The sequence below is a fragment of the Streptomyces sp. ISL-12 genome, assembly GCF_018614415.1.
Taxonomy (GTDB): Bacteria; Actinomycetota; Actinomycetes; order Streptomycetales; family Streptomycetaceae; genus Streptomyces.
The window spans coordinates 1-55,923 of sequence record NZ_JAGGOO010000121.1; the positions used below are offsets into that span (position 1 = coordinate 1).

The 55,923-nt window shown below is 72.1% G+C and carries 51 protein-coding genes and 4 pseudogenes (1 of these 55 only partly in view); 26 read left to right on the top strand and 29 right to left on the bottom strand.

Going from position 1 to position 55,923, the window contains the following annotated elements:
* From J7I94_RS29470 to J7I94_RS29510, 10 genes are all read right to left on the bottom strand, one after another.
* A partial coding sequence (locus J7I94_RS29470) for a phosphoadenosine phosphosulfate reductase family protein (protein WP_215171898.1) occupies positions 1-219 on the bottom strand: 219 nt, incomplete at its 3' end.
* On the bottom strand, positions 216-752 hold the full coding sequence (cysC, locus tag J7I94_RS29475; protein WP_215171899.1) for an adenylyl-sulfate kinase: 537 nt from the start codon (positions 750-752) through the stop codon (positions 216-218). The genes cysC and J7I94_RS29470, both read right to left, overlap by 4 nt.
* 23 nt (positions 753-775) lie before the next feature.
* Positions 776-1,486 (bottom strand): phosphoadenylyl-sulfate reductase, encoded by a 711-nt coding sequence (locus J7I94_RS29480; RefSeq protein WP_215171901.1) that lies wholly within the window; start codon positions 1,484-1,486, stop codon positions 776-778.
* Positions 1,483-1,662: a hypothetical protein gene (locus J7I94_RS29485; RefSeq protein ID WP_215171903.1), complete on the bottom strand. Its 180-nt coding sequence runs from the start codon at positions 1,660-1,662 to the stop codon at positions 1,483-1,485. Before J7I94_RS29485 ends, J7I94_RS29480 begins: the two co-directional genes overlap by 4 nt.
* Positions 1,659-3,356 carry a nitrite/sulfite reductase gene (locus J7I94_RS29490; RefSeq protein ID WP_215172009.1) on the bottom strand — a complete coding sequence of 566 codons (1,698 nt, stop codon included), beginning with the start codon at positions 3,354-3,356 and terminating at the stop codon, positions 1,659-1,661. Before J7I94_RS29490 ends, J7I94_RS29485 begins: the two co-directional genes overlap by 4 nt.
* 179 nt (positions 3,357-3,535) lie before the next feature.
* Entirely contained in the window at positions 3,536-3,619 is an 84-nt protein-coding gene (locus tag J7I94_RS39590; RefSeq protein ID WP_310887545.1) for a putative leader peptide, read from the bottom strand.
* Between the two features lie 127 nt (positions 3,620-3,746).
* Positions 3,747-4,319 (bottom strand): GNAT family N-acetyltransferase, encoded by a 573-nt coding sequence (locus tag J7I94_RS29495; RefSeq protein WP_215171905.1) that lies wholly within the window; start codon positions 4,317-4,319, stop codon positions 3,747-3,749.
* A 47-nt stretch (positions 4,320-4,366) separates the two neighbouring features.
* Entirely contained in the window at positions 4,367-5,674 is a 1,308-nt protein-coding gene (locus J7I94_RS29500) for a hypothetical protein (RefSeq protein ID WP_215171907.1), read from the bottom strand.
* A 298-nt stretch (positions 5,675-5,972) separates the two neighbouring features.
* Positions 5,973-7,250 carry a GAF domain-containing protein gene (locus J7I94_RS29505; RefSeq protein WP_215171909.1) on the bottom strand — a complete coding sequence of 426 codons (1,278 nt, stop codon included), beginning with the start codon at positions 7,248-7,250 and terminating at the stop codon, positions 5,973-5,975.
* Between the two features lie 313 nt (positions 7,251-7,563).
* Complete coding sequence (locus J7I94_RS29510; RefSeq protein WP_215171911.1) at positions 7,564-9,198, bottom strand: acyl-CoA dehydrogenase family protein; 1,635 nt, start codon at positions 9,196-9,198, stop codon at positions 7,564-7,566.
* A gap of 215 nt (positions 9,199-9,413) precedes the next feature.
* Here J7I94_RS29510 and J7I94_RS29515 point away from each other — a divergent pair, with 215 nt between their 5' ends.
* Positions 9,414-10,553 (top strand): YihY/virulence factor BrkB family protein, encoded by a 1,140-nt coding sequence (locus tag J7I94_RS29515; RefSeq protein ID WP_215171913.1) that lies wholly within the window; start codon positions 9,414-9,416, stop codon positions 10,551-10,553.
* A gap of 30 nt (positions 10,554-10,583) precedes the next feature.
* On the opposite strand, the gene J7I94_RS38700 is transcribed toward J7I94_RS29515, so the two are convergent.
* Complete coding sequence (locus J7I94_RS38700; protein WP_306522578.1) at positions 10,584-10,790, bottom strand: hypothetical protein; 207 nt, start codon at positions 10,788-10,790, stop codon at positions 10,584-10,586.
* Between the two features lie 64 nt (positions 10,791-10,854).
* On the opposite strand from J7I94_RS38700, the pseudogene J7I94_RS38705 reads away from it, so the two are divergent.
* Together J7I94_RS38705 and J7I94_RS29525 are read left to right on the top strand one after the other, a co-directional pair.
* Positions 10,855-11,310 (top strand): annotated as a pseudogene (locus J7I94_RS38705) (helix-turn-helix transcriptional regulator); the annotation flags it as partial.
* Positions 11,311-11,320: 10 nt separating this feature from the next.
* Positions 11,321-12,007: a helix-turn-helix domain-containing protein gene (locus J7I94_RS29525; protein WP_215171917.1), complete on the top strand. Its 687-nt coding sequence runs from the start codon at positions 11,321-11,323 to the stop codon at positions 12,005-12,007.
* On the opposite strand, the pseudogene J7I94_RS29530 reads toward J7I94_RS29525, so the two are convergent.
* Both J7I94_RS29530 and J7I94_RS29535 read right to left on the bottom strand, forming a co-directional pair.
* Positions 11,984-12,391, bottom strand: a pseudogene (locus tag J7I94_RS29530) (VOC family protein). The gene J7I94_RS29525 and the pseudogene J7I94_RS29530 sit on opposite strands and share 24 nt — an antisense overlap.
* Positions 12,392-12,764: 373 nt before the next feature.
* Complete coding sequence (locus J7I94_RS29535; protein WP_215171918.1) at positions 12,765-13,421, bottom strand: hypothetical protein; 657 nt, start codon at positions 13,419-13,421, stop codon at positions 12,765-12,767.
* A 116-nt stretch (positions 13,422-13,537) separates the two neighbouring features.
* On the opposite strand from J7I94_RS29535, the gene J7I94_RS29540 reads away from it, so the two are divergent.
* Genes J7I94_RS29540 through J7I94_RS29550 form a run of 3 tightly spaced genes read left to right on the top strand, consistent with a single transcriptional unit; the run spans position 13,538 to position 15,839 of the window.
* Complete coding sequence (locus J7I94_RS29540; RefSeq protein ID WP_215171919.1) at positions 13,538-13,864, top strand: hypothetical protein; 327 nt, start codon at positions 13,538-13,540, stop codon at positions 13,862-13,864.
* The gene (locus J7I94_RS29545; RefSeq protein WP_215171920.1) at positions 13,864-15,147 is read left to right on the top strand and encodes a WXG100 family type VII secretion target; all 1,284 of its coding nucleotides are present in this window, start codon (positions 13,864-13,866) and stop codon (positions 15,145-15,147) included. Before J7I94_RS29540 ends, J7I94_RS29545 begins: the two co-directional genes overlap by 1 nt.
* Entirely contained in the window at positions 15,144-15,839 is a 696-nt protein-coding gene (locus J7I94_RS29550; RefSeq protein ID WP_215171921.1) for a hypothetical protein, read from the top strand. The genes J7I94_RS29545 and J7I94_RS29550 overlap by 4 nt, the downstream gene beginning before the upstream one ends.
* A 44-nt stretch (positions 15,840-15,883) precedes the next feature.
* On the opposite strand, the gene J7I94_RS29555 is transcribed toward J7I94_RS29550, so the two are convergent.
* Entirely contained in the window at positions 15,884-16,945 is a 1,062-nt protein-coding gene (locus tag J7I94_RS29555) for a LacI family DNA-binding transcriptional regulator (protein WP_215171922.1), read from the bottom strand.
* Positions 16,946-17,317: 372 nt separating this feature from the next.
* Here J7I94_RS29555 and J7I94_RS29560 point away from each other — a divergent pair, with 372 nt between their 5' ends.
* Entirely contained in the window at positions 17,318-18,835 is a 1,518-nt protein-coding gene (locus tag J7I94_RS29560) for a carboxylesterase/lipase family protein (protein WP_215171923.1), read from the top strand.
* On the opposite strand, the gene J7I94_RS29565 is transcribed toward J7I94_RS29560, so the two are convergent.
* Complete coding sequence (locus tag J7I94_RS29565; RefSeq protein ID WP_215171925.1) at positions 18,792-19,043, bottom strand: DUF397 domain-containing protein; 252 nt, start codon at positions 19,041-19,043, stop codon at positions 18,792-18,794. The two genes, J7I94_RS29560 and J7I94_RS29565, sit on opposite strands and share 44 nt — an antisense overlap.
* Positions 19,040-19,858, bottom strand: coding sequence for a helix-turn-helix transcriptional regulator (locus tag J7I94_RS29570; RefSeq protein WP_215171927.1), 819 nt, complete (start codon positions 19,856-19,858; stop codon positions 19,040-19,042). Before J7I94_RS29570 ends, J7I94_RS29565 begins: the two co-directional genes overlap by 4 nt.
* 111 nt (positions 19,859-19,969) lie before the next feature.
* Here J7I94_RS29570 and J7I94_RS29575 point away from each other — a divergent pair, with 111 nt between their 5' ends.
* Entirely contained in the window at positions 19,970-20,368 is a 399-nt protein-coding gene (locus J7I94_RS29575; protein WP_374198437.1) for an ATP-binding protein, read from the top strand.
* Between the two features lie 30 nt (positions 20,369-20,398).
* On the opposite strand, the gene J7I94_RS29580 is transcribed toward J7I94_RS29575, so the two are convergent.
* The 3 genes from J7I94_RS29580 to mmuM form a co-directional block, all read right to left on the bottom strand.
* Positions 20,399-21,508 (bottom strand): hypothetical protein, encoded by a 1,110-nt coding sequence (locus tag J7I94_RS29580; RefSeq protein ID WP_215171929.1) that lies wholly within the window; start codon positions 21,506-21,508, stop codon positions 20,399-20,401.
* The gene (locus tag J7I94_RS29585) at positions 21,505-23,172 is read right to left on the bottom strand and encodes a M48 family metallopeptidase (protein ID WP_215171930.1); all 1,668 of its coding nucleotides are present in this window, start codon (positions 23,170-23,172) and stop codon (positions 21,505-21,507) included. Before J7I94_RS29585 ends, J7I94_RS29580 begins: the two co-directional genes overlap by 4 nt.
* 569 nt (positions 23,173-23,741) lie before the next feature.
* On the bottom strand, positions 23,742-24,656 hold the full coding sequence (mmuM, locus tag J7I94_RS29590; protein WP_215171932.1) for a homocysteine S-methyltransferase: 915 nt from the start codon (positions 24,654-24,656) through the stop codon (positions 23,742-23,744).
* 93 nt (positions 24,657-24,749) lie between these two features.
* On the opposite strand from mmuM, the gene J7I94_RS29595 reads away from it, so the two are divergent.
* From J7I94_RS29595 to J7I94_RS29610, 4 genes are all read left to right on the top strand, one after another.
* Complete coding sequence (locus tag J7I94_RS29595) at positions 24,750-25,595, top strand: class II glutamine amidotransferase (RefSeq protein WP_215171934.1); 846 nt, start codon at positions 24,750-24,752, stop codon at positions 25,593-25,595.
* 103 nt (positions 25,596-25,698) lie between these two features.
* On the top strand, positions 25,699-26,766 hold the full coding sequence (locus tag J7I94_RS29600) for a family 43 glycosylhydrolase (protein WP_215171936.1): 1,068 nt from the start codon (positions 25,699-25,701) through the stop codon (positions 26,764-26,766).
* 29 nt (positions 26,767-26,795) lie between these two features.
* Positions 26,796-27,848, top strand: a complete 1,053-nt coding sequence (locus J7I94_RS29605) for a rhamnogalacturonan acetylesterase (RefSeq protein ID WP_215171938.1) — start codon at positions 26,796-26,798, stop codon at positions 27,846-27,848.
* Positions 27,849-27,963: 115 nt separating this feature from the next.
* On the top strand, positions 27,964-28,434 hold the full coding sequence (locus J7I94_RS29610) for a hypothetical protein (protein ID WP_215171940.1): 471 nt from the start codon (positions 27,964-27,966) through the stop codon (positions 28,432-28,434).
* Here the strand turns inward: J7I94_RS29610 and J7I94_RS29615 are convergent.
* Positions 28,404-29,033, bottom strand: coding sequence for a TetR/AcrR family transcriptional regulator (locus J7I94_RS29615; protein WP_215171942.1), 630 nt, complete (start codon positions 29,031-29,033; stop codon positions 28,404-28,406). The two genes, J7I94_RS29610 and J7I94_RS29615, sit on opposite strands and share 31 nt — an antisense overlap.
* Before the next feature lie 142 nt (positions 29,034-29,175).
* On the opposite strand from J7I94_RS29615, the gene J7I94_RS29620 reads away from it, so the two are divergent.
* From J7I94_RS29620 to J7I94_RS29635, 4 genes are all read left to right on the top strand, one after another.
* Positions 29,176-31,074 carry a serine/threonine-protein kinase gene (locus tag J7I94_RS29620; protein ID WP_215171951.1) on the top strand — a complete coding sequence of 633 codons (1,899 nt, stop codon included), beginning with the start codon at positions 29,176-29,178 and terminating at the stop codon, positions 31,072-31,074.
* Positions 31,075-31,317: 243 nt separating this feature from the next.
* Positions 31,318-33,033 (top strand): PHP domain-containing protein, encoded by a 1,716-nt coding sequence (locus tag J7I94_RS29625; RefSeq protein ID WP_215171953.1) that lies wholly within the window; start codon positions 31,318-31,320, stop codon positions 33,031-33,033.
* Positions 33,030-33,551 carry a toll/interleukin-1 receptor domain-containing protein gene (locus J7I94_RS29630; RefSeq protein WP_215171955.1) on the top strand — a complete coding sequence of 174 codons (522 nt, stop codon included), beginning with the start codon at positions 33,030-33,032 and terminating at the stop codon, positions 33,549-33,551. The genes J7I94_RS29625 and J7I94_RS29630 overlap by 4 nt, the downstream gene beginning before the upstream one ends.
* 93 nt (positions 33,552-33,644) lie before the next feature.
* Positions 33,645-34,907: an MFS transporter gene (locus J7I94_RS29635; protein WP_215171957.1), complete on the top strand. Its 1,263-nt coding sequence runs from the start codon at positions 33,645-33,647 to the stop codon at positions 34,905-34,907.
* Here the strand turns inward: J7I94_RS29635 and J7I94_RS29640 are convergent.
* Positions 34,876-36,129 carry an FAD-binding protein gene (locus J7I94_RS29640; protein ID WP_215171959.1) on the bottom strand — a complete coding sequence of 418 codons (1,254 nt, stop codon included), beginning with the start codon at positions 36,127-36,129 and terminating at the stop codon, positions 34,876-34,878. The two genes, J7I94_RS29635 and J7I94_RS29640, sit on opposite strands and share 32 nt — an antisense overlap.
* Positions 36,130-36,275: 146 nt before the next feature.
* Here J7I94_RS29640 and J7I94_RS29645 point away from each other — a divergent pair, with 146 nt between their 5' ends.
* Positions 36,276-37,604 (top strand): radical SAM protein, encoded by a 1,329-nt coding sequence (locus tag J7I94_RS29645; protein ID WP_215171961.1) that lies wholly within the window; start codon positions 36,276-36,278, stop codon positions 37,602-37,604.
* A 199-nt stretch (positions 37,605-37,803) separates the two neighbouring features.
* The gene (locus tag J7I94_RS29650) at positions 37,804-39,357 is read left to right on the top strand and encodes a cellulose-binding domain-containing protein (protein WP_251075928.1); all 1,554 of its coding nucleotides are present in this window, start codon (positions 37,804-37,806) and stop codon (positions 39,355-39,357) included.
* A gap of 186 nt (positions 39,358-39,543) precedes the next feature.
* On the opposite strand, the gene J7I94_RS29655 is transcribed toward J7I94_RS29650, so the two are convergent.
* Together J7I94_RS29655 and J7I94_RS29660 are read right to left on the bottom strand one after the other, a co-directional pair.
* Positions 39,544-40,422 carry a cyclase family protein gene (locus J7I94_RS29655; protein ID WP_215171963.1) on the bottom strand — a complete coding sequence of 293 codons (879 nt, stop codon included), beginning with the start codon at positions 40,420-40,422 and terminating at the stop codon, positions 39,544-39,546.
* A 232-nt stretch (positions 40,423-40,654) separates the two neighbouring features.
* Positions 40,655-41,587 (bottom strand): aldo/keto reductase, encoded by a 933-nt coding sequence (locus J7I94_RS29660; RefSeq protein ID WP_215171965.1) that lies wholly within the window; start codon positions 41,585-41,587, stop codon positions 40,655-40,657.
* A gap of 85 nt (positions 41,588-41,672) precedes the next feature.
* Between J7I94_RS29660 and J7I94_RS29665 the strand changes: the two genes are divergently transcribed.
* Positions 41,673-42,302, top strand: coding sequence for a TetR/AcrR family transcriptional regulator (locus tag J7I94_RS29665; RefSeq protein ID WP_251075929.1), 630 nt, complete (start codon positions 41,673-41,675; stop codon positions 42,300-42,302).
* 637 nt (positions 42,303-42,939) lie between these two features.
* Here J7I94_RS29665 and J7I94_RS29670 read toward each other — a convergent pair.
* Positions 42,940-43,791, bottom strand: coding sequence for an enoyl-CoA hydratase/isomerase family protein (locus tag J7I94_RS29670; RefSeq protein ID WP_215171969.1), 852 nt, complete (start codon positions 43,789-43,791; stop codon positions 42,940-42,942).
* A gap of 42 nt (positions 43,792-43,833) precedes the next feature.
* Here J7I94_RS29670 and J7I94_RS29675 point away from each other — a divergent pair, with 42 nt between their 5' ends.
* Positions 43,834-44,238, top strand: coding sequence for a helix-turn-helix domain-containing protein (locus J7I94_RS29675; protein WP_081014204.1), 405 nt, complete (start codon positions 43,834-43,836; stop codon positions 44,236-44,238).
* A 482-nt stretch (positions 44,239-44,720) separates the two neighbouring features.
* A pseudogene (locus J7I94_RS38710) lies at positions 44,721-44,999 on the top strand (IS1380 family transposase); the annotation flags it as partial.
* 770 nt (positions 45,000-45,769) lie between these two features.
* Here the strand turns inward: J7I94_RS38710 and J7I94_RS29680 are convergent.
* Together J7I94_RS29680 and J7I94_RS29685 are read right to left on the bottom strand one after the other, a co-directional pair.
* On the bottom strand, positions 45,770-46,468 hold the full coding sequence (locus tag J7I94_RS29680; RefSeq protein WP_251075930.1) for a class I SAM-dependent methyltransferase: 699 nt from the start codon (positions 46,466-46,468) through the stop codon (positions 45,770-45,772).
* 103 nt (positions 46,469-46,571) lie between these two features.
* Positions 46,572-47,036 carry a hypothetical protein gene (locus J7I94_RS29685; RefSeq protein ID WP_215171973.1) on the bottom strand — a complete coding sequence of 155 codons (465 nt, stop codon included), beginning with the start codon at positions 47,034-47,036 and terminating at the stop codon, positions 46,572-46,574.
* A gap of 188 nt (positions 47,037-47,224) precedes the next feature.
* Here J7I94_RS29685 and J7I94_RS29690 point away from each other — a divergent pair, with 188 nt between their 5' ends.
* The 3 genes and pseudogenes from J7I94_RS29690 (at position 47,225) to J7I94_RS29695 (ending at position 49,729) form a co-directional block, all read left to right on the top strand.
* Positions 47,225-48,514, top strand: coding sequence for a helix-turn-helix transcriptional regulator (locus tag J7I94_RS29690; protein WP_215171975.1), 1,290 nt, complete (start codon positions 47,225-47,227; stop codon positions 48,512-48,514).
* Between the two features lie 580 nt (positions 48,515-49,094).
* Positions 49,095-49,257: pseudogene (locus tag J7I94_RS38715) on the top strand (IS5/IS1182 family transposase); the annotation flags it as partial.
* 244 nt (positions 49,258-49,501) lie between these two features.
* Positions 49,502-49,729 carry a hypothetical protein gene (locus J7I94_RS29695; protein ID WP_215171976.1) on the top strand — a complete coding sequence of 76 codons (228 nt, stop codon included), beginning with the start codon at positions 49,502-49,504 and terminating at the stop codon, positions 49,727-49,729.
* Between the two features lie 256 nt (positions 49,730-49,985).
* On the opposite strand, the gene J7I94_RS29700 is transcribed toward J7I94_RS29695, so the two are convergent.
* Positions 49,986-51,428, bottom strand: coding sequence for an MFS transporter (locus J7I94_RS29700; RefSeq protein WP_215171978.1), 1,443 nt, complete (start codon positions 51,426-51,428; stop codon positions 49,986-49,988).
* A 152-nt stretch (positions 51,429-51,580) separates the two neighbouring features.
* Positions 51,581-52,342 carry an SDR family NAD(P)-dependent oxidoreductase gene (locus J7I94_RS29705; protein WP_215171979.1) on the bottom strand — a complete coding sequence of 254 codons (762 nt, stop codon included), beginning with the start codon at positions 52,340-52,342 and terminating at the stop codon, positions 51,581-51,583.
* Positions 52,343-52,633: 291 nt separating this feature from the next.
* Between J7I94_RS29705 and J7I94_RS29710 the strand changes: the two genes are divergently transcribed.
* Together J7I94_RS29710 and J7I94_RS29715 are read left to right on the top strand one after the other, a co-directional pair.
* The gene (locus tag J7I94_RS29710) at positions 52,634-53,206 is read left to right on the top strand and encodes a TetR/AcrR family transcriptional regulator (RefSeq protein WP_215171981.1); all 573 of its coding nucleotides are present in this window, start codon (positions 52,634-52,636) and stop codon (positions 53,204-53,206) included.
* A gap of 115 nt (positions 53,207-53,321) precedes the next feature.
* A complete protein-coding gene (locus tag J7I94_RS29715) occupies positions 53,322-55,379 on the top strand; it encodes an ATP-binding protein (RefSeq protein ID WP_215171983.1) in 2,058 nt (685 codons plus the stop codon).
* Positions 55,380-55,393: 14 nt separating this feature from the next.
* Here the strand turns inward: J7I94_RS29715 and J7I94_RS29720 are convergent, their stop codons facing one another.
* A protein-coding gene (locus J7I94_RS29720) for a zinc-binding dehydrogenase (protein ID WP_215171985.1) crosses the window boundary here: on the bottom strand, positions 55,394-55,923 show its 3' portion. 475 nt of this gene lie beyond the right edge of the window; 530 of the gene's 1,005 nt are visible here — the last part of the coding sequence; the start codon falls outside the window, past its right edge; it ends in the stop codon at positions 55,394-55,396.

Sequence of the window (55,923 nt, forward strand, 5' to 3'; positions counted from 1 at the left end):
GAGGAGGGAGAAGGGGACCGGGGCGGGGGTGAAGGCTTTCAGGGCGAGGTGGAGCATGACGATGGAGTCCTTGCCGCCGGAGAAGAGGATCACCGGCCGTTCGAACTCGCCCGCGACCTCGCGGAAGATGTGCACCGCCTCGGACTCCAGCGCGTCCAGGTGCGAGAGGGCGTACGGGCTGTCCGTGCCCTCCTCGGCGGTCGCGACGGTCGTCGTCATGCCAGTCCCCTTTCGCTGAGCAGGGCGTGCACCGCCGCGGCGGACTCCTGGACGGTCTGGTCCTGCGACTCGATGCGCAGATCGGGAGCGACGGGCTCCTCGTACGGGTCGTCGACCCCGGTCAGCCCGGTCAGCTCACCCGCGGCCTGCTTGGCGTACAGCCCCTTCACGTCCCGCTCGCTGCACACCTCGACCGGGGTCGCGACGTGCACCTCCAGGTACGCGGTGCCGTTCTCCTGGTGGCGCTTGCGCACCGCGTCGCGGCTGTCCGCGTACGGGGCGATGACCGGGACGAGGGCCAGGACGCCGTTGCGGGCGAGCAGCTCGGCGACGAAGCCGATGCGCTGCACGTTGGTGTGCCGGTCCTCGCGGCTGAAGCCGAGGCCCGCCGAGATGAACTCGCGGATCTCGTCGCCGTCGAGCACCTCGACGCCGTGGCCCTCGGCGCGCAGCCGGCCGGCCAGTTCGTGGGCGATGGTGGTCTTGCCGGCGCTCGGCAGACCCGTGAGCCAGACGGTGGCTCCGGTCGTCACTGGGGACTCCTCCATGATCGTGGTCATCCGTGCAGCCCGCACTCGGTCTTCGCGCGGCCCGCCCAGCGGCCGGCGCGCGCGTCCTCGCCCTCCAGCACCCGGCGGGTGCAGGGGGCGCAGCCGACGGAGGCGTAGCCGTCCATCAGCAGGGGGTTGGTGAGGACGCCGTGCTCGGCGACATAGGCGTCCACGTCGTCCTGGGTCCAGCGGGCGATGGGGGAGACCTTGACCTTCCGCCGCTTCTCGTCCCAGCCGACGACCGGGGTGTTGGCCCGGGTCGGGGACTCGTCGCGGCGCAGCCCCGTCGCCCAGGCCACGTAGTTCGTCAGGCCCTCTTCCAGCGGCTTGACCTTGCGCAGGGCGCAGCACAGGTCGGGGTCGCGGTCGTGCAGCTTCGGGCCGTACTCGGCGTCCTGCTCGGCGACGGTCTGCCGGGGCGTGAGGGTGATGACGTTGACGTCCATCACCGCTTCCACCGCGTCCCGGGTCCCGATCGTCTCGGGGAAGTGGTAGCCGGTGTCGAGGAACACCACGTCGACGCCGGGCATCGCGCGGGAGGCGAGGTGGGCGACCACCGCGTCCTCCATGGAGGAGGTCACACAGAACCGCTTGCCGAACGTGTCCACGGCCCACTGGAGGATCTCCAGCGCGGAGGCGTCCTCCAGGTCGCGGCCCGCCCGTTCGGCGAGCGCCTTGAGATCCTCGGTCGTACGCTCTTCCTGTATCGCCGTCATATCGCTTCCCCTCCCGAGGGGTCGGGCCGAAGCCCGCGGGCCAGCAGCCCGCGGAACTTCAGCTGGAATGCGCGGTTGCACGCCGCGCATTCCCAGGCGCCGTGGCCCTCCTCGCCGGGACGAAGGTCCTCGTCGCCGCAGTAAGGGCAGTAGAAGGGAGCGGCGCGCTCGCTCATTTCAGGGCCTCCTCGGAGGCACGCGCCGCCCAGGTGGCGAACCGCTCGCCGGCTTCCCGCTCGGCCTGGTAGCGCTTCAGCACGCGCTCGATGTAGTCCGGCAGCTCGTCCGAGGTGACCTTCAGGCCGCGTACCTTGCGGCCGAAGCCGGGCTCCAGACCGAGGGCGCCGCCCAGGTGGACCTGGTAGCCCTCGACCTGCTCGCCCGCGTCGTTGACGACGAGCTGCCCCTTGAGACCGATGTCCGCCACCTGGATACGGGCGCAGGCGTTGGGGCAGCCGTTGAGGTTGATGGTGAGCGGCTCGTCGAACTCCGGCAGCCGGCGCTCCAGTTCGTCGATGAGCTGGGAGCCGCGGGCCTTGGTCTCGACGATGGCCAGCTTGCAGAACTCGATGCCGGTGCAGGCCATGGTGCCGCGCCGGAAGGTGGACGGCCGGGCGGTCAGGTCGAGCGCCTCCAGGGACTCGACCAGCGACTCGACCTGCCCCTCCTCGACATCGAGGACGATCATCTTCTGCTCGACGGTGGTGCGCACCCGGCCCGAGCCGTGCGCCTCCGCCACGTCGGCGATCTTGGTCAGGGTGGTGCCGTCGACCCGGCCGACGCGCGGCGCGAAGCCGACGTAGTAGCGGCCGTCCTTCTGCCGGTGCACCCCGATGTGGTCGCGCCAGCGGGCCACCGGCTCGTCCGGCGCGGGACCGTCGGTCAGCTTCCGCTTCAGGTACTCGTCCTCCAGCACCTGCCGGAACTTCTCCGGGCCCCAGTCGGCGACCAGGAACTTCAGCCGGGCGCGGTTGCGCAGCCGCCGGTAGCCGTAGTCGCGGAAGATAGAGATGACGCCCTCGTAGACGTCGGGGACGTCCTCGATCGGCACCCAGGCGTTCAGGCGCACGCCCAGCTTGGGGTTGGTGGACAGACCGCCGCCGACCCACAGGTCGAAGCCCGGGCCGTGCTCGGGGTGGCGGACGCCGACGAACGCCACGTCGTTGATCTCGTGCACCACGTCCAGGACCGGCGAGCCGGAGATCGCGGTCTTGAACTTCCGGGGGAGGTTCGAGTACGCCGGGTTGCCCAGGACCCGGCGCTTCATCTCCTCCAGGGCCGGCGTCCCGTCGATGATCTCGTCCTCGGCGATGCCCGCGACGGGGGAACCGATCATCACGCGGGGCGTGTCGCCGCACGCGGTGACCGTGGACAGGCCGACGCCCTCCAGCCGCTCCCATATCGCCGGCACGTCCTCGATCCGGATCCAGTGGTACTGGACGTTCTGCCGGTCGGTGATGTCGGCCGTGCCGCGGGCGAACTCCTGCGAGATCTCCCCGATCACGCGGAGCTGCTGGGTGGTCAGCGCACCGCCGTCGATGCGGACGCGCAGCATGAAGTACTCGTCGTCCAGCTCCTCCGGCTCCAGGACGGCCGTCTTGCCGCCGTCGATGCCGGGGCGGCGCTGGGTGTACAGCCCCCACCAGCGCATCCGGCCGCGCAGATCGTTGGGGTCGATCGAGTCGAAGCCCCGCTTGGAGTAGACCGTCTCAATCCGTGTCCGGACATTGAGACCGTCGTCGTCCTTCTTGAACTGTTCGTTGCCGTTGAGCGGGGTGAAGTGACCCGCGGCCCACTGACCCTCACCGCGGTGACGGCTCACCTTGCGGCGGGGAGTCGTGGCGGCAGGCTCGGGCGGGGTGGCGGCCATCGTGGACACGTCCTTCAGACAGCAGTGGATGGGATCGGCGCGGAGCGCCGTCATTGAGGGGTGGTGGTCGGGCGGCGGGAGGGAGGCACTGACCTGCGCGGCGGGCGCATGGGCATACGGGCGCGACGTCGCGCGGGGAATTCAGGCGAAGGGAGAGACCGGTGCTGCTGGGGTAGCTCTCAGCGCGCCGGACAGATGGCGCTGGACATGCGGCCGAGGTCGACGTGGCGTCGACTCACCAAGGCAATTCCAGTTCCAGGCATGACGGAAGCGTGGCACGGCGTTCTGGACACAGTCCAGCTTCATCCGAAATGTGGACACCATTGTCTCGTACAGTGAGACAATGGTGTTGTTGGTCACATGGGCCGGTTCCGGCCGTTTCGACGCAGGTCAGGAGGGGAAAGCGCCGGGCCACGGCCCCGGGGAGGGCGCCTCGGTCTCCTCCTCGACCTTGGTGTCGAACAGCCGGAAGCCCCGCCGCTGGTAGTTGCCCATCGCGTGCTCGCCGTCCTTGCTGCACGTGTGCAGCCACACCCGCTTGGTCGGCGGCAGCCCCGGCCGGCGCTCGGCGAGGTCCCAGGCGCGGGCGGTGGCGTACGACAGCAGGTACCCGCCGATACGGCGGCCCCGGAAGGCCGGGATCAGGCCGAAGTACTCGATCTCCACCGTGCCGTCGTCCCCGGCGACCAGTTCCGCGTACCCGGCGGGCGTCCCGCTCTCGTAGGCGACCCAGGTCTCCACGCCCGGCCGGGCCAGGTGCTCCCGCCAGCGCGCGTACGTCCACTCCAGCCGGTCGGTCCAGCGGACGTCACCGCCCACCGCCGTGTAGAGGAAGCGGCTGAACTCGGGGGAGGGCACCTCGGCGCGGACGACACGGACGTCCCCCTCCGGGGCGTCGGACGGCAGCAGGTCGGACGGCGCCGTCTGCTCCAGGGACCAGGTGGTCACGGGGATGGTGGTCATGCCGGTCAGAAAATCATCCGGCGGGGGCCGCTGTCGACGGCGGCCGGCTACCCCAGCGCGCCGTCGACCGCGTCCAGGGGCAGCGCGAACAGGGTCCGGCCCGACTGCGACCACACCTCGCCGGTGCGGGGCGAGTACGACAGCGAGCCCGGCTCACCGCTCCAGCACAGGTGCGAGCGGTCGGCGCCGCACTCGGTGGCCCGGGCACCGTCCAGGTCCGTCCGCCACAGCGTGCCGCGCCCGTCCGGGCTGCCGGCGGTGCCGCCCAGGTACCACTCGGTGCGGTCCGTGCCGGCCGCGCGGTGGGACAGCACGCCGCGGATGCCGCGCGCCCCGGTCTCGTACACCTCGCGCGCCCCGGCCCGGCCGGTGGGGTCGGTGGCGGGCAGGCCGGTGCGGTCGGGTGCGGTGCTGAGGGAGTAGCGCCACAGCCGGGAGGGGCGGTCGTCGTCCACGGGCACGGACTCGCCCGCGACGAGACTGTCGGGTGTGGTGCCCCGGTCCAGGGACAGGACGTCGGGGCGGCCCGCGCCGGGGCTGTCGTCCGCCTCGTAGGAGGCGACGGCGGGCAGTACGTAGCGGTGGCCGCCGGCCGACCAGCCGCCGGTCACCCGGCCCACGGTGTCGGTGTCGGCGGTGGTCCGCTGGATGCGGTCCAGGTCGTAGGCGTAGAGCGCGTTGCGGTCCCCGGCGCCGGCGGTGACCAGCAGCTTGTCCTGGTACCAGACCATGCCGGAGACGGGCGAGGCCAGCGGCCGGTAGTCCCGGCCGCCGTCGACCGGGAGGACCAGCAGGACCGAGGTGTAGCGCGGCCGGCCGGTGCCGTCGGCGTCGACGAAGGAGACCCGGGTCATGCGCCGCCCGGTGGCCGTGTCGTCGCGGGACCAGGCCGACAGGATCACCTGGTCGGCGCCCCAGCGGCCGTCGTCGTCCGCGTCGGCCGAGGTGGTCACGGCGCCCGGGGACCAGCCGCTGGTGTCGGCGCCGTCCCAGCAGTAGGCGCGGGTGGCCGCGGGGGCTATCGGCAGGGACTCGCGCTCGGCGTCCGTACAGTCGTCCGTGGGGCGCAGGGTGCGGTCGGCGGAGGCCAGGACGGTGCGGACGTCCACCGGGGAGCCCATCGACGCGGACAGCCGGCCCAGCCAGCGGCGGGGCACCTGGCGCTCGGTCAGTCCGAGCCGGGTGGCGTCGGCGGACGCCGTGAGCCGCTTCAGACCGCCGGGGCCGTCGGCGACCTCGGCCTGTGAAGCGCTGATCATCGTGGCGGCGGCCGTCAGCGCCAGGGCGGCGCCGGTCAGGGTCGCGCGCAGTGCTCTGCTCCGCCTGCGCCGGCGGTGTCTGCCGCGATGCGTCATGAAACCTCCACAGGCAGCGGACCAACTACGCCCGATGAGTCGATCGTTGACTCTACGGCAGACGGGCTCTTCCGTGGACGCGGGTCCCGTAAAAGAGTGGAAGAAACCCCACTCGTACCCCTGGCGCCCACCATTCGGTCACACTCGCCCGCGGGCGGGCGCTGCTCGCGGTCTGCGGCCGGCGAAGTCGAACGGGAGTGCGCGCGAACCCGGGTGGGTCACACCGCCACCGCCGGCACGGACAGGCCACCGCCACGCCGGTGGCGCCGGGTCCACGGCCGAGCCGGCGCCCTCCCCGTCAGCGGACCGTCGCCGAGCGGCGACGGTGTTCCGTCACCGCCGGGGCCGTCGAGTGGGGCAGCAGGTCGCGGGGGTCGTCGGGGAGGAGGACCTCCACCTCCGTGTCGTCGGAGAAACGATACGGCCGATGGGCCAGCAGGCCCCCGAGGTAGCGCCGGACGCGGGACAGTTCGGCCCGCACGGTCACCGTGCGCGCCGGGTCGCCGAACATGTCCTCGGCCAGGCCCGCGGCGCTGCGTCCGGAGCGGTGGACGGCGAGCAGATAGAGCAGTTCGGCGTGCCGGGGGCTCAGTTCGTGGGTCCAGGAGCCCGCGTCGCTCCGTACCCGCACCGACCAGCGCCGCGGCTGACCGAGGTCCAGCACGATCCGGGTGACCCCCCGCGGCTCCGGCTCCTCGACGGCCCGCACCAGCCAGCCGTCGGCCAGCGGCTCCACCGCGCACGACCCGAGCGACGGCAGGGACAGCACCCCCGCCGACACGGACTTGGGCAGGGCGATCCGCTCCGTGTACGGCACCCCGGTCACCGCGGCGGTCCACCCGTCCCGGTCCACCACCAGGGCCCGCCCGTCGATCCGGGCGAGCACCGGTGCCGCCACCGCGCGCAGCCGCTCCAGCGACCGCACGTGCAGCTCGCGCAGCCGGGCCTCGGCGAGCTTGGCCACCGCGCCGACCCAGGCGAGGGTCGCCGGATGCATCGTCGTCAGCGGCCCGCTGACGTCGACCACCCCGAGCAGCCGCCCGTCGCGCGGGTCGGTGATGGGCGCCCCGGCGCACGTCCAGGTGGCGTGCGAGCGGACGAAGTGCTCGGCGGCGAAGACCTGTACGGGCCGCCGGACGACCGCCGGGGTGCCGATGCCGTTGGTCCCGACCACGTCCTCCCGCCAGTCCGCGCCGAGTTCGAACCCGAGGCCGTCGGCCTTGCGCAGCACCTGCGGACTGCCCTCCCGCCACAGCACCCGGCCCTCGTCGTCCGCGACCACCATGATGTGGTGGGCGACCTCCACGGCGGACAGGAGCCCTTCGCGCAGCACCGGCAGCACGTGCCGCAGCGCCGACGCCTCCCGCCGCCGTTCCACCTCCTCGTGGGAGAGCAGCCCGGCCCGGACGTCGTGGTCCGGGTCGACACCGCTGCGCAGCATCCGCTCCCAGGACCGCTCGATCACCGGTCGCGGAGCCACCGGGGCCCGCCCGCCGGCGAGCCGGGCGGAACGGACCGCGTCCAGCATCCGTGCCGCGTGCGCCACGTCCACGGCCGCCACCTGCGTCACGTCCATCGGCGAGAGCGTCACCGGCCTGAGTCCTCCCTCCGAGAGATGGGCTCGCACACCGTCTGGCGTATGCGTCTCATTCTCACCGCTTGCCCCGGCACCGGAGACACAGTCCGCACACAGCGCACGGCTCAGTTGCAACCCCTTGCAACCCTGGTGGAGCGCCGCGCGGTACCCCAGACTTGACCTCGCGTCGCCCCGAGCGACGCACGCCCGCCTGAAACGGGCCAGTGTGCGGGGGGTGGTGCCGTGTCGGCGCAGCACCACCCCCCGTATCGCCCCCTGTACCACCCCCGTGCCCCCCGCACCACCGTCCGGATCAAGCCACCGGGCGGGCCCGCTCCACGACGGACGCCAGATCGAGGGTGGCGGGCAGGGTGCCGAAGGCCGCGCCCCCGTCGCCGCCCAGCCGCGCGGCGCAGAACGCGTCGGCGACCTCCGGGGGCGCGTGGCGGACCAGCAGCGCCCCCTGGAGCACCAGCGCCAGCCGTTCCGTCAGCCGTCGCGCCCGGGCCTCGGCGTGCGCCAGGTCCGCCAGTTCGGTCAGCAGGTCCCGGATCGCCGCGTCCAGCCGGTGATCGGCGCCGCGCGCCCGGCCGACCTCGGTCAGATACGCGTCCAGCGCCGCCGGCTCCCGCTGCAGCGCCCGCAGCACGTCCAGCGCCTGGACGTTCCCGGCGCCCTCCCAGATCGAGTTCAGCGGCGACTCCCGCACCAGCCGGGGCATCCCGGACTCCTCGACGTACCCGTTGCCGCCCAGGCACTCGGCCGCCTCCACCGCCACCGGCGCGCACCGCTTGGTCACCCAGTACTTGGCGGCCGGCACCGCGATCCGCAGGAAGGCCCGCTCCGCGTCACCGCCGTCGTCGTACGCCGCCGCCAGCCGCAGCGCCAGCGTCGTCGCCGCCTCCGACTCGACCGCGAGGTCCGCCAGGACGTTGCGCATCAACGGCTGGTCGACCAGCTTCGCGCCGAACACCTCCCGGTACGCGGCGTGATGCACGGCCTGCGCCACCGCCTGCCGCATCAGCCCCGCCGAGCCCAGTACGCAGTCCAGCCGGGTCGCCGCCACCATCCCGATGATGACGCGCACCCCCTGGCCCTCCTCGCCGACCCGGCGCGCCCAGGTCCCGGCGAACTCGACCTCGGCGGAGGCGTTGGACCGGTTGCCCAGCTTGTCCTTCAGCCGCTGGATCAGGAACACGTTGCGGGTGCCGTCCGCCAGCACCCGCGGCACCAGGAAGCACGTCAGCCCCGCCGGGGCCTGGGCCAGGACCAGGAAGGCGTCCGACATCGGCGCCGAGCAGAACCACTTGTGTCCCGTCAGCTCGTACGCGCCCTCCTCGGCCAGCGGCCGCGCGGCGGTCGTGTTCGCCCGCACGTCGCTGCCGCCCTGCTTCTCCGTCATCCCCATCCCGAACAGCACGCCGGCCTTCAGGTGCGCCGGCCGCAGCTCCCGGTCGTAGATCGTGGAGGTCAGCCGCGGCTCCCACTCGGCGGCGAGGGCGGGGTCGGCGCGCAGCGCGGGCACCGCCGCGTGCGTCATCGACAGCGGACATCCGTTGCCCGCCTCGACCTGCGTCCACATCAGGAACGCGGCGGCCCGCCGTACGTGCCCGCCCGGACGGGACCAGGCGGCGGTCAGCCCCGCCGCGACGCCCTTGCCGAGGAGCCGGTGCCAGGCCGGATGGAAGTCGACCTCGTCGAGCCGGTTCCCGTACCGGTCGTGGGTGCGCAGGACGGGCGGGTTCGCGTTGGCCTGCGCTCCCCACTCCTGCGCCTGCGCCGACCCGCAGCTGCGGCCCAGGCCGGACAGCTCCGCCCGTGCCTCCTCGGCCAGGTCCGGCGCCAGATGCCGCTCGACCGCCGCCGCGAGGGCCCGGTCGGCGGTGAAGACGTCGTACCCGACCAGCGGCGGGGTCTGGTTCGTCACGGTGTGGGTGCTGCCTGTCATGGGGGCAACCTACCCGGGACCCGGCACCGGCACCGCGCTCCCGTGGCCGGGCCGGACGCGGAGAGGAACCGATGCCGGGGCCGATGCCGGGACAGGCGCCGGGACCGATGCTTTCCGGTCAACGCGGACATGCCAGACCGTTCCGGGCCGGTGTCCGCCGTGCCGCGGGCCACCGCGGGATGAGAGGCGCCGGTCACGGCGGATACCTTTAGGTCGTGCAGCCAGCAAGTGAACCCCCCGAGCGGCCGTCCGGACGGCTCCATCGCGCCCGCGCCCTCTACCGGAACGTCTCCAAGCGCAGGACCGCCTGGTTGCTCCTCAAGGACACCGTCAACTCCTGCATGGAGTACCGCATCCTGGGACTGGCCGCCGAGGCGGCGTTCTTCACCCTGCTGTCGGTGCCGCCCCTGCTGCTCAGCCTCGTCGGCCTGCTCGGCTACGTGGACCTGTGGATCGGCGCGGACACCACCGACAGCCTGCGCACCAACATCCTGGACGCCTCCCGCGCGGTCCTGTCCGAACGGGGCGTCAAGGAGATCACCGAGCCGATCCTGGAGGACGTGATGAAGGGCGGCCGGCCCGACGTCATCTCCCTCGGTTTCCTGCTGGCGCTCTGGTCGGGCTCCCGCGCGGTGAACGTCTTCATCGACACCATCACCGTGATGTACGGCCTCGACGGCGTCCGGGGCATCGTCAAGACCCGGCTGCTCGCCTTCGGCCTGTTCATCGTGGCGCTGCTGATCGGCTCGGTCGCGCTGCCGCTGATGGTGGCGGGCCCGGACGCGGTGGTGCGGATCGTGCCGTGGTCGACGACGGTCGTGCAGGTGCTGTACTGGCCGGTCGTCCTCGTCCTGTCGGTCGCCTTCCTGACCACGCTCTACCACGTGTCGGTGCCGGTGCGCTCGCCCTGGATCGAGGACGTCCCCGGGGCGCTGGTCGCCCTCGCCATGTGGGTGTTCGGCAGCTTCCTGCTGCGGATCTACCTCACCAGCACCGTCGAGGGCCCCACCATCTACGGTTCGCTCGCCGCGCCGGTCGCCGTGCTGCTGTGGATCGGCGTGTCCGCGTTCGCGGTGCTGGTCGGGGCGGCGGTCAACGCGGCCATCGACCGGGTCTGGCCGGCCGCCGCCACCGCCGCGGCCCGCGAGGCCAACGAGCGGGTGCGCCAGGCGCAGGTCGCCGAGTACGTCGCCCGCACCGCCGCGCAGGGCGAGGCCGACCCCGACATGCCCTCCGAGTTCCCCGAACGCTGGTCCCGCTTCCTGCCCCCGGAGGACGTCACCTCCCGCCTGCGGACCCACGCGAAGTCGACGCCACGGGGGGAGGAGGGGCCGCCGCGGGGCAGGGAGGACTGACCCTGGCCCTGGCTCCGTCCCCCGCTCGCCTCACCCCTTCCAGGTGCCCGCCGCTGCCGCCTCCGGCGCGTACCGCGCGAAGTCCCGCGGCTCGCGCCCCAGCACCTGCCGTACGCCGTCCGACACCCGGGCGTTGCGGCCGTCCAGCAGCGAGGCGAACACCTCGACCAGGAACCCGGCCTCCTCCGGCCCCACCCCGAGCCCGGTCAGCCGCTCCCGGTACGCCTCCGGCGCCACCCCTCCATACGTCAGCGGACGCCCCGTCGCCGCGGCGATCTCGGCGACCGCCTGCCCGGAGGTGAGCAGCGAGCCGGGCCGGCCGGTCGTCCTGGACCGCCTCCTCGACCTGCTGGTCATCGCCGGGCTACGGGCCTGGTTCGCCTGCCCCGAGGCCGGACCGCCCGCCTGGTACCGGGCGCCGGCCGACCCGGTGGTCGGCCGGGCACCGCGCCGCGTGCACCACGTCCCGGCACACCCGTGGACGGTGGCCTCCCTCGCCGCCGGGACCGGTGTCTCCCGCGCCGCCCTCGCCCGCCGCTTCACCGAACCGGTCGGCGAGCCGGTGACGACGTACGTCACCGGCCGGCGCCTCGCCCTGGCCGCCGACCGGCTGCGCGACACCGACGACACCGACGACACCGTCGGCGCGGTCGCCCGCCAGGTCGGCTACGGCGGCGCGTTCGCCCTGTCCACCGCCTTCGAACGGGCCTACGGCGTCAGCCCCCGGGAACACCGCACGCGGACCCTGGCGACGTAGCCTGGCACCCGTGTACACCGAACGGCCGTCCCGACTGCCCGGCGCGGTGGTGTGGACCAGCGTCCCGGACGGCACCGGACGCGTGCTGCCCGACGGCTGCATGGACCTGCTCTGGCACGACGGACGCCTGCTGGTGGCCGGCCCCGACACCCGCGCCCACGTCCCCGAGGGCACCGGCGACCGGTGGGCGGGCGTCCGCTTCCACCCGGGCACGGCGCCGGCCCTCCTGGGCGTACCGGCCCACGCGCTGCGCGACCGGCGCGTGCCGCTCGTGGACCTCTGGCCGGCCGCCGCGTCCCGCCGCCTCACCGCCCGGGTGAACGCGGCGGCGGACCCGGCGCGCGGCCTGGAGGAGGCGGCGCTGTCCCGGGCGGCGGACACCGACCCGCCCGACCCGCTCCTGCTGCGGATCGTGGCCGCCCTGGACGCGGGCCGCCCGGTGGCCCGTACCGCCGACGAACTCGGCATCGGAGCCCGCCAGTTGCACCGCCGCTCGCTGGCCGCCTTCGGCTACGGCCCGAAGACCCTGGCCCGCGTCCTGCGCCTGCGCCGCGCCCTCGCCCTGGCCCGGACCGGCGTCCCCCTCGCGGAGACGGCCGCCCGGACCGGCTACGCCGACCAGGCCCACCTCGCCCGGGACGTACGGGAACTGACGGGCCTGCCCCCGAGGGCGCTACTGGGCGGCGGCGCCGGGTAGCGCGGCGAACAGGTCCACACCGTTGCCGTCCGGATCGTGCACGACGGCGTACCGCTGCCCCCAGAACGCGTCCCACGGCTTCAGCTCACCGTGCCACCCGGCGCGGACCAGCTCCTCGTACAGCGCGTCCACCTCCTCCGGCGTCTCTCACCGCAGGGCCAGCGAGGCCCGGCCCCCGCCGGCCGGCGGCCGGAACCCGGGGTGGAAGGAGCGGACGGTCTCCTCGGTGTCGAGCAGCAGCCGGATGCCGCCCGGCGGCCCGGCCTCGGCGTGCGGCTGTTCCTCGGCGCCCTGCGGGAAGGGGAAACCGAGGCGGCGGTAGAAGGTCACGGAGGCGGCCATGTCGGAGACGACCAGGCCGACGGCGTCGAATCGTGCGGTCATGCGGCCACGGTAGGCGGGCGCCGCCGCCCGGTCTTGAAGAAAACGGACCTGCCACCACTGTTGCCCACCGGTTCCTGTGTAACGGCCACGTATGAGCGCCCGCGCGTCCGCAACGGGCGCCGCGCTCCGGGTTGTCCTACGGGACAGAAAGGCTCGCCCGACCCGCGTGAGCGGCACGGATCCAAGGAGCGACGATGCGCGTCAAGAACCTCCCCTTCCCCGCACTACAGGCCGAGCACCTCCGGCGGCAGCGGCGTCACCTTCGACACCTCCCGGCCACCGTCCATCTCGCCGCGTCGGACAGCCTGGAGCCGACGGTACGGGTGGACCCGGTGGGGACGGGCAAGCAGGGGGGTGCGAGGCGGGGCCGCTGTCACCTTCGCGGCTGCCGCCATCGCACCGCCATCACTCCCGACACCTCCAGCAACTCGCTGCCTCCCGGAGTGGCGAGGACGCCGAATCCACGCCTCCTGCCGTCTGCTTCCAGCCGCACCTCACCGGCGTACCAGGCGCCGGCCTCCAGCGCTTCAGGCCAGTGACGGCGACGCGTTGGTTTCCGGGCGGACAGCAGACCGGTCAGCTCTGCGCCTTCGAGGTAGCGCAACCGGACGGCAACTCCGTTGAGGTCCTTGACGCCTGAGGCGCGGTGAGCCGCGGGGATGAACTCCCAGGGGTGCTGTTCGAGTACCCGCCGGATTCGCTTCAGGGAAGCCATGGCGTCACGACGTCGATAGACGATCGATAGAAAATAGACAAAAGAAAGAATAACGAACACTCCGACGGCCCGTGACTTGTTCAAGTCGCTCGAGACGTTTCCGTGGACCGCGCCGAGAGCAATGAAACACAGGGCATACAGGGAGTGCCAAAACCACGTGCGTCTCTTTGCCGCACGTTGTTCGTTCTCCCACGCTGCGCGGGTTTCCGGGTGGTCGAAGGCGCATTTGTACAGCGGGGCCGGTGTAGGCGAGGTGGTCTGATTTGCTTGCGCCCTGGTCCTGTCGGAGGGGAGACCCGCACCGCTCTCTGTCACAACTTCTCCTCGCGCGTGATGGGGCCTGTGAGGGCTTGTCTCCCAGTGTGATCGGCCTGCCACTCTACTGCTATAAGCTGCCACCCGGATGGACAGAGCTGCCACGGGGGTGCGGGGTGGGTGACCACTTCAAGGTCGACGTCGACCAGTTGGACCGATTTGTCAGAACGCTGCAACAGGCGACGAAGGATCTCGACGAAGCCCGTAAGGCGCTTTCCCATGTCCGCAGCGCCGAGATCGGCACCGCGCGACTGGACGAGGCCTGTGACGCGTTCCAGGAGAGATGGAAGTACGGGTCCGAACAACTGGCCGAGATGATCGGCGCCATCAGTGAGGGCGTGAAGGCCAACAAGCTGAGTTATGAAGAGTTCGAGGAGAACCTGGAAAAGACTCTGAAACAGATGGCGGAGTCGGCCACTTCGGGCGGCGGGGGAAAGAACTGATGGCGACGAACCCGTACCCGAACCTCGGCTGGAACCCGGTCCCCGGCGTTCCCGCGGAGGTCGCCTCGCTGCAGCAGAAGGTGAAGGCCGCGGCGAACGCGCTGGACAGCTCTCACCGCCAGATCGAGAAGCTGCTCGGAGAAAGTGCGCACTGGGAGGGCGACGCGGCGGACGCCTTCCGCGATGCCCTGGACGGTGAACTGCCGAAGTACATGCGGAACGCGGCGCGTTCGCTGGACAAGGCCGCGGCATCGCTCGACACCTGGAACGGCGACCTCTCCGCCCACCGGGACCTGGCGAAGAAGTACGACGAGGAAGCCGGCGAGAAGAAGTCCGCCGCCGAGAAGGCCAAGCAGCACCATGACGACGCCGCCCGGCACCCCGACCTCCAGTTGGCCGGGAAGGAGTTCCCCAGTCGGCAGGAGGCCGACGCCGCGACAGCCCGCCTGCGCGCGGCCGAGCGCTCGCTTAACGAAGCGACCACCCAGCTCGACAACGCCAACCAGGCCTACGAGGACGTGCTCGCCAAGGCCCGGACCCTGGAGGGCGAGAACAAGGACAAGGCCGAAAGCGTCGCGAAGAAGCTGGACGAGGCGGACGACAAGCTGGCGCCCAAGGAGCCGGGGTGGCTGAGCAAAGCCGTCGAGGGCATCGGCGACCTCCTGAAGGACGTGGGCAAGTTCCTTCTGGACCACGCCGGAACGATCGGCGCCATCGCCGGTCTCCTGGCGCTCTTCCCGACCCCTCTCGCTCCCGCCTTCGCCGCCATCGCGATCGTGGCCAGCGCCGCCGCGCTGAGCAAGAACCTCGCCAGCGAGGACTTCCGGGACTCGCTCATGGGCGAGCACGGGTGGAAAGCCGGTCTGACCGCGTGGGGATCCGTCGTCGGCGACACCCTGGGCGTCGTACCCGGAGTCGGCATGCTGGCCAGGGCGGGCAGCGAGGTCGGCCTGGCGGCGGCGGTCGCCAGAGAGGGCGGCGAGGCCATGTCGCTCGGTTCGAAGGCCACGACGTTCGCCACTGAACTGAAGGCAGTCAACTGGGACCGGGCGGTGGACGTCGCCACCTCCCCCAGCAAGGTGCGCGACTGGGCTCTGAACGGAATCAACGCGACGGCGAACACCGTCTCCTCGGCGGAGACACTGGGCGTGTTCCCGGACGACGGCATCGGCCACGATTCCACCGAGGCCACCAAGGCCGGCGTCGCCCTGTCCGGCGCGGCGGGCACGCTCGGGACCTTCGGCACCGACATCGCTGAACTCGCGGGGAGCATCCGGCTGTGAACACGGACACGAAGACCAGGCCGATGCCGCAGTTCTGGTACGGACTCCCCCACGGGTACGCGGAAGTGGACCTCAACCCGACGGAGGAGGGAGTCGCCGAACTGGCCCGACAGCTCAGGGAACTCCCCGAGGAGGCCCGTGCCCGGGCCGACCAGACGTTCCGCCTGTACGCCATGACCGTGCTCCTCCTGCGGAAGCAGCCGGTGGCCGTCTACGCGCTGGGCGTGCACCCCGACGCCGAGGGGGAGCCCGCGTCGTCGGTCCTCACGATCTCCGCCGTTCCCTCGGAGGGGGCGAATCCCCTGCGCGTGCTCGCCGCCATGGTGACCGACAGCGCGGGGGGCGATGAGATCGACGGCATGCGCCCTGTCGAACTGCCCGCGGGCGTCGGCTTCCTGACCGAGCGGGTACGCAAGACGCCGGCGCCCGGCGCCCCGCCCGCAGGCCAGGAGGAACCCTCGCAGGGCACTGTCTGGCAGGGGACGGTGGCGGTGCCGGAGCCTCGTACGTCGTCGATCGTCGTCGTGCAACTGGTGACCTCGTCGGTCGAGCTCGCCGACGACTACCGTTCGGTGCTCCTCGGTACGGCCCGCACGCTGTCGTTCACGGATCCGACGGCAGCAGACAAGGGGCAAGGCTCCGAGAGGAATTCCGGCTCCGCCGCGCAGGCCATGGAGTCGGACTTCGGCTGATCTCACCGCCTTCCGGCGGCGTGACCGCGGCCCCGAGGAGTTGCTCAGTGCCGCACGTCACCTCCCGGCGCGGCCGTGCTCGCCCGTTGCACCAGCCGGGTCGACAGCTCGGTGCGGGTGCTTTCCAGGTGGGCGCCGTCCATCATGCGCAGCAGCAGCCGCAGCGCGGTCGCCGCCATCTCCGCCAGCGGGCGGCGGACGGTGGTCAGGGCGGGGGTGGCCCAGCGCGCCTCCGGCAAGTCGTCGAAACCGACCACGCTCATCTCGTCCGGCACGCGCAGCCCCCGTTCGGCCAGTGCCTCGTACACCCCGAGCGCCATCGCGTCCGAGCAGACGAACACGGCCGTCGGCGGCACCGGCAGCTCCAGCAGCTCCCGCATCCGCCGCCGGGCGGCGTCCCGGTCGAACCCCGCGTGCCGCACGTACTCGGCGCGATGCCGCACCCCCGCCGCGGCCAGCGCCGACCGGTACCCCGCCACCCGCGTCCCGCTGACCGCCGTACCCCGCTCCCCGGCGATCACCGCGATCCGCTCGTGCCCGAGCCCCAGCAGGTGCTCGGTCGCGGTCACCCCGCCCTGCCAGTTCGCCGCGCCCACCGACACCACTCCCGACGGCGGCTCGGCCACCGGGTCGATCAGCACGAACGGCACCCGGTGCCGCTCCAGCCAGGTGTACTGCGTCCCGGTCAGCTCCGCCAGGTCGAACAGCACCCCGGCCGACCCCCGCGCCCTCAGCTTGTCCAGCCAGCCACCGCGTTCCACCGTCCCGCCCCGGCGCCGCTCCAGCCCCGCCGAGACGACCACCTCCAGGCCCGCGTCGTACGCCGCCTCCTCCACCCCGTGCAGCACCGCGCCCGAACCGGAGTCCGCCGGTGAGCGCACCACCAGGTCGATCATCCGGGGCGCCCGCACCGTCGGGTCGAACCGGGGCCTGCGTACGTAGCCCAGCCGGTCCAGTGCCTCCGACACCCGGCGCCGGGTCTCGGGTGCCACGTCCTCGCGCCCGTTGACCACCTTCGACGCGGTCGGCACCGACACCCCCGCCTCGCGGGCCACCACCGCCAGTGTCGGCCCGGTCGCGGTGCTCGCACGCGCCGTACGGACCATGGGGCACCCACCTCCGAGACAGACCGGGGCCGTGAAGGCCGCAGCAGGCTGTAGAAAGCGCTTCCTAAGAGCCCCCAATGTAGATCGGCCCGACCCCGGCGGGAAGACCCCGGATATGGCGGGCGCGCCGGTGCCCGGCTGGGCCAGGCGGCCAGGGGGGGGAGTAGTCCGTGCGAAAACGGATGACAGAAGCGCTGCGGGTGTCCTTGGTGTGCTCGGGTGAGCGGCTTGATGACACTTGGGGTGACAGTGTCATGGGTTTTGGCCGGCGTGGTCCGGCTGCCAGGGTCTCCGCCGGATGCCGGAATATCACCGCAGCCTGCGGTGCTCACGGAATACCGGTGCCGGGCGCGGCGAAGGGCTGGTGGGCGAATGACCGCGAACCACACGAACCCCGTGGCCAGGACCCCGTACGGAGCGGTACGCGGGCGCTGGGAGTACGGCATCGCGGTGTTCAGGGGCATCCCCTACGCCGCCCCGCCCTCCGGTCCCCGCCGCTTCCGCCCGCCCGCGCCGCCGGAGAAGTGGGACGGCGTACGGGACGCCCACGCCTTCGGCCCCACGGCGCCCAAACCGCCGTACTCCGAAGCCTTCGGCCAGTACCTCTCCGACCCCTCGGTCCCCGGCGACGCCTGCCTCAACCTCAACGTCTGGACCCCCGACCCGGCGCCCGGCGCCCGCCTCCCGGTCCTGGTCTGGCTGCACGGCGGCGCCCTGACCCGCGGCTCCTCCGCCGTCCCGGTCTACGACGGCCGCACCTTCGCCCGCGACGGCGTCGTCTGCGTCTCGCTCAACTACCGCCTGGGCGTCGAGGGCTACGGCCTCTTCCCGGACGCCCCCGCCAACGCCGGCCTGCGCGACCAGCTCGCCGCCCTGGAGTGGGTGCGTGACGCCATCACGGCCTTCGGCGGCGATCCCGGCCGCGTGACGCTGGCCGGCCAGTCCGCCGGAGCCATCAGCGCGGGCGCCCTGCTGGCCGCGCCGCGCGCCCAGGGCCTGTTCCACCGGGCGGTGCTCCAGAGCGGGGCGCCGGAGGTCTCCGACCGGGCCAGGGTACGGCGCATGGTCCGCCGGATGGCGGCCCGGCTGAAGATCCCCGCCACGGCGGAGGCGTTCGCCTCCGTCGACCGCGGCCTGCTGCTGCGCACCCAGGCCGAGGTGGGCAGGCTGAGCAGCCCCGTGCTCGGCGGTCCCGCCTTCGGCATCGTCGTCGACGGCGACCTCGTGCCACGTGATCCGCTGACGGCCCTGGTCGACGGCGACACCGCGCCCGGCGTCCGCCTGCTGATGGGCTGGACCCGCGACGAGTACCGGCTGTGGCTGGTGCCGGGAGGCTTGCTGGAGCGCGTCGACCGACTCGGCGCGGTGGCCCTGGCCGGGGCACGGGCGCGGTGCCACTGCGGGCACGACGTGCCGCGCGGGTACCGGTCCCTGCGTCCCGACGCGGGCACCGCCGAGATCGTCGGCCAGATGGTCACCGACCACCTGCTGCGCGTCCCCCTGCACCGGCTGGCCGACGCGCGGCCCGGATCGTCGTACGTCTACGAGTTCACGTGGCCGTCGAACCGGCCGGGCCTCGGCGCCTGCCACGCCCTGGAGCTGGGGTTCGTCTTCGACAGCGGGGACCTGCCGGAGGCACGGCGGCTGGCGGGTGAGGGGGCGCCACGGGCACTGGCGGACGCGATGCACGCGGCGTGGGTGTCGTTCGCCACCGACGGCGACCCGGGGTGGGAGGCGTGGGACGCCACCCACCCCGTACGGGTCTTCGGCGCGGGGGCGCCGGTCACGGTCTTCGGCCCTCGGAACCGGGAGGTTGCCCTGTGGACGACCGAATGCCCCGAGGCCGTCACCGAGCCAGGTTCAGGAAGGTGGTCCAGGCTTCGGGGGTGACGGTGAGGTGGGGGGTGGTGGGGGTGGCGGGGGTGGTTTTCGAGTCGCGGATGTGGATGGCGGCGGCTTCACGAGCGACCTTTACGCAGTTGCCGCCCTCGTCGCCGCTGTAGCTCGACTTGATCCAGGTGAGGGCGACCTCCACGCAGTTGCCGCCCTCGTCGCTGCTGTAGCTCGACTTGAACCACTCAAGTGCGGTGCCGCTCATTGCTCTCCTAGCAGACGGTCCAGCAGGTCCTGTGTGTCCTCCGGGGTCAGGGCCTGTGACCGCAGCATCGCACACTTCTGCGTGAGGATCGCCACCTCGTCCGGGTCGGCGATTAGTTGACTGCCACGGTGGTTCTCGGTGTAAGCGAGCCGTTGGTGCTCGGGCGTCTCCAGGAGGACGAACGGGCCGGCCAGTGAGGCGTGGGAGGCGCGGCTGAGCGGCAGCACCTGGAGCATCAGCCCCGGCAAGAAGGAACACTGGCGCAGATGTCGCAACTGCTCGACCCAGACGTCTTTCCCGCCGATGGGAGCGTTCAGCACCGGCTCCCAGATCACGAATGAGGTGATCGGTGGCTCCTTGCGGAGCAGGATCGCGTGCCGTTCGACCCGTGCCGCCACCAACTGCGCGACCCTGTCCTCGTCGTACACCGGCACGCGGCTGCGGAAGACTGCCTCGGCGTACGCCTTCGTCTGGAGCAGGCCCGGCACCACCTGATTCTCGTAGGACGAGATGGCGATGGCCTCCTGCTCCTGATCGAGGAACTCCTCCGCCCACAGGGGAATCAGATCCACCTCCGGCATCCGCTTCACCGCAGTGCCCAACGCCCCCTTGGTCTCCAGGAGATCGTCGAGCTTCTCGGCAAGATCCAGCTTCAGCGGCCGTCTGCCCTGCTCGACCGACGCGATCTGCTGCTCGCTGATGCCGAAAACCTCACCCAGCGACCGCTGGGTGTACCCCGCCGCCTCCCGGTAGAGGGCGAGCAACGCGCCCACCATCCTCATCGCCGACGCGTTCTTGCGCTTCCTGGTGCTCATGCCGGTCGAACTCCACCCGTGCGCGTACGTTCACCCGCGCGCGCCCGTACGGACGATCCGTACGGCATCGCGCACTGTTTCATGATGGGCACAGAGCGTGACCATCGTCACGTGAACAGCGAAACTCCACCCGGGCCACGCGAACGGCTGTACCGCCGTGAGCGCCAGTCCGTACCCGCCACGCGCGCGTTCACGCGCCGGGCGCTCGTCGACTGGAACGTTCGCCGACGCGCGGACGACATCCTGCTCTGCGTCAGCGAACTGACCACCAACGCCCTGCTGCACGGCGTACCGCCGGGCCGCGGCTTCCTGCTGAGGCTGGTGCCCTACGGCGACGACGGCGGCGGCGTACGGATCGAGGTGCACGACAGCGGGGACGGCGTACCCGCCCTCCGGGAACCGGACGAGGGCGGGCGCGGGCTGCTGCTGGTGTCGGAACTGGCGGACAAGTGGGGCGTGGAGGAGCGCGAACCCGGAAAGATCGTGTGGTGCGAGTTCGGCGGCGTCTGATCCTCGCCCCGGGGCCCGGCGACCGCCAGGTCAGGCCGTGCCGTCGGCGCCTGCGACGACCGCCTGCGCCGACGAGTCACGGATCTTGCAGTAGTACGCCGTCATGCGCTCCCCGCTGCCGCGGTAGCGCCAGGGCAGCGCGTTGACATGGCCGTCGACGAGCCGGAACTGCTCGATGGCCATCTCGTCCCGGTCCTGGAGCGAGAGGTAGTAGGCCAGCAGGTGGCGCAGCTCCGGCAGCCGCGGATGGTCCGGGTCGGCCGCGGCGGCGTCAGCCAGCCCCGCGTCCACCCGCGCCACCATCTCGGGCGTACGGTCGCCCTCGGTGTCGTCGGAGTCGTCGTGCTCGAAGTGGGCGATCAGCGGGAGCACGGTCAGCAGGCTGCCCAGGGGCGCCTTCGCCGCGGCCTGCTCGGCGAACTCCATGGCCAGTTTCTCGGAGCCGCGCCACTTCGCGCACCAGTACTGGAGCGCCCGCCAGTGCCCCTCGTAGTGGTGCGGGGCGCGCGCGGTGATCTCCGCCCACAGCTTGTCCATCTCCGAGTGCGGGTAACCCAGGCCGAGCGCCACCGTGATCTCCGTGATGTACGGCGTGGGGTCGTCGGGGTCGAGGGCCGCCGCCCGGGCGATCTCCTCACGGGAAGCGCGCAGCATCCGGTGGAAGCCGGCGAACTGCTCCTCGGTCGTGTACTCGGCCCGCTTGGCGCCCCGGAGCTGTCCGGCGACGGAGACCGTGCCGGCGGCCCGGACCACGGCGGCGTCCGGGTCGTCGGGGTGGGCGGACTCCCAGGCGAGCAGCCAGGTGTCGTCCTCCGCGGCCAGTCCGCTCAGGAACGAGACGGCCATCGACCGCCGGTCCCAGTCCCGGCCGATGCCGCGCAGCAGCTCGGCCGCCGCCTGCCAGTCGCCGTCGGCCACCCGGCCCAGGGCCGCCTCCCAGCCCGCGGGCAGCGGACCGGCGTTCTTCGTGTTCTGCCGTTCGGCGGGCAGCAGGCCCAGCTTCTGGGCGGCCTCGGCGGCGGTGGTGTCCTCATCGGGGCTGGGGGAGAAGAACTCCTTGAGGAACACCCAGGCCATCCACCCGAAGAAGATCAGCGTGGGAACGGCCAGGATCGCCAGGATCCACAGCACTACGGTCATCGGGGGCTGTCCGTTTCTCGGTTCGCGGGGCCGGTCGGAGCGGAGGAGAGCAGGGCGCGCAGCGGGCCGGTGTCCGGGTGGTCGGCGACGGCGGCGGCCACGGCGGGGCCGGCCAGGTCGTTCAGGGCCACGTCGGACGACGGCGCGGTTCCGCCCGGCGCGGGCAGCAGCCGGGGGATCGCCGGCCGCTCCCAGGAGAACTCCCACCGGAGCCGGGCGCGTGCGCTGAACTCGGCCACCACCATGGAGTACAGCGACTCGGTCAGGGCGGGCCGTACGAATTCCCGGAAGACCCGTCCCTTCGCGGTCTTCGCCTCCTCGGACAGCGGCAGCCGCCGCGCCAGCTGCCACAGCCCGCCGTCGTCGATCAGGCCGAGCAGCGCGGGCAGGGTGGGGCTGGCCTTCGTGTACATGGCCAGGGCCCGGTGCAGGGGGGTGTCGAGGTCCGTGAGCTGGGCGGTCATCGAGCCGTTGAGCAGCTCCGGCCAGTCGGCCGTACGCCGGAAGCGCCGTACCTCCTCCGTCAGCACCGCGTCCTCCAGGGCCGTCAGGGTGCGCCCGGGGTCGGAGAGCAGGCCGAGGGCGGCGCCCCCGCCCTCGTCGGTACGGTCGTCGGCGGGCAGCGCCTCGATGCGGTGGACGCGGTCGGCGATCGGCGGATGGGAGTCGTACGGCGAGAGGGGGCCGGTCGGCAGTTCGGCGCGCAGGCCCGCCAGTTCGAGCTGGCGGGCGCTCAGCATCTGCCCGAAGCCGCCGAACACCTCACCGCGCGGCGGCAGCAGCGCGGCGTCCTGGCCCAGAGTGAGGTAGTGGCGCGCGTAGTAGTCGAACGCGGCGTCCAGCACCGGGATCTCACGCAGGGCCGAGGCGGTGGCGGCCTGGCCGGCGATACGGGCGGCCGCGGCGTCGGCGGCGTACTCCTGGGCGCGGGCGCCGGTCAGCGTGGCGCGCATGTACAGCTTGGCGTAGGCGGTGTAGATCCGGGCCATCGCGCGGTAGGTGACGCCCGCGTGCCGGGTGTCGACCTCGCTGGTCTTCTTGCCCTTGGCCGTGGCCTTGGCGTTCTTCTTCTCCTGCCGGGCCTGTTCGCGTGCCGCGGTCTTCCCGGCGCGCTCCTCGAAGTGCCCGATGGTGCGCACGATCTGGGCCCGGCCGCGCACGGTGAGGGCGGCGAGCCGGGTGTCGGCGTTGGAGTAGTGGCCCAGTTCGTGTGCGAGGACCGACCTGAGCTGGGCCTCCGTCAGCCCTTGGAGGAGCGGTACGCCGAGGTACAGGCGGCGGGGGCCGGGCAGCAGGCCGAGCAGGCGGGCGTCCTCGGCGACGGCGGCGTTGACGTCGGGCGTCAGCAGGATGCGGGACGGCGCGCGGGTGCCGACCTGGCCGGCCAGTTCCCGCACGGTGTGCCACAGCGCGGGCTCGTCGGCTTCCGTGACGGGCAGGCCGGGCATCTCCTCGGCCTTCGGCGTGCGCAGCATGACCATGCCGCGGATCAGCGGTATCGCCAGCAGTACGGAGACGAAGTACAGCTTCGCCGCGACACCCGACGGGGCGTACAGGTACAGCAGGAAGTCGGCGCCCGCGAGGGCGGCCAGCAGCAGCACGCCGAGCAGATGGAAGCCGACGAGCAGCAGGAGAGCGCGCAGCGCGCGCGAGGTCGCGCCCATTGGGCAGAGTCCCCCCACGGGATGTCCAGGCGATGGGTCGAGATGAGAGGTGGTGAGAAGAGATGAGACGGGATGGCGGAGCGAGGCGGCCGATCGCGGCCGGTGGGAGTCGGCTCACGGACGGCTGTGATCATCGCGTGTGGGGGGAAGCGGAGTATCTCCCACCGGGGGGTTGACGTGCAAGGCGAGCCGTCGGACAGGACAGCAGGCCGGCGCACTCCCGCAGCCGCTCCCGCTCCTCGGCGCTGAACGTGTCCCGGACGGCGGCGTCCAGGGCGCGGGTGCGGCGCTCGCGCTCGTGCCGCAGGCGGGTGCGGCCGGGGCCGGTGATGCGCACCAGGAGCCTGCGCCCGTCGCCGGGGTGGGGCTCGGTACGAACCAGACCCGCGGCGATCAGGTCCTTCACCGACTTCGCGGCCGACGCCTACGCCGTCCACGACGGCGCCCTCGACGACATCGGCACCGCGATGGTCGGCGGCTTCCTCGGCGACCGGGACCCGGCGTCGGCACGCGCTACCACCGGCTGGCCCCGGGGGAGACCGCGCCGGCCGGCTGAAGCGGCGACCGGGTCAGGTCAGCGCCCCGGCAACCTGGGTGATCGCCCCCGGCCCCACCCGGCAGCACCCCCCGATCAGCCGCGCCCCGGCCGCCCGCCAGCCCCGTACCAGACCGGCGTCGAACGCGGACGGCCCGGTCCACCGCCGGGCCGCGGCGTCCCAGGACTCCCCGCTGTTCGGGTACGCGACGACCGGCTTGCCCGTCACCCGCGCCGCGACGGCGACGGCGTGCTCCACGTCCGCCGGGGCGCAGCAGTTCACGCCGACCGCGACGATCTCCTCCGCCCGGGCCGCGAGCCCGAACGCCTCCTCCAGCAGCTGGCCCGCCCGCGTACGGCCGCCCGCCACGGTGTACGACAGCCAGGCCGGCACCCCGAGCCCCCGCACCGCCCGCAGCAGCGCCGCCGCCTCGTCGGTGTCGGGGACCGTCTCCAGGGCGAGGACGTCGGGGCGGGCCGCGGCCAGCACCTCCAGGCGGGGGCGGTGGAACCGCTCCAGTTCCGCCACCGTGAGCCCGTACCGGCCCCGGTACTCCGACCCGTCGGCGAGCATCGCCCCGTACGGACCCGCCGACGCCGCCACCCACAGCGGCCGGGCGGCGCCGGACCGGCGGGCGGCCTCGCGGGCCAGCTCCACACTGAGGGTCATCAGCCCGGCCGCCCGCGCCCGGTCGGTGCCGCGTGCCGCGAACCCCTCGAAGGTCGCCTGGTAACTCGCCGTGATCACCACGTCCGCGCCCGCCGCGTAGTACGCGCGGTGCGCCTCGACGACCGCCTCGGGCCGCTCGTCGAGCAGCCGCGCCGACCACAGCGCGTCGCTCAGGTCGTGTCCGGCGGCCTTCAGCTGGTTGGACAGGCCGCCGTCCAGGACGAGGGGCGGCGAGGCGGTGGCCAGGGCCTGGGCGAAAGGGGGAGTGCCGCTGCTCATGCGACGACCGTAACGCCGCCGCGCGCGCCGCACCCCGCCCTGCGATCCTGGGGGCAGAAACGGCCGGACGCGAGACGAGGCGGTGACCGACACATGTGCCGTTGGCTGGCCTACTCGGGCACCCCGGTCCTGCTGGAGAACATCCTCTACCGGCCGCGGCACTCCCTGATCGACCAGAGCCTGCACGCCAAGATGGGCGTCGAGACGACCAACGGCGACGGCTTCGGCGTCGGCTGGTACGGGACGTCCGGCACGGCCAAGGACACCCCCGCCGTCGTCCGGGAGATCGGCCCGGCCTGGAGCAACCGCAACCTCCGGGAGATCGCCGGCCACGTCCGCTCCCACCTGTTCTTCGCCCACATCAGGGCCTCCACCGGTTCCGCCGTCCAGCAGACCAACTGCCACCCGTTCCGGCACGGCCGCTGGATGTGGATGCACAACGGCGCGGTCGCCGACTTCCAGCGGGTACGGCGCGACCTGGTGCTGGCCGTCGACCCGGACCTCTTCCTCCACGTCGAGGGCTCGACCGACTCCGAGGTGATGTTCTACCTGGCGCTCACCTACGGCCTCGCGGACGACCCGCCGGGTGCGGTGGCCCGGATGGCCGGGCTGGTGGAACGGGTCGGCCACGAGCACGGCATCGAGTACCCGCTCCAGATGACGGTCGCCGTCACCGACGGGCTGCGCCTGTGGTCCTTCCGCTACTCCAGCCAGGGCGCCTCCCGCTCCCTCTTCTACAGCACCCGCGTCGAGACCCTGCGCTCCCTCCACCCCGACCTGGACTTCCTGCGCGAAGCCTCCGACGACACCCGCCTCATCGTCTCCGAACCCCTGGGCGACCTGCCGGGCGTGTGGAACGAGGTCCCGGAGAGCACGTACGGGGTCGTCCAGCCGGAGGGAGACGCGATGTTCTCCTTCGCGCCCGCCCTTCCGGCCTGATCCGTCCCGACCCGTTGACCTTCTCCTGGCACGCCCTTACCTTTTCGGCGTTCGTCATGTCAGATGCCGTTCGCAATGCCGAACAAACATCGAGAGGCACCGCATGAGCCGCCGCACCGACGATGCCCCCGAAGGCCTCGAAGTACCCGACCGCAGACTGCTGTTGAAGGGTGCCGCCGCCGCGGGCGCCCTCGCGGCCGTTCCCGGCGTCGCCCACGCCGCCGCGCCGGCCGCCGCGTACCCCAACCCGCTCGTCCGCAACCGTGCCGACCCGCACATCAACCGGCACACCGACGGCTACTACTACTTCACCGCGACCGCCCCCGAGTACGACCGGATCGTCCTGCGCCGCTCCCGCACCATCAACGGGCTCGCCACCGCCGCCGAGTCCGTCATCTGGACCAAGCACGCCACCGGCGACATGGGCGCGCACATCTGGGCGCCGGAGATCCACCGCATCGACGGCAAGTGGTACGTCTACTTCGCCGCCGCGCCCGCGGAGAGCGTGTGGGACATACGGATCTGGGTGCTGGAGAACACCCACCCGAACCCCCTGCGGGGGACCTGGGCGGAGAAGGGGCAGCTGAAGACCGCCTGGGAGACCTTCTCCCTGGACGCCACCACCTTCACCCACCGCGGCACCCGCTACCTCGCCTGGGCCCAGCACGAGCCGGACATGGACAACAACACCGCCCTGTGGCTGTCGGAGATGGCGAACCCCTGGACGCTGACGGGACCCCAGGTGCGGCTGTCCACGCCCGAGTACGACTGGGAGTGCGTCGGGTTCAAGGTCAACGAGGGCGCCTCGGTCATCGTCCGCAACGGACGGGTCTTCATGACCTACTCCGCCAGCGCCACCGACGCCAACTACTGCATGGGGCTGCTCACCGCCGACGCGGACGACGACCTCATGGACCCGGCGAGCTGGACCAAGTCGCCGGTCCCCGTCTTCACCAGCAACGACACCACCGGGCAGTACGGTCCCGGCCACAACAGCTTCACCGTCGCCGAGGACGGCCGTACCGACGTGCTCGTCTACCACGCACGCCAGTACAAGGAGATCGACGGCGACCCGCTGCACAATCCCGACCGGCACACCCGAGTGCAGCGGCTCGGCTGGAAACGGGACGGGACCCCGGACTTCGGCGTCCCGGTCGCGGACTCGGCGTGAGGGAGGGGACAGCGGTGTACACGGGTCGGATGAGGCGTACGGGAACATCACTGGCCGCCGTGGCGCTGGCGGCCGTCCTGGGGAGCGGGGCGGTCACGGCCGCGCCCGCCCAGGCACGGGACGGGCGGCCGTCCTGGGGAGCGGAGAACTGCGTCGCCGGTACCTGCCACTTCGACGTGGCGCCGGGCACGTACGACGTACGGGTCCGGCTCGGCGGCGACGCGGCCTCCCGTACCGCGATCAGCGGGGAGACCCGGCGGGCGCTGCTGCCGGAGACGGCCGTCGAGGCGGGGGAGCGGGTGACGCGCTCCTTCACCGTCGACGTCCGGACACCGGAGGGCGAGCCCGCCGGGGCCGACGGGAGCCCGGGGCTCGACCTGGTCGTCGGCGGCGCGGCGCCCGCCCTCGCCGACATCCGGGTCACCCCGGCCCACCGCGCCCGGCAGGTCTTCCTCGTCGGCGACTCCACCGTCTGCGACCAGCCCGGGGAGCCGTACACCGGGTGGGGGCAGCGGCTGCCGCGGTACCTGCGCGCGGGCGTGTCCGTCGCCAATCACGCCGACTCCGGGGAGAGCACGGTCAGTTACCTGGCCGACCCGCGGATGTGGGACACCGTCCGGCCGCTGATCCGGCCCGGCGACCTGGTGCTGGTCCAGCTCGCCCACAACGACAAGACGACGGACGAGGCCACCTACCGGGCCAACCTGGAGACCCTCGTCGACCGGACGCGGGCCGAGGGCGGCCGGCCGGTGCTGGTCACGCCGATCGTGCGGCGCTGGTTCAACGCCGACGGCACCCTCGACAACGGCACCGCGCTCCTCGTCAACGGCCTCGGCGTCGACCACCCGGCCGTCGTCCGCTCCGTCGCCGCCGAGCGGCGCGTCCCGCTGATCGACCTCACCGCGCGGACCAAGGCGCTGGTGGAGTCCCTGGGGGTGGAGCGGTCCAAGGCGCTCTACCTCACGGACGAGAAGCGCGACAACACCCACACCTCCGAGTACGGCGCCACGGTGTACGCGGAGCTGGTACGGGACGCGCTGGTCGACCTGCGTCTCGTTCCCGCCGGGCGGGTCAGGCCGTAGGACGCGCGGGGCGGCCCGGCGGCGGGGCAGCCGGTCCCTGGCGGAACGCCACCGGCCGCCCCGCACCAGGACGGTTCGGCGGGCGCCGAACCGACCCGCGCCTAGAGTCCCGGACATGAACGACAGCACCACCGTCACCCCGAGCACCCGCCCCTCCGACGCCGTCACCGGCATGGTCGACCACGTCCTCGCGCTGGCCGGGACCTGGACCCGCTGGGACGGCGTACCGGCCCACGTGGACGACCGGGTCTACACCCCGCACAAGGCGATCCGGCGGGTCGCCGACCACCTCGTCGACCACCTGGCGGAACTGGAGGCCCGGCTCGCGGGCGAGGAGCCGCAGCCCGACCACTGGCACGCCTCCGCCACCACGACCGACGCCGACCGCGCGCCCTTCACCGCCGAGGACCTCGACGAGGCCCGCAGCCGCCTCACCCGGCTCGCCCGGATCTGGGCCAACCGCCTCGACGCGCTCACCGACGACCAGCTCGACCACTCGCCCGGCTCGGGCTGGAGCTTCCGCCACCTCGCCCTGCACCTGACGGAGTCGACGTACTACGCCGACGCGGTGGGCGACCTGTCCTGACCGGCCCCCGCGCCGGCCGGGGCCCGGGGCCAGTTCACCAGCGCCACGTGCAGCGCGTCGACCGCCTTGTCCCAGGACGCCTGGAGGTCGCGCGGGGCACCGAACCCGCCCGCGGCCTCCAGCGCGCAGAACCCGTGGAACGTACTGCGCAGCAGCCGTACCGCGTCGGTGAGGTCGGGCTCGGCGAGGCCGTACGCCCCGAGCACGCCGTGGGTGACCTCGGCGGTGCGGCGCATCACCGCCGAGCCGGCGAGGGCGTCGGCGTCGTCCCGGCCGGTGAGCGGGATGCCGGTGGCGGCGTAACGGCCCGGGTGCTCCAGCGCGTACGCCCGGTAGGCGCCGGCGAAGGCGGCCAGCGCCTCCCGGCCGGTCCGGCCCGCGACGGCCGCCGCGATCCGGTCGGTCATCTCGCCGCCGGCCCGCAGCGCCATCCGGACGCGCAGCTCCCGCAGACCGCTGACGTGCGAGTACAGGCTCGCGTCCCGCACGCCGAACCGCCGTGCCAGCGCGGACAGGGAGACGTGTTCGAACCCCACCGCGTCGGCGAGTTCGACGGCGGCGGAGACGAGACGCTCGGTGGTGAGGCCGGCACGGGGCATGGCCTCAATGTAGGCAATCCCGGCGGTGCGCGGGGCTGATCCGCCCCCGTGACCAGGACGGGTGTTGTCGCCGCGTTTCCGACACCGGGACGCCGACGTGTGTCTAGGGTTGCTGTCCGTATCGGTAACCGTGGGGGTCGGGATGCGCAGCGAGAACACCGTCGACAGTGGTCCGGGGGACAGTCCGGGGGACGGACCGGGCACGGTGATCGCGGGCCGGTACCGGCTGCGGCGCCAGCTCGGGCGTGGCGGGATGGGCGTGGTCTGGGAGGCCCTCGACACGCGTCTGAACCGGCCGGTGGCGGTGAAGGGGCTGCTGTACCCGGGTGCCGCGGACCCCGGGGCCCAGGCGACGTGGGTGAGCCGGGCCCGCCGTGAGGCGCAGGCCATCGCCCGGATCAGGCACCAGAGCGTGGTCGACGTGCACGACGTGATCGAGGACGGCAGCCAGGTCTGGATCGTGATGGAACTGCTCGACTCGCGCTCCCTGGCCGACCTGTTGCGCGAGCAGCGGCGGCTGCCCGTCCCCCAGGCGGCGGGGATCGGCCTCCAGGTGCTGCGCGGACTGGCGGCCGTGCACGAGTCCGGCGTACTGCACCGCGACGTGAAGCCCCACAACATCCTGTTCCGCCCCGACGGGCTCGCGCTCCTCATGGACTTCGGGATCGCCACCTTCGAGGGCGCCGCGCAGGTCACCCGGTCGCACGAGATCATCGGGACGCCGCAGTACCTGGCGCCGGAACTGCTCAGCCACACACCGGCCGACCCGCGCCCCGCGTCCACCGCGTCCGACCTGTGGGCGCTCGGCGTCACGCTGTACGAGATGGTGGAGGGCAGGCGCCCCTTCGAGGGGACCACCGCCTACGAGGTCCTCATCGCCGTACGCGAACGCCCGGTGCCGCCCATGGAGTACGCCGGTCCGCTCACCGCGCTGATCGAGGCGCTGCTCTCCAAGGACCCCGGCGGTCGCCCGGACGCCGCCGAAGCGGAACGGATGCTGCGGGAGGCGACCCGGACCGTCACCGCACCGGCCGCCCCTCCCCGGGAACCGGAGGCGTCTCTCCGCCCGGAGTCCAGGCAGCCGGGGAACCCCGGCGGCACCGGAGGCGAGGGGACGGGCCGGCGCCGGCGCCGGTGGCGGGTGACGGCGGCCGTGGTCTGCGCGGCGCTGCTCACGAGCGCGGCATGGTTCCTCTGGACGGACCGGAAGGACGCCTCCGACGCCGCCGGCTCGGGCAAGGGTGCCGTGGCGCCCGAGCGGGACGGCGGGCCCCGGTTCGGCGACACCCACGACGTGCTGCGGGTCGGCGTCAAGAAGGACCAGCCCGGACTGAGCGAGCGGGACGGCGACACCTACCGGGGTTTCGAGGTCGACCTCGCCTACGAGATCGCCCGCGAGATGGGCTTCGAGAAGGACGCGGTCGAGTTCTACGAGGTCAACTCCGACAACCGCGACGACGCCCTGAAGACCGGCCGGGTCCACCTCGTGCTGGCCACCTACAGCATCGACGAACAGCGCGAGAAGCGGGACGGGGTGCGCTTCGCCGGTCCGTACTTCGAGGCGCTCAAGGGGCTGCTGGTGCGCGAGGACCGCAAGTACAACGACCTCAGCGACCTGCAGAACGACCGCACCGCGGAAGTCTGCACCGCCAGGGAGTCGGTCTACGTACCGTGGATCGAGAAGGAGGGGCTGGCGGACCGGACGGCGCTGCGGGCCGGCTACGAGGACTGCGTGAAGGCGCTGCTGGACCCGGAGACCGACGTGTACGCGGTCGCCACCGACGACGTCATCGTCGCCGGACTCGCCGACAAGTACGACGCCCAGACCAAGGCCCTCGAAAGCCTCGGCGGTTCGGAGGGCTACGGGGTGGCGGTGGACGGCGAGGAGCGGGAGCTGCGACAGGAGGTGTGCGAGGCGTTGTCGGCCGTCATGGCGAAGTCCCCGGGGCAGTCCTCGCGGTGGTCCGCCGTCTACACCCGTCACCTCCAGCCGATCATGGACCGGCCCGCACCCGAGGAGCCGGACCTCACGTCGTGCTGACGCCCCTGTACTGCACATCATATGCAGGTGAGGGTTATCGGTAACTGCAACCTCCCGCATTACCACACCCGTTGACGTCCCCGCGCCCCAAAGGCCGACCGGACGTGTCGACTACGCCCGCCGCTCACCCGGACGCCGCCCCCAGGTCACCTCGCGCATCGATTCTCCTCACGCGGCCCACGCACCCCAGGTGCGGCCGCAGCGACGCAGCCGCGCAGACGGCGGCCATCCACGAGGAGCGACATGGGTCACGGGCACGGACACGGACACGGCCATCACCACCACCACGACCACGGTCACGGGCACACGCACGAGACGGCGCCCCTGCCCGCCGCGTTCGACACCTCCGTACCCGACGAGGCGCTCAGCCCCGAACAGCAGTCCCGCCGCACCCTGCTGCGCCGCGCCGGCCTGCTCGGCGCCGGCCTCGCCGCGAGCAGCGTGCTGACGGGCGCCGCGAGCGCCCCGGCGTTCGCGGGCAGCCGCGGCAACGGCAACGGCAAGAAGGGCTTCCTGTGGCTGGCCGGTGACCACCACATCCACACCCAGTACAGCAGCGACGGCAAGTACCGCGTCGGCGACCAGGTGCGCCAGGGCGCCCGGCACGGCATGGACTGGCTGGTCATCACCGACCACGGCAGCGCCACCCACGCCAAGATCGGTGTGGAGAAGGTCAACCCGGACATCCAGGACGCCCGCAGCGCCCACAAGGACACCCTCGTCTTCCAGGGCCTGGAGTGGAACATCCCGGCCGCCGAGCACGGCACCGTCTTCGTCCACCCGGGCAAGAACGAGGTCTCGGTCCTCAAGCAGTTCGAGACCGGCTACGACGGCGCCGTCAAGGCCGCCACCGGCTCCTCGCCCGCCAACGAGGCCCTCGCCATCTCGGGCCTCGCCTTCCTCGCCGACCAGGTCGAGCGGCGCAAGGTCAAGGACGCCCTGATGCTCGCCAACCACCCGGCGCGCAAGGGCATCGACTCCCCGCACGAGATCCGCGCCTGGCGCGACGCCACCTCCGCGAGCCACCGCATCGCCGTCGGCATGGAGGGCGCCCCCGGCCACCAGGCCGGCGGCCTGCCCACGCCGCTCGGACCGGGCGGTGCCCGCGGCATCTACAACAACAGCCCCGGCTCCAACTCCTTCGCCGACTACCCCCTGGAGTCCTACCGCACCTGGGGCGGCTTCGACTGGATGACCGCCACCGTCGGCGGCCTGTGGGACAGCCTCCTCGCCGAGGGCAAGCCCTGGTGGATCACCGCCAACTCCGACTCCCACCAGGTCTACGGCGACACCGCGGCCCGCGGCGGCGGCGACTTCGACGCCAACGGCCGCTACGACGACCCGGTCTACGGCGGCTCGATCGACATCACCGAGAACGACTACTGGCCCGGCTACTACAGCCGCACCCACGTCGGCGCCGAGAACTTCTCCTACGCCGCCGTCATGGCGGGCATCCGCGCCGGCCGCGTCTGGGTCGACCACGGCCAGCTCCTCTCCGGCCTCGACGTCCGCGTCTCGGGCGGCAGCCGCTGGGCCACCCTCGGCGGCGCCCTCCAGGTCAAGAAGGGCACCCGCGTCACCCTCAGCGTGGACGTGGCCCTGGCCGGCGGCCCCAACTGGGCCGGCTTCCAGCCCACCCTGGCCCGCGTCGACGTCATCCAGGGCGATGTGACCGGCGAGGTCCAGGACAAGGACACCTTCACCGCCCCGTCCGCCAAGGTCGTCAAGGCCTACGAGGTGAACAAGAACGCCGGCACGGTCACCCTCACCTACGACCTCGGCCGCGTCGACCGCCCCGTCTACCTCCGTCTGCGCGGCACCGACGGCAACCGCTCCGCCGTCGGCGCGATGGGCGCGGCCGTCGACCCGCACGGCCCGGCCATCGACGTCATCGGCGACGCCGACCCGTGGAAGGACCTGTGGTTCTACTCCAACCCGGTCTGGGTCCTGCCGTCGTGACCCCGCCGCCGTACGTCATCGCCGTCGACACGGACGCCACCTCGCTGCGCGACGCCGACCACCTGCTGAGGGAGCTGGCCGTCGGATTCACCGAGGAGGACGGCGTGTTCGGCTGCACCCACCTGGTGCGGGAGGGCGGCCGGCGGCGCGTGGCGCTGTCCCTGGCCGCCGAGGACCGGGCGGCGGTCGACGCGGCCCGCCAGCGGCTCACCGCCCAGGGGCACACGGTGACGGACGGCGCCTGGGACGACCAGGGGCGGGCGGTGCTCTACCCGGGCGCCGCCGCCCTGACCGGCACCCTCACGGTCGCGGAGGTGCTGGACCGTTCCGCGATCGAGCGGGTCCGCGTCCTCGGCGCACCCGGCGAGCCCGACCCGGAAACCCGGCTGGTCACCCGCGAGTTCGTCCGCCCCCACTGGGAGAACGGCGAACTCACCCTCGCCGCGATGCCCGCCGCCGGCGGCACCCTGGTCCCCTTCGAGGACCCGGACCCGACGCCGTGCTGCGCGGACCACTGACGGCACCCCCGTAATTCGTTACCGGCCCCTTCCCCGCCCGTCCTACGGTGACCCGGCACACCGCGACGGGTCACCCGACGGGGAAGGGACCGGATGACGTACGAGGCACACCACCGCCCGAAGACCGGGCGGGAAACGGACGCCGCCGCCCCGCGCCCCCTGTGGCGGCAACGGGACTTCGGCGTCTTCTGGGCCGCGCAGACCCTCTCCGTCCTCGGCGACTCCTTCGCCCTGATCGCCCTGCCCCTGCTGGTCCTGGAGGCCACCGGCTCCATCGCCCGCATGGGACTGCTGACCGCCGTCGGGGGCGCCGCCTCGGTGCTGGCGGCGGTGTTCGCCGGGGCCGTCGTCGACCGCGTCGACCGCCGCAAGCTGCTCATCGGCTGCGACCTCGTCCGCACGGCCCTGTACGGGGTGATCCCCGTGGTCTGGCTGTTCGGGCCCGAACTGTGGCTGCTGTACGTCGTCCTGCCGCTGTGCGAGGCCGTCGGCATGTTCTTCGCCGTCGGCTACGTCACCGTCGTACGCGGCCTGGTCGGCACCGGGCGGCTCACCGAGGCCAACGGCCGGCTCAACGCGACCGCCGCCGCGGCCGGCGTGCTCGGCCCGGTGTGCGCCGGGGTGGTGGCCGCCTGGTCGGGAGCCGCCGCGGCGGTCGGCGTGAACGCGGCCAGCTTCGCCGTGTCCGCCGCCTGTCTGGTCTTCGTACGGCTGGGGGCCCGCGCCGCGCAGGAGGCGCCGGACGAACGGCCCGGACTGTGGCGGGACCTGCGGACCGGGGCGGGCTTCCTCTGCAGGCACCCGGTGCTGCGCGCCCTCACCGCCCTGCTCGCCGGGTTCAGCTTCCTCACCCTCGGCCTGAACGACCTGGTCATCTACCACCTCAAGCACGACCTCGGCCACGACGACCACACCGTCGGCATCGTCATGGCGGCCGGCGCCCTCGGCACCATCACCGGCGCCCTGCTCGTCGCCCGGGTCCGCCGGCGGCTCGGCTTCGGCCGGACCTGGACCGGCGCGGTCGCCGTGTGCGGGCTCGCCTTCGCCGGCCTCGGCTGGGTGCGCGAGGTGCCCGCCGTCGCCGTCCTGAGCGCGGCCTTCCTGGCCTGCGTCGGCATGGCGGGCACCTGCTCGATGTCCCTGCGGCAGGAGGTGACCCCCGAGCACCTGCTCGGCCGGGTCACCGCCGCCTTCTGGACCCTGCACTACGCGGCGGCGCCCCTCGGCGCGGCCGTGCTGACCTGGGCGGCCGAGCGGCACGGCACCACACCGGTGGCCGCGGCGGCCGGCGCCTGCTGCGTACTGATCGCGGTCGTCGCGCTGTTCACGCCGGTCGGCCGGTCAGCACCTCGCTGACGAACGCGTTGGTGAACTTGCCCGCCGGGTCCAGCTCCCGTACGAGGGCACCGAAGTCACCGAGCCGCGGATACAGCTCGCGCAGCCGGGCCGGCGCCGTGGTGAACACCTTCCCCCAGTGCGGCCGGGCCGCGAACCCGTCCAGCGCCTCCTCCACCCGCCGCACCACCGGCAGTACCGCCGCCGTGTCCTCGACCCAGGTGAAGTGCACCGCCACCGTGTCCCGCCCGTACGCCGGGCTCAGCCACTGCGCGTCCGCGGCGACCGTCCGCCACTCGCAGGTCTGCGTCACCGGCGCCAGCACGTCCCGTATCGCGTCCAGCGCGCGCAGCGCGTCGAGAGCGTGCTCACGCGGCATCAGGTACTCCGACTGCAGCTCGGCACCGCTGCTGGGCGTGAACTCGGCGCGGAAGTGCGGCAGCCGCTCGTGCCAGGGGCCCGGCACGCCGAACTGCTCGGTGCAGTTCTCCGCGGGCATGCCCGGCACGGGGTGGGTCTTCTCGGTGGCCGGGGCCGCGTGGGGGAAGTCCGGCAGCGGCCGGTCCGTCCGCCGCTTCAGCCACACCTGCCGGAAGCCCGGCGCCCGCCAGTCGGTGAACAGGCTCACGCTGTACGCGGCGGACAGCACCTCGTCCAGCGGCGCGGTGAGGGGCAGCTCGCCGAAGACGTGCTGCTCGACCTCGTACGCCTCCTCCAGGTCCAGCGTGAGCGCCGTCACCACGCCCAGCGCGCCCAGCGAGGTGACCGCGCCGCCGAACCGCTCGTCGTCCCGCGTGAGCGTCACCGCCGTACCGTCGGCCGTCACCAGCTCCACCTCGCGCACCACCGACGCCAGCGAGCCGTTGGTCACACCCGAGCCGTGGGTGCCGGTCGCCACCGAACCGGCGACGGAGATGTGGGGGAGCGAGGCCATGTTGGCCAGGGCGAGACCGTGAGCGTGCACCACCCGGGCCAGCTCCGCGTACCGGACGCCGCCGCCGACCCGTACCGTACGGGCGGCCCGGTCCACGTCGATCTCGGCCGGCAGGTCCGCCAGCGACAGCAGCACCCCCTCGGGGCCCGGCTCGGCGATCTCGTTGAACGAGTGCCCGCTGCCCAGCACCCGCACCCGGGCGCTGCCGGCCACCAGCGCCCGCAGCGCACCCGGCGAGTGCGGCCGGTGCAGTTCCTTGGCCGTGTAGGTGATGTTGCCGGCCCAGTTGGTCACGGTGGTGTCGGTCATCCCGCAGCCCCTCCCAGAAGATCCATGAGGACCAGGAGTCCTCCGGCGGAAACCTACCTGGCACGCCGAGGGGGGACCCGGCGGGGAAGGCGCGCGGGCAGGGGCATACCGTGAGAAGTCGAACGCGAGCCGGGAGGAGACACAGGATGGGCAGCCGCACCGCGCTGGTCGAGGATCTGATGGAGCGCTTCCCGCACGTACCGCGGGAGGCGGTCTTCAAGGAGGACCTGCTCCGCGGCGGGGTGGCCTTCGACCCCAGCGCACTGTCCGACACCGCCAACGAGGCAGCCGGCGAGGTGAAGCCGAAGTCCTACTTCATCTTCTCCTTCGACCACGGCACCCTGCCCGAGCTGGGCGAGGCCGCGCTGCGCCGCCCGCCCGAGGAGATCATCCTCACCGGCGGCCCCTACGACCTGCGCCGCACCGTCGTCTCGGTCCGGGTGAACCCGTCCTCCCCGTACCGGGTCGCCGCCGACGAGCACAACGTCCTCGGCCTCTACCTCGACGGCAAGCGGATCTCGGACGTCGGCGTCCCCCCGATGCCGGAGTACTACCGGCACACCCTCTCCAACGGGAAGTCGGTCATGGAGGTCGCCCCCACCATCCAGTGGGGCTACCTGATCTACCTGACCGTCTTCCGGGTCTGCCAGTACTTCGGCGCCAAGGAGGAGTGCCAGTACTGCGACATCAATCACAACTGGCGTCAGCACAAGGCGGCCGGGCGGCCGTACACGGGCGTGAAGGACGTCGAGGAGGTCCTCGAAGCCCTGGAGATCATCGACCGCTACGACACGGCGAAGGCGTCCACCGCCTACACCCTCACCGGCGGCGCCATCACGTCGAAGGTCTCGGGCCGCGACGAGGCCGACTTCTACGGCCACTACGCCAAGGCCATCGAGGAGCGCTTCCCCGGCCGCTGGATCGGCAAGGTCGTCGCCCAGGCGCTGCCCAAGCCGGACGTCCAGCGCTTCAAGGACTACGGCGTGCAGATCTACCACCCCAACTTCGAGGTGTGGGACGAGTACCTGTTCAAGCTGTTCTGCCCCGGCAAGGAGCGCTACGTCGGCCGCGACGAGTGGCACAAGCGCATCCTGGACTCCACCGAGGTCTTCGGCCCGCGCAACGTGATCCCGAACTTCGTCGCGGGCGTCGAGATGGCCGAGCCCTTCGGCTTCAAGACCGTCGACGAGGCCATCGCCTCGACCACCGAGGGCCTGCGCTTCTTCATGTCGCACGGCATCACGCCCCGGTTCACCACCTGGTGCCCCGAGCCGACGACCCCGCTCGGCAAGGCCAACCCCCAGGGCGCCCCGCTCGAATACCACATCCGCCTGCTCCAGGCTTACCGCCAGACCATGGAGGACTTCGGCCTCTCCTCGCCCCCCGGCTACGGCCCGCCCGGCGCCGGCAACGCGGTCTTCTCCGTCAGCTCCTTCATGGACAGCCTCCCGGCGGACACGCCCGTCGAGGTGTGACCCGGCCGGGGTGAGGGGCGCGGACGGTCCGGCCCGGTTCGCGCGGGCGCACGCCCGGCGGCCGGGCCGTCGCCGTGCCGGGTCACGACGCTTGTCAGGCGCGCCGGGCCCGTGACAAGCTCGCCCCTTGCCGCGAGGTACCACCAACTCCACCGTCGGCGTGCCGGAGTTGGTCTCGCCCGTGTGACGCGGGAGATCCATGTCCGACGACCTGCCGATGCCCCAGGACGCCGCCGGCGCCGCCTCCGACACCGCCGAGGCCGCGCGGTTCGCCGAGTGCTGGGACGCCGTCCTGTCCTACGCCGACCTGTGCACCGCCGGTTCCGCCGCGGCGGCCCGGCTGGCCACGGAGGCGTTCACCCGGGGCCTGCGCGAGGCACGCGGCTCGACAGCCGCCCGTACCGCCTCCGGACCCGGCCGCCGCCCGGTCCGGCTGCTGCCTCCCATTCCCCTCCTCCTGACCGCCGTACGCACCACCGCGGCGTCCTGGGAAGCCACCGGACAGGGCGACGACCTCACCCCCGACCTCCGTCGCTGGCTCCACTCCGACCGGGCCGCCCGCCACACCGGACCTCCCGCCGGCCGCCCGCTCGCCCTGCGCGCCCTGCGGGACATGCAGCTCCCGGACGCCGAACTGCTCTGGCTGGCCGAGGTGGAGGCCCTGCCGCTGCCCGTGGTGGCCCGCCGGCTCGGCCTCGACCCGGCCGCCACGACCGGCGAACTCGCCCAGGCACGCGACATCTTCCGGGACCGCTGCCGCCGCGACCACCTCGACGGCCCGGCCGACGGGACCTGCCGCGACCACGCCGCCCGCCTGCTGGACACGGCGGATCCCGGTACTTCGGAGGAACTCTCCCGCCACCGGGCCGGCTGCGCCGGCTGCGCCGAGGCGGCGGGCTGTCTGCGCACCGACCCGGGCTCCCTGTCCGCGGCCCTGGCCGACGGCGTCATCGGCTGGGGCGGCCTGGCCTACCTGGAACGCCGCCGCCGGGCCGCCGAGGTACGCCTCGCCGCCGTCCGCCCGGCACCGGCCGACGACGACGGCGTCACCCCGGGCGGCCGGGGCGCCCGCCGGGCCCGCGCGGTGCGCGGCGGCCTCCTCGCCACCGCCGCGCTGATCTCCCTGCTGGCCCTCACCGCGTCCCTGCGCCCCTTCGGCGGCCCCGCCTCCAGCGCCGCCCCCGGCGTCCCGGGCGCCGCTACCGCCGCCCCGTCCGCCACGGCCGGCCGGCAGCCGGTGCCGGACCCGCCGGCCGGCTCCTCCGCCCCGCCCCCGCGCCCCGCCCCCGCCGGCTCCGAATCGCCGACGGCCACCCCCTCGGCCACGGCCACCGCCACCGCCACCCTCCGACGGAACCCGGCACCGCAGGGCACCGCCACGGCCGCCCCCGCCACACCGACCGCCACGCCCGCCCTCGACGACGCCACGGGCACCCCGTCGCCCTGCCAGGTCCACTACGACCTCGTCAACCAGTGGCCGGCCGGCTTCCAGGCCACCGTCACCGTCACCACCGCCCGAGCCCTCGACACCTGGCGCGTCTCCTGGACCTTCCCCGACGGCCAGCGGATCACCCAGATGTGGGACGCCACCCACACCCCCACCGGCCCCCGGGTCACCGCCACCGCGGCCCCCTACAACGCCACGGTCCCCGCCGGCGGCACGCTGTCCTTCGGCTTCCTGGCCACGTGGGAGGGGAGCAACACGGTGCCGGAGCACTTCACGCTCAACGGGCGGGCCTGCTCGGTGACCTGAGCGAGGACGGATGTGCCGGGCGGGCGGGGAGGGACGCGCCGGGCGGCCGGTGGAAAGCCCCTGGCGCGTCGCCGGTACCGCCGGCTGCCGTCACGAGGTTCGTGCTGCCTCATGCCGCGGCGGCGTCGGCATGAGGCAGCGCCCCTGCTCCCCCGCCTCAGGCGCGGGAAGGGTGTCGACGCTCCGTCAGAACATCGCGATGGGGTTGACCGGTACGCCGGTCAGGCCGTGGATGCGGGGCGGGGCGACGGTGAGCAGGAAGCTGTAGCGATTCAGCCGCTTGCACATCTGCGCGAGGTCATCGAGCCGGGGCACGTCGATCAGAGGCATCGCCATCCGGCCGAGCGCCACCTCGTGCAGAGGGGAGGGTTCGTCCGGGTTCAGGGGAGGATGCGCGTCGCCCCTGTCCGGGGCGACGATGGCGACCCCTCGGCGGTGCATCCACCGAACCGCGTCCGTGCTGATTCCCGGGCTCGGTATGTCCTGGGGCCCGCCTCCCGTCCAGCCGAGTCGGACCACCAGCGCGTCACCGGAGCCCACCACGACTCCCTGCCGCTTCTCGGCCTGTTCGAAGTCGTGCGACGTCACCGCGTAGGCAGGGGGGAGGGGGCCCTCGGCCGCCAGGTCGAGCAGGACCCCACGTGTCACTATCCCGGCGGCGAAAGCAGTCGTCGACGCGTGCGTGATGCCGAAGGGGGTGACGACCTGCTCCCTCGGGCGGCCCGGATAGACCTGGCCGTCGGTCGACCAGTGCGCGAGCGCGTCGAGGTGCGTCGAGCTCCAGTGGTGGTTGTAGATCACCGACAGATCGGCTGCCACTGGTCCGCCGGTGTGGGACACCATCTGTTGCACCGGCGACGCGTTGGCCGTCTCGCGCATGAACGGGCTGAAGAACATCGCGTTCGGCTCGATCGGCTGTGCCAGTGACACCCACTGGCCGGTCCGCGCCTCCGCGGCGGCCCTGGCGCGCACCTCGTCGGTGATCAGGTTGAGGGTGCCGAGTTCGTCGTCCGCTCCCCAGCGGCCCCAGTTGTCCGGCAGGTCCGTCTCGTTCGTATCGGCCATGTCGATGGCCCCTTTCGTTCTGATGTGCTCGGACTGCGATGGCCCGCGCGAAGGCGTGTACGCGCGGTGAACGCGCGGCCTCGTCAAGGGCCGCGACGTCGTGGAGCGGTGCTTCGACCGGTCGAAGCGGTGGCGGGGCAGCGTCACCCGCTGTGCCAGGACCGCCCGTTCCGGCGCGGTAGCCGTCAAGCTCGCGCCACGTCTGATGGGGGCGCGAGCGGACGGGGACCGGTCAGTGGCGCGGAGGGGTGGCCGGCCGGGCGGCAATCGCGTCGAGCGCGGTGAGGGCCTCCTCGTCGAGGGTGATCGCGCCGGCTTCCAGGTTGGCTTCGAGGTGGCTGATGGTGGCGGTGCCGGGGATGAGGAGAATCTGGGGGTCGCGGTGCAGCAGCCAGGCCAGGCCGACCTGGGCCGGGGTGCATCCCAGGCGCTCGGCGGCGGCGATCACGGTGGGCTCGTCGGTCACCTTGGCCATGCCGGGGATCGCGCCGCCCAGGGGGAAGTAGGGCACCCAGGCGAGCTGTTCCTCGGTGCAGAGCCGGAGCAGTTCCTCGTCGTCGCGGGCCACGAGGCTGTAGGTGTTCTGCACGCACACGATGCCCGCGGGCAGGGCGCGGCGCGTCACGTCCACGGAGACGCTGCTCAGGCCGATGGCGCCGATCTTGCCGGCGTCGCGCAGGGCGGTCAGTTCCGCGAGCTGGTCGTCGAGGTCGACCTTCTGGTCGTCGGGGAAGGGGATGGTCATCCCGGCGTCCGTGCGGCGGAGGTTGACCACCGGGACCTGCTCCATGCCGAGCGTGGCGAGTTCCGCTTCGACGGCGGCCCGCAGTTCCTCGGGGCGCTGCGCGATACGGAACGGGAAGGGGCCGCCGGGGTCGGGGGTGGCGCCGACCTTGGTGACGACCAGCACGTCGTCCTGGGGGCGCAGCGCCTCGCGGACGAGACCGTTGACGAAGCCGTCGCCGTAGAAGTGGGCGGTGTCCACGTGGTCGACGCCGAGGTCGAACGCGCGGCGCAGCAGGGCGATGGCCGCGGGGCGGTCCTTGTGCAGGCGTTCCAGCTGCATGGCGCCGTAGCCGATGCGGGAGACCGTGCGTCCGGCCAGCCGGCCGGTGCCGCCGGGGCGCGGGGCGGAGACGATGGTGCGGGTGGTTTCAGCGGGCATGGCTTCCTGCTCTCATGAGAGGCTGGGCGCATACGGAGGAGCCTCCGTTACTTTCAACCGTAGCACTACCGGAGGGTCCTCCGTTTTGTCTTCGCCACCACGCCCCCACACCCCGGGCCCTGCCGACCCCGACGGCCGGCCGGTCCGCCGCGACGCGCGGCGCAACCGCGACAAGCTCATCGCCGTCGCCAAGGCCGCCTTCGCCCAAGCGGAAGGCCCGGTCTCTCTGGAGGGCATCGCCCGCCAGGCCGGCGTCGGCATCGGCACCCTCTACCGGCACTTCCCCACCCGCGAAGACCTCGTCGAGGCCGTCTACGCCAGCGAACTCGACGCCGTCACCGCCAGCGCCCCCGCCCTGCTCGACCGGCACCCCGCCGACATCGCCCTGCGTGCCTGGATCGGCCGCTACGCCGCCTTCATCGCCACCAAACGTGGCATGATGGACACACTGCTCACGGCCTTCGCCTCCGGGCGTATCGCCGCCCCCTCGCGCGAACGCGTCACCACCACCATCGCCACGATCCTCGAACGAGGCGCCGCCGCCGACACCCTCCGGGCGGACGTCGACCCCGACGACGTCGCCACCCTGCTCATCGGCGTGTTCCCCGCCATCATCGAGGGCGCCTCCCAGGAACGGACCGACCGCCTGCTCGACCTCATCGTCGACGTCGTGCGCCCACGGAGCCCGCAGGGGGGAAGCCCGGAAGGGGGGTGAAGGCAGCCCCTGGCAGGACTCCGTCCGGGCGCCCGCCTGTCAGGCTGCCGGGCCTGTGAAGGTGGCAGCGGCGTCACCGGCCCGTCACCAAGGAACGGACCCTCGGTGGTCGTGCGGCTCTCCGGTGGGCCCGTCGTCGGGGAGGCGCCGGCGGGCCACTGGGAGGTACTGGACGGAGAATCGCCCGCCAAAACCGTCCGGGCAGACATCACGCGTGCGAGCGGCGCGAACCGGACAGACTGAGCTGCGTCCCCCGTACTCACCCGCTCACCCGGGCCCTTCGAAGAACCCGAGTGGATCAGAGCCTACCTACGGCTGTAGGGCCAGTGACAGGCAGGAGAGCCCGGCAGGCTGCCCGACAGGCCATGTGCACGGTACCTGTCCTTCGCTATGCCTGATGAGGAAACAGGTGGCTGACGAGGAGCGGCAGTGAGCGAACGCGAACGTGCATATCTGGACAGGCAATCCGTACCGGTGCCGCGAACGAATACCTGAGGTATCGGAATCGACGGCCTCAGAGCTCATCCCGAAACAATCAGCTTCACAGAGTTGGAGGCGGCCCGTACGGTCGTTCGACCCGAATTACCAAACGGACCGTACGGACAACTTCTGCACTCCACCCGCGCAGGGCGATTCGTTACGAATGTCGGACGAGGTTCGCGCACAGCACCTTTTCGAGGTTCAGCTCCACCTCGCGCGTGTGAACCCCGGCCGCGAGCGCTGCCCGGGCAAGCTCTCCAGACGCGGAAGTGAACGTTTCGCCGAGCAGGCGGTTTTCCGCGTGCAGTGCGTCCTCAAGCGTGCCGTCGGCCGCGTCGATTGCTTCGACAGCCGCGGCACGGACACCGTCGGGCAGAGACGCGATGGCCAGTGCGACCCACTCAACATATTCATCCAGTTCTGCGGCGGGCAGAGCTCGGTTCACCCAACCCCACCGCTCGGCAGTCGCCGCGTCGACGAGCCCGCCTGTCAGCACGATCTCGAGAGCGCGAGCGCGACCCACGAGGCGGGGCAGGTGGGCAGTTGCACCTGCTCCAGGGACGATGCCGATCAGTGCCTCGAACTGGCCGAACGCCGCAGTCTCGAGTGCCGCGAATCGCAGATCCAGGCTGGAGACCAGCTCGGCTCCACCGCCACGGGCGAGTCCCGCGACCTTGGCGATGGTGGTCTGAGGCAGACGCCGCCAGCGTTCATGAAGCCGCATCATCGGGCCCGTCCCGACAAGCGTCTCCTCCGCGACCGGGAGGGCGGCGTAGGTCGCGGGGTCCTCCACGAATGACAGGTCGCCGTGCGCCAGGAAGAACTCCGGATTAGCGCTCTGGACCACGATGACGTGCAGATCGGGATCATTCTCGGCCGATGCGGCGACGGCGTCCAGGTCGAGCATGAGCTGCGCCGTCATCAGGTTGACGGGCGGAACATCAATCGAGACCCATAGCACTCCGTCCTGGCGCTTGAGATTGAGGCTGGGCAGGGGCTGTTCGGTCATGAAATTCCTTTGGGTTGCCGGTATCTATGGTATACCTGGTGCATGGCAGGTACTTCAAAGAAACCTGGTATCCGCGAAGATCGGGCCGGTCACGAGACCATCGTCGGCCCGCAGCGCGAGCTCCTGGATCAGCTGCTGGACAAGTGGGGCCATCTGCTGCTGGCCGCGTTGTGCCGGCAGCCGCGACGCTTCAACGAGCTCAAGAGAGAGCTCGATGGGGTCACTCAAAAATCGCTGACGCAGGCACTGCGACGGTTGGAACGCAACGGCCTCGTCGAGCGCCGGGTACTGATGCAACGCCCCGTTGCTGTGGAGTACCGGATCACACCGCTGGGCCGCACGCTTGAGGAGCCCTTCTCGATCCTGCGCTCCTGGACCGCCGACCACCTCCCCGAAGTCGAACGACACAGGGAGGCATTCGACAAAGGCGCGGACACCCTTCACTGATTTTTCGGGATGGTCTTGTGCCTGATGATCTGCTATCCCGAGATACGGATCTTCTACCGTACGTGTCCCCGCCTGATGAGCTTCATGAGTGGCTCACAGCACCAACTCGCGTAGAAATAAGGCCCGTTCGGCGGTACTGCCGCAATGGCGACCATGACCGGCGTGACCGGCTGTTCGTCCCGCTCCGCCGGCCCGGCGAGCACCACCTCCGGCGCGGCCCCGAGCGGAGGCCCCGGCGGCGATGACACCGGTGGCATGGGCCCCGGCGCCGACTTCGTCGGTGTTACCACGGACGGGAAGGTCGTTAGCCTCGCGCTATCGCGCGGTGGGGTGCTGATGTTTGATCAAATAGACGGAGACTGCTCCTGACCTGCAACGATGGGACTTGTCGTGGGTCCTTTTGGCTGCGCGGAAAGAAGCACTCTCCGGGTGGAGAAGCGTATCGGGTCGTACCCGTGTGTCCGCATCGAGGGCGGCGGCCGGGCGGGGACTGCCTCGCGGATGTGGGCATGTCGCGGGCCCCGGTCCGGCCGTGTTCGGGCCGGTTGCCTCGGACCCGACGGTCTCCCGCCTCATCGACACCTTCGCCGGGGCCGGCCGTCCTGACCGCGATCCGGGCCGCGCGGGCTGAAGCCGCTGGCATGTGGCGGCCGACCGGACGGGACGCGCCTGACGCGGGCGGGACGGTGACTGTGGATCTCGGCGGAGTGCTGATCACAGCGCACTCGGACAAGGAGGACGCCGCACCCACACGGAAGCGAACTGAACGACGGGTGGCCGGCCCGTCGAAAGTGCAGGGATCTCGTCGCCGGACATCCTTCTGTTCACGCCTGGCTGTCAAGAAAGGCTGTCGTCGGCGTCCGGGCGCTGTCTTGGCCGGCCGGACCGTGTACGAGGGCGCGGGGGCGGGGGCGGGGAATTCGGTGGCGTCCGAGCGTGTGCCCCTCTTGAAGTGGGGACTGCTTCTTGCAGCGGCCGTCGGCTGCCGCTGTCGGCTGAGTGAGCAACGGGAGGTGTGACGCGTGCTGAAATCTCTGACGATCATCCCGGCTGTTCGTCAAGGAGATCCTACGTCGATCATGGACAGGCTCGTTCCTGAATGGGTGGCGTGAAGCAGTGGATCTCGGCTTTGGGCCTGCCGGCGCCAGCCCAAGGTTGGGTCAGCCGCAGCTGACCTGACCCCCTAACGTTGCTCGGTGGAACAGTACCCGGCGTACAGCCCGACTCGTCTGCCGCTACCTGCGGATTTGCCTTAGAAAGGGCCTCTGACCTGCGTCGGAGGCCCTTTCCGATCTTTCAGGGGCTTGCCGCGTTAGGCGGCGGAAAGTCCCTCGGACAGCGCTGAAAGTCCCTGGAGCGGAGGGGCGGACGACACGTCTGAGCGGGAACAGGCCGACGAGGTTTCGCGCCGTTGCTCGGCCCCGCAGGCTCACCTGCACCTGCACCTGCACATCACAGGAGCGGGTGTCGCGGCGTCGTTGCCTGTGATTCTGCCTGCAGCACAAGGTGACGGCGTCCTGCGGCAAGGGCTTCAAGCTTGCCGGACGGCCCTCACGAGCAGTGTGTCCGCGCTGCGCGGCGTGTCGATCGTCGACAGCAACCGTTCGACGCTGATTCGGGTGAATCCGGACTCGTCCAGGGCCTTCATCCAGACGTTCTCCTGCAGGACCCAGCGGCGCATCGTGGCCGTCTCCCCGTCCGGGGCCTTCGCCGGGATCTCGGCGGGAACGACGTCGGCCTCCGCCGACGTGCCGCCCAGGTAGCGAGCGAGGGTGGAGAAGGCCAGCAGGCCGCCCGGTCGCAGCGCGGTGGCTGCGGCCGGGAGCAGTTCGTGGGGGTCGGTGAAGTCGACCGCGCCGAAGACGCTGTACAGCACGTCGTAGGTGCCGGCCTCTGTCCGCAGGTGCTTCACGACGTCGGATCGGATGATGCGCAGGTGGGGGGAGAGGTGGCCGTACAGGTCGGTGGCCATGGCGTGCTGGGCGGGTGAGGCGTCTACGGCGTCGACTCGGGCGGGGGTGTGATGGGTGGCGAGGTGGGCGGCGTGCCGGGCCGCTCCGGCGCCGAGGTCTCCCACGACTTTGCCGGTGAGGTCACCCAGGACCTCGGAGCCGGGACCGCCGTCCTGGCTCCAGATCCAGTGGAAGGCGTGGGGGACGGCGCGGTCGCGTTCGGCGCGGGTGCGGCCGAAGTGGTGCCAGAGGTCGGTGGTGGTCGTCACCCGCGTCATCCTGGCGGGTGCGGCCCGTGGCCGGGCGGGCTTCGGGGAACTTCACCCGCACGCGAGCCGGGCCCCGCTGCGGGTCAGCGTGGGGCCCGGCCCGTCGCTCCCGTCAGTGCGAGTCGTTGCCGGGGTGGCAGGGGCCGCACGTCGCGGCGTCCGCCCACAGCGGCAGGTCGACCTCCCAGCCGTCGGCCGCGATGATGTGCGCGGTCTTCATCACGGAGCCGTCGTCCTTCATCTCGACGTGGGGCACGTGGTGGAGGAAGGTGCCGGCGTTGAAGCGGTCGCACAGCTCGGCGTACGCCACGGTGTCCAGGATGATCGTGTGGACGCCGATGTCGACGAGTTTGCTGGGCGCCAGCCCCAGCTTCTGGCCGCGGTGGTGCATGGCGGTCAGCAGGTAGGCGTAGCCCTGTCCGAGGACCCGGGCTGCCATGACCGAGTCGTACGGGTAGTCGCGCACGAGGAGCCGGACCTGCTTGTCCCACAGGCCGGCCGGCACGACCTCCCGCGCCGATCGGACCGGGCCGGTCGTCGGGTCGGTGGCCGGGGGGAGTACGACAGCCGTTGCCATGATGCCTCCGATGGACGGTGCCCCGCAGCTTTGGGGCTCTGCCATCCACAACACCGCCCTCAGACGCAGGGAGGTGGTCAACTAGCCACCCGCGCAAGGGGTTTGCATGCCTTGCAAGCAGTCTCGACGGCGTTGTGGACCTCCCCGTACCGTGGAAGCCCCGGTCGTGCGGCGTGGGAGGGGGACCTGTGCCAGGTGACCCATGGAACACTGCCGAGGCTCGCGAGTTCACCGAGCAGCGGCGTCCCGGCGCACTCATCCGGCTCGGCCGCGAACACCGCAACTGGACGCTCGCGGCGCTCGGTGACCGGCTCGGTTGCTCGCCGGCCACCGTTTCCCGGCTGGAGCGCCGTGCCAGGGTGGTCGACCTGACCCTGGTGCACCGCGCCGCGCTGGAAGTCGGTGTCCCGCGACACATCCTGGTGCATTCACTGGCGCCACCCGCCCCGAACGTGCCAGCCGCCACTAGAGTGACGGCCAGTTCGCACGTCGAGGAGGACCCGATGCGCCGCCGCACGCTGCTCGCCGCCACGGCGGTCGCCGGACCGGCCACCCTGCTGATGAGCATGGACGAGGCCCTGGCCGATACGCCCGCCCCAACCGGTGCCGGGGCACTGGACACCCGGCTGGCCACCGCCCGTGAGCTGTACGACAAGGGTGCGCACGGCCGCCTGCTCGCCGCCCTGCCCGGCCTCATCGGCGACGGGCACGCCGCTGCGGCCTCACGCCGGGACCTGGATCAGGCCCGCCTGTCCTCCGTCTACAGCCTGGCCGCCTCCGTCCTCAGCAAGTTCGGCTCCTACGAGCAGGCCCGGCTCGCCGCGGATCGTGCCCGTACCTGGGCCGAGGTATCCGGCTCGCCCCTCGCCTCCGCAGCCGCCGCCCGCGAACTGGCGATCGTGCTGCGCCACCAGGACCGCACCGCCGAAGCCCAGCGCCTCATGGCGGCAGCCGCCTCCGGAGTCGAGGCGACGCGTCTGCGCACCGACGCGGCGGCATCGGCGTACGCGCAGATGCTGTGCACCCTCGCCTACACCGCTGCCCGCGGCGGGCACCGTGCGGAGGCGCTGGCGATGACCGAGGAAGCCAGCCGCGCCGCCCGCCGACTGCCGTCGAGCGCACCGGCCGGCCGCTTGTTCCCCATCACCCCGGCTGCTGTCGACCTGTACGCCGTCGGCGTGCACTGGGCCCTCGGGGATGCGGGAGCTGCTCTGGAAGCCGGGAAGGACCTGCGGCCCGAGCAGTTCCCGACTGCCGAGCGCAAGGCAAGGCTGGGCACCGACATGGCGCGGGCCTGGTGGGCATGGCAACGTCCCGAGCAGGCGGCCCAGGCGTTGCTGTCCGCGTACCGCTCCAGCCCCGGAGAAGTCCGGGACCGGCCCGCCATCCGCAACATCGTCACCGAGCTGGCAGAGCGGCACCCGCGCGTCACCGGGGTGCGGGAGTTGGAGTCGGCTGTACGGCGTGAAGTGCGGTGACAGACAGGCGCCCCATGCGGTGAGTACGCGCGGGGCACCGACTTCTGTGTTGCGATCAGGCGACCGAGGCGATGAACGCCTTCCACGCCTGCGGTCTCACGGGTTCGCGCCAGCGGAGGAGCTGACCGCCAACTCTGCGCCGCCAGACGGTCGATGTCGCGCCACCACCTCCTCGGCCGACGGGCCCCTTCTCCTTGTCGTTTCGCGAAGAGCGTCCTTGTTGGGCCTCGAACGCGACGACCGGTTCGGTTCACGGCGGCAGGTGCGGAATACGGAGACGTGCCGCGCGGGGCGCTCGTACGGGGCCCTGAGCGACCGCGGCCTGCACGGAGGGCAAGCCCCGTGCGCGCGACGTACCGCGTTTCGAGAGTTGGTGCGTGATAGCGGATGAGGCGTCGGCCTGGCTGGTGGCACGATCCGGCTGTGGCGATCATGGTCGATCGGGGCGCGCGGGGCGGGGCCAGGCAGCGGGCCGCGGGTGCCGACGCTCGCCATCAGCTGATGTCCGACGACCGGCTGGTGGCCACGCTGATCCATCTGTGGCACGAGCTGTCGCACTCGGTGTTGGGGCTTCGTCCAGCGCACCCCCGGAACCAGGGCCTTCACCGAGATTCCGAAAGGCTGGATGGTCGAGCGGAACCTACGGCTGGCTGACGTTCCACCGCCGCCTGGCCCGCGACGACGAGACCCTCCCGGCACGATCAGAAGCCATGATCCGCCTCGCCGTGACCGACCTCATGGCCCCTGCCTGCTGCCATCCCGGTCGCCGACCTGGTGCGGTGGGCGAAGATACGCCGGCCTTCGTGCACTACTACCGCGAACTCAAGCAAAGGCCTGGGCAGCCTGGACCAGTTCGAGGGCCGCGCCTGACGCGGTTGACACCACCACGCGGCGAAGGCAGGCCGCGACAAGCCGGAGCACGACTTCTGCGGTGAAGGGACACTGTCCGAAGACCGGTTCAAGACGCTGGCGGCCGAGCAGGCAGCGGTGATCGAGGCCCTTGACCTCGAAGCCGGTGAGCTCGCGCGGAAGGCAGGCATTTCGATCTTCTTCGCGGACGGCGAGGCACTCACGGGCGCGTGGGCGGAGTCGACGCTCAGGGATCGACGCGTGTTTCTGGGACGCGCCTTGAGGTCGCTGACGATCAGCCTTCCTCGCTACCCCGGGGACCGTACGCCGATCCTCGACAGGGTCGTGCCGCAGTGGGTTGCTTGACGCGCTCCTGATGAGTGGGCATCGGGTTCGAATCCCGGAGCGGCTCGGGGGCCCCAGGCCATGTGCCGCGTGACCTGGGGCCTCGACATTTCGTGACCTTGCTCCTGTCGACGGATTGCCTCACAGGTCCGCCGTGCCCGCCCAGACGCACGAGGCCGCAGCCACCCTGTCCTCACCCGGACGCGTAGGCGTGTCGGCGGCTACTGCGACCACACCGCCACCGACTGTCGAGCAGACGGCCGCGCCGACCCGTGTCTCATCTGCTCGCGGAAGCCGGCCGTCGGCCTGTCGTGAGGAGCAGGGCAGTGGTGAGGCAGGCGGTGACCGTGAGTGCGCCCGCGGTGAGGAAGGCCGCCCGGACACCGGGTACGAAGGCGCCGGGCACGGCTCCGGCGGCGTACACCGACACGATCACGGCGAGTCCGATCGCACCGCCGAGTTGCTGGGTGGTCTGGAGCAGTCCGGAGGCCGACCCCGCGTGCTCGGGCTCCACATCACCCACGACCAGAGAGGCCGCGGGCATGAACGTCAGTCCGGCGAACACCCCGTTGAGGAGCAGCGGGCCGAGGAGGGCGGCGGCGTAGGAGTCGGTGGTGCCGACGCCTGCGAGCCACACGTAACTGACGGTGAGACCGAGCGTGCCAGTGATCAACAGCGGGGCCTGGCCGAAACGGGCGAGAAGTCGGGGCGTGATCCGGGACATCACGAATATGCCGAGCGTCATGGGCACGAAGGCGAGACCGGCACGCAGCGGGCTGAAGTGCAGGACTCGCTGGAGGTACTGCACCACGAGGAAGAAGATCGACATCTGGGAGCCGAAGACCAGGGCGGTGACGGCGAGTCCGCCGAGCCGTCGCCGGGCACGGAACAGAACCGGCGGCAGCAGGGGGACGGAGACGCGCCGCTCGGTCGCCACGAGCACTACGGCACATACGACGCTGATGACGAACCCGGCCACGGTCCGTGGCGAGGTCCAGCCCTGGTCCGGTGCTCCGGTCAGCGTCCAGACGACAGCCACCGCCGCGCCGGTGGCCGCGACGGCCCCCACCGTGTCGAAACGGCCGGGGCGGCGCGGTGTTTCCGTGACGAAGCGCCGGGCGAGGGCGAGGACGGTCAGGCCGAGGGGGACGTTGATGAACAGCGTCCAGCGCCACGTGCCGTACTCGGTGACGAGCCCGCCGAGGACGAGGCCCAGCGTGCTGCCGCCGATACTGACCGCGGAGAAGAGCGCCAGCGCGCGGTGTCGGGCGCTCTCGTCGGGGGCGTTCGTGGTGAGGAGGGCGAGGACACCTGGAGCTGCCAGTGCGGCGCCGACGCCCTGCGCGGTCCGCGCGGCGATCAGCAGCCCGGGGGTGTCGGCGATGCCTCCGGCGAGCGACGCGGCGGTGAAGAGGGCGAGTCCGGTCTCGAAGACACGGAGCCGGCCGAAGGTGTCACCGAGGCGCCCGCCCAGCAGGAGCAGACCGCCGAAGGCGAGGGTGTAGGCGTTGAGTACCCAGGACAGTCCGGCCGGGCTGAAGTGCAGGCCTGAGCCGATACGTGGCAGAGCCACGTTGACGATGGTCGTGTCCAGGGCGAGCATCAGCTGTACGACGAGTACGACGGTGATGCCGATGGCCGTGGAACCGGTGCGTTTCCGCTCTGGACGGTCGGCGGGGGCGTCGGCCGACGGGGCGGAGTCGGGGCGTGCGGTAGGCATGGACGGTTCGACTTTCGGGTCGCAGGAGTGGGAGTGTGCAAGGCGGCGGGTGGGGCGTGCGGCTGCTCGGGTGAGGGGCGCCGACGGCTCGTGCCGCCGTCCTGGGGGGTGTCGGTACGGCGGACCCGTACCGTGCTGGAGCCGCGGGCGGGTCACACCTGTGCCACGCCTCCGTCGACGAAGAACTCGACACCGGTGACGAAGCCGGCGGCGTCGTCGGCCAGGAACACGGCGGCCTTGCCTATCTCGCGCGGGTCGGCGATGCGCCCGGTGGGGTTGCCTTCGCCCATGGCCCGGATGAGCGGGATCACCGCGTCGGCGCCCTGAGCCTGCTCCGCGGCCCGTCGCAGGCTCGGGGTGTCGACGGCTCCGGGGCTGAGGACGTTGATGCGTATGCCCGAGCCTTTGATGTCCTGGATCCAAGCACGTACGAGACAGCGGACCGCGGCCTTGGAACCGCCGTAGAGACTCATCCCCGCGGGCGGTCGCACGGAGGCGGTGGAGCCGATGATGACGATGGCCCCTCCGTCCGGCATGAGCGGCAGGGCGGGCTGGACGGTGAAGAGCACGCCCTTGACGTTGACGCCGAAGGTGCGGTCGAACTGGTCCTCGGTGATGTGGCCCAGGGGAGCGTGTGCGCCGATTCCCGCGTTCGCGACGACGGCGTCCAGGCGGCCGTGCTCCGCCTTGACCTCGCGGTACACGCGGTCCATGGCGGTGGGATCGGTGACATCGGCGACTGCGCCGGTACAGGCGTCGCCGATCCGCGCCACGGCCCGGTCGAGATCGGACCGGCCCAGATCGGTGATGACGACCCGGGCGCCGTGTGCGGCGAACTCCTGGGCGATGCCGAAGCCCACTCCGGAGGCACCTCCGGTGATGACGGCGACCTTGCCCTGCAATGACATGCTCATGCTAACTCCGGGGATGTGTGGCGCCGGGCCGGCCGGCGCCGCCGTGGGACAGGGGGTGGGAGCCTCGTCAGGGCCCTCCGTGGAGGGCGTCTGGTGCGTCAGTGGCGTGAGCGCGTGCCCGCCTCGCTGTGCGGGCGGGGGATCACGTCGAGGGCGCCGATGACTTAGACTGAAAGTGGAGGCGTCGCCGTTTAGTGAAGTGGAGGCGCCCCCGCTTTGAGTAAGTTAAATGGAGGCGCCCCCGCTTGGCAAGTTCCGGCGTGCGTGCCAAGCATCGACGGGAGTCCCCTCATGCCGAAGGACGCAGGGCGTCTGCTGCGGGCCGACGCTCAGCGCAACAGGGACAGAATCCTGGCCGCGGCGGTGCGGGTCTTCGCGGAGGAGGGCCTCGACGCGCACCTGGAGCGCATCGCGAAAGAGGCCGGTGTCGGCTCAGGCACCCTCTACCGCAACTTCCCCACCAGGGAGGTCCTCATCGAGGCCGCCTACCGCAACGAACTCGCCAAGCTCTGCGACGCCGCTCCCGAGCTCCTGTCCGCTCTGCCGCCGCGCGACGCCCTGCGCGCGTGGATGGGTCGCTTCATCGATTACGCCACCGCGAAGCTCGGCATGGCCGACGCCCTGCGCTCCTTGGCCGCGTCGGGCGTCAACCCGTACGCGCAGAGCCACGAGTTGATCCTGACAGCGCTCACCTCACTGCTCGACGCCGGCGTCGAAGCCGGCGCCCTCCGCAGGGACATCGGAGCGAGCGACATGTTCGCCGCCCTCACCGGCATCGCCCTGGCCTCGGGCCGGCCCGAGCAGCGACAGCAGGCCGAGCGTCTCCTCGACCTCACCTTCGACGGCCTCTGCGCCGGCGTCTGAGCGACGGACGGCGCCGGCCACCGGCCGTGGGACAGAGCCCGTGCCGAGGGCACAAGCTGTCCGACATGACGTAGTGACCCATGCGGCAACGTCCGCTGAACAGGAAAGGCACGTGATGGAAGCGCCGCCACGGGGCAAGATCGCCGACCGGATCAGTGTGGCGAGGGACCATGTGTTCGTCGGCAGGGAAACCGAACTGCGTCTGTTCCGTGACGCCCTCGCGGGGGGCCATGACGCACCTTCCCTGCTGTGGGTGCACGGCCCCGGAGGCATCGGCAAGTCGGCGCTCATCCGGCAGTACGCCAAAGAGGCCGCCGTGGCCGGCCGGACGGTCGTGCACGTCGACGGACGGGCGGTGCCGGCCGCTCCTCAGTCGTTCGAGACAGCCGCCGAGACGGCTGTGCGGACTCCGCGAGCGCTGCTGCTGATCGACACCTTCGAGTACTGCCAGAGCCTGGAGACCTGGTTGCGTGACGAGTTCCTCCCGGGACTGCCCGCCGACATCCTGGTCGTCGTGGCGAGCCGGCACGCGCCGGACATGAGGTGGTCGGCGGACCCGGGGTGGGCGGGCCTCCTCAAGGTGATCGCCCTCGGCAGCCTCGGCGCGGACGAGGCTCAGGCCTTCCTGGAGAGGCGCGGGGTCGATCCGGCCCGCCGCGACGCTCTGCTGGCCTTCGCCTGCGGCCACCCCCTCGCCCTGGTACTGGCCGCCCACGCGTCCGCCGGGCATGACATGCCCGCCTCCCGCCCATGGGAGCCCGTCTCCGAGGTCGTTGCCCCACTGCTGTCCGACATCCTGGGGGATCTGCCCGGCCCCCGGCACCGGCTGGCTCTTGAGGTCTGCGCGCAGGCACACGTGACCACCGAGACGCTGCTGCGCGCGGTGGTCGGTGACGATGCGCCGGAACTCTTCGCGTGGGTGCGCGAGCAGCCCTTCATCGACCGTTGCGCCGAGGGCGTCTTCCCGCACGACGTCGTCCGGGAGGCACTCGCGGCCGACCTGAAGTGGCGCGACCCCGAGCGGTTCGACCAGCTCTACCGACGACTCCACCGCCATCTGCTGAAGCGCATCGGCTCCGCGTCGAGCGGCAGGCTGCTCCATGACGTGGGCTCCCTGCAGTTCCTCTACCGGGGCGCCGGCTACATGGCGCAGAGCCACGCGTGGTACACACCGGGACTGGTGGAGGACCATCCGTACGGTCCTTCGGACGAGGCCGATGTCCTGGCGCTCGTCGAGCGCGGCGAGGGCGCCGACGCGGCCGGTCCGGTGCGCTACTGGCTCAGGAACCGGCCACAGGACTTCCGGGTCCAGCGGCTTCGCGGTACGTCGGCCGCCATCGCCTTCTCGGCCTGGCTGCGTCCGGATCCCTCCCAGGGGCGCGAGCACGATCCGGTCGCCGAGGCGGCCTGGGAGCACGTGGCGGCGCACGGTCCCCTCACACCCGGGGAGCACGTCGTGCTCGGCCGCTTCCACGTGTACCCGCGCCACTACCAACGGCCGTCGCCGGTCATGGATCTGATGCTCTGGCGCATGCTGGGTGAACTCCTGCGCGACACCGATCTGGCCTGGTCGTTCATCGTGTTGCGGGACGACGGTTTCTGGGACGCCCACATGAGGTTCTGCGACATGGTGCCGCTGGACCGGCCCGTCATGGTCGGCGGGCATCCCTACCGGCTCTTCGCCCATGACTGGCGCGACATGTCCCCCGGAAGCTGGCTGGCCGAGAAGCAGCGGACACTGCTGACCGACACGGTCGACGACGAGGACCTCACCGCCACGGACCGGTCCCGGGTTCCGGTTTCGTCGTCGCGGGCGATGTCCAGGCCGGAGTTCGCCGACGCGGTCCGTTCGGCCCTGCGGGACCTACGGCGACCGCAGGCGCTGGACGCGAACCCGCTCCGCAACAGCCGGCTCGTCGCCGACCACGGCATGACCCTGCGGGAAGTGCTGTCCAACGCCGTCGCCGGCCTCGTCACCGGGCGTGGCGGCGACAAGGCGCACCAGGTCGCCACCCAGGCCTTCCTGGAGGGCGCGTCGACCCAGGAGGCGGCGGCGCGACGGCTGGGGATGCCCTACAGCACCTACCGCCGGCACTTGACGCATGCCACCGCGCGCATCGAGGAGAAGCTGTGGCAGCACGAACAGACGGGACTGCCACTGCTTCCGCCTTGATCCGAGCGCGTGGTTCACCGACGGTCGTCGGCCTGGGGCCGCAGCACCACCTTGCCCATGGTCTGCCGTGTCTCCAGGGCCGAGTGCGCCTGGGCGGCGTGCGCGAGGGAGAACGACTGGACAACGGGGCGGAACACGCCTTGTGCCGCCCCGTCGAGTGCGGTCGTCTCCAGCCGGCGGATGCCACCCGGCAGCGCGAAGAGAGAGGGCCCCACGACCAACCGCGACGTGATGCCGTACCTCTCCAGCTCCGCATCGGTGAACGTGGTGAAGTGTCCCTCGTCGGACGCCCAGCCGTAGTACAAGTGCCTGCCCCCTGAGCCCAGCGTCTCCGCGGCACCCCGGCCGAGACGTCCGCCCACCCCGTCGAAGACGACCGTGGACGCCTCGCCGCGGAGCGCCTGACCGAGGCGTCGTTCCCAGCCGGGCAGCGTGTAGTCCACGGCACCGTCGGCGCCCTGCCCCAGCACCGTCTCGGTCTTGTGCGCACCGCCGGCCAGACCGATCACCCTGGCGCCCGCCCGCCGCGCCGCCTGGACGAGCA

What these genes read in the sequence shown, in the direction of transcription:
- J7I94_RS29480 (WP_215171901.1), bottom strand. Translation starts at nt 1,486, where the DNA reads ATGACGGCGATACAGGAAGAGCGTACGACCGAGGATCTCAAGGCGCTC.
- J7I94_RS29485 (WP_215171903.1), bottom strand. Translation starts at nt 1,662, where the DNA reads ATGAGCGAGCGCGCCGCTCCCTTCTACTGCCCTTACTGCGGCGACGAG.
- J7I94_RS29490 (WP_215172009.1), bottom strand. Translation starts at nt 3,356, where the DNA reads ATGGCCGCCACCCCGCCCGAGCCTGCCGCCACGACTCCCCGCCGCAAG.
- J7I94_RS39590 (WP_310887545.1), bottom strand. Translation starts at nt 3,619, where the DNA reads ATGCCTGGAACTGGAATTGCCTTGGTGAGTCGACGCCACGTCGACCTC.
- J7I94_RS29495 (WP_215171905.1), bottom strand. Translation starts at nt 4,319, where the DNA reads ATGACCACCATCCCCGTGACCACCTGGTCCCTGGAGCAGACGGCGCCG.
- J7I94_RS29500 (WP_215171907.1), bottom strand. Translation starts at nt 5,674, where the DNA reads ATGACGCATCGCGGCAGACACCGCCGGCGCAGGCGGAGCAGAGCACTG.
- J7I94_RS29505 (WP_215171909.1), bottom strand. Translation starts at nt 7,250, where the DNA reads ATGGACGTGACGCAGGTGGCGGCCGTGGACGTGGCGCACGCGGCACGG.
- J7I94_RS29510 (WP_215171911.1), bottom strand. Translation starts at nt 9,198, where the DNA reads ATGACAGGCAGCACCCACACCGTGACGAACCAGACCCCGCCGCTGGTC.
- J7I94_RS29545 (WP_215171920.1), top strand. Translation starts at nt 13,864, where the DNA reads ATGGCGACGAACCCGTACCCGAACCTCGGCTGGAACCCGGTCCCCGGC.
- J7I94_RS29555 (WP_215171922.1), bottom strand. Translation starts at nt 16,945, where the DNA reads ATGGTCCGTACGGCGCGTGCGAGCACCGCGACCGGGCCGACACTGGCG.
- J7I94_RS29560 (WP_215171923.1), top strand. Translation starts at nt 17,318, where the DNA reads ATGACCGCGAACCACACGAACCCCGTGGCCAGGACCCCGTACGGAGCG.
- J7I94_RS29565 (WP_215171925.1), bottom strand. Translation starts at nt 19,043, where the DNA reads ATGAGCGGCACCGCACTTGAGTGGTTCAAGTCGAGCTACAGCAGCGAC.
- J7I94_RS29570 (WP_215171927.1), bottom strand. Translation starts at nt 19,858, where the DNA reads ATGAGCACCAGGAAGCGCAAGAACGCGTCGGCGATGAGGATGGTGGGC.
- J7I94_RS29580 (WP_215171929.1), bottom strand. Translation starts at nt 21,508, where the DNA reads ATGACCGTAGTGCTGTGGATCCTGGCGATCCTGGCCGTTCCCACGCTG.
- J7I94_RS29585 (WP_215171930.1), bottom strand. Translation starts at nt 23,172, where the DNA reads ATGGGCGCGACCTCGCGCGCGCTGCGCGCTCTCCTGCTGCTCGTCGGC.
- mmuM (WP_215171932.1), bottom strand. Translation starts at nt 24,656, where the DNA reads ATGAGCAGCGGCACTCCCCCTTTCGCCCAGGCCCTGGCCACCGCCTCG.
- J7I94_RS29595 (WP_215171934.1), top strand. Translation starts at nt 24,750, where the DNA reads ATGTGCCGTTGGCTGGCCTACTCGGGCACCCCGGTCCTGCTGGAGAAC.
- J7I94_RS29600 (WP_215171936.1), top strand. Translation starts at nt 25,699, where the DNA reads ATGAGCCGCCGCACCGACGATGCCCCCGAAGGCCTCGAAGTACCCGAC.
- J7I94_RS29605 (WP_215171938.1), top strand. Translation starts at nt 26,796, where the DNA reads ATGAGGCGTACGGGAACATCACTGGCCGCCGTGGCGCTGGCGGCCGTC.
- J7I94_RS29610 (WP_215171940.1), top strand. Translation starts at nt 27,964, where the DNA reads ATGAACGACAGCACCACCGTCACCCCGAGCACCCGCCCCTCCGACGCC.
- J7I94_RS29615 (WP_215171942.1), bottom strand. Translation starts at nt 29,033, where the DNA reads ATGCCCCGTGCCGGCCTCACCACCGAGCGTCTCGTCTCCGCCGCCGTC.
- J7I94_RS29620 (WP_215171951.1), top strand. Translation starts at nt 29,176, where the DNA reads ATGCGCAGCGAGAACACCGTCGACAGTGGTCCGGGGGACAGTCCGGGG.
- J7I94_RS29625 (WP_215171953.1), top strand. Translation starts at nt 31,318, where the DNA reads ATGGGTCACGGGCACGGACACGGACACGGCCATCACCACCACCACGAC.
- J7I94_RS29635 (WP_215171957.1), top strand. Translation starts at nt 33,645, where the DNA reads ATGACGTACGAGGCACACCACCGCCCGAAGACCGGGCGGGAAACGGAC.
- J7I94_RS29640 (WP_215171959.1), bottom strand. Translation starts at nt 36,129, where the DNA reads ATGACCGACACCACCGTGACCAACTGGGCCGGCAACATCACCTACACG.
- J7I94_RS29645 (WP_215171961.1), top strand. Translation starts at nt 36,276, where the DNA reads ATGGGCAGCCGCACCGCGCTGGTCGAGGATCTGATGGAGCGCTTCCCG.
- J7I94_RS29650 (WP_251075928.1), top strand. Translation starts at nt 37,804, where the DNA reads ATGTCCGACGACCTGCCGATGCCCCAGGACGCCGCCGGCGCCGCCTCC.
- J7I94_RS29655 (WP_215171963.1), bottom strand. Translation starts at nt 40,422, where the DNA reads ATGGCCGATACGAACGAGACGGACCTGCCGGACAACTGGGGCCGCTGG.
- J7I94_RS29660 (WP_215171965.1), bottom strand. Translation starts at nt 41,587, where the DNA reads ATGCCCGCTGAAACCACCCGCACCATCGTCTCCGCCCCGCGCCCCGGC.
- J7I94_RS29670 (WP_215171969.1), bottom strand. Translation starts at nt 43,791, where the DNA reads ATGACCGAACAGCCCCTGCCCAGCCTCAATCTCAAGCGCCAGGACGGA.
- J7I94_RS29675 (WP_081014204.1), top strand. Translation starts at nt 43,834, where the DNA reads ATGGCAGGTACTTCAAAGAAACCTGGTATCCGCGAAGATCGGGCCGGT.
- J7I94_RS29680 (WP_251075930.1), bottom strand. Translation starts at nt 46,468, where the DNA reads ATGACGCGGGTGACGACCACCACCGACCTCTGGCACCACTTCGGCCGC.
- J7I94_RS29685 (WP_215171973.1), bottom strand. Translation starts at nt 47,036, where the DNA reads ATGGCAACGGCTGTCGTACTCCCCCCGGCCACCGACCCGACGACCGGC.
- J7I94_RS29700 (WP_215171978.1), bottom strand. Translation starts at nt 51,428, where the DNA reads ATGCCTACCGCACGCCCCGACTCCGCCCCGTCGGCCGACGCCCCCGCC.
- J7I94_RS29705 (WP_215171979.1), bottom strand. Translation starts at nt 52,342, where the DNA reads ATGAGCATGTCATTGCAGGGCAAGGTCGCCGTCATCACCGGAGGTGCC.
- J7I94_RS29710 (WP_215171981.1), top strand. Translation starts at nt 52,634, where the DNA reads ATGCCGAAGGACGCAGGGCGTCTGCTGCGGGCCGACGCTCAGCGCAAC.
- J7I94_RS29715 (WP_215171983.1), top strand. Translation starts at nt 53,322, where the DNA reads ATGGAAGCGCCGCCACGGGGCAAGATCGCCGACCGGATCAGTGTGGCG.